Origin of the sequence: Corynebacterium sp. ACRPS, assembly GCF_022346005.1 — a bacterium.
Classification (GTDB): Bacteria; Actinomycetota; Actinomycetes; order Mycobacteriales; family Mycobacteriaceae; genus Corynebacterium.
This window is the reverse complement of the sequence record NZ_JAKRMY010000003.1, coordinates 1-57,671: the sequence shown is the minus strand read 5'-3', so window position 1 is coordinate 57,671 and position 57,671 is coordinate 1. Positions and strand designations below refer to the sequence as shown.

General features: G+C 58.2%; 50 protein-coding genes and 5 tRNA genes (1 of these 55 running past the window's edge). 40 read left to right on the top strand and 15 right to left on the bottom strand.

Annotated features, from left to right (window positions below; all coding sequences use genetic code 11):
• On the bottom strand, positions 1-436 hold the start of the coding sequence (locus MHX65_RS02530; RefSeq protein WP_239268375.1) for an MFS transporter. 1,088 nt of this gene lie to the left of the window's left edge; the window shows 436 of its 1,524 coding nt (coding positions 1-436); the start codon lies at positions 434-436; the stop codon falls past the left edge of the window.
• A gap of 159 nt (positions 437-595) precedes the next feature.
• Between MHX65_RS02530 and MHX65_RS02525 the strand changes: the two genes are divergently transcribed.
• From MHX65_RS02525 to MHX65_RS02515, 3 genes are all read left to right on the top strand, one after another.
• On the top strand, positions 596-2,341 hold the full coding sequence (locus MHX65_RS02525; protein WP_023029543.1) for a pyruvate dehydrogenase: 1,746 nt from the start codon (positions 596-598) through the stop codon (positions 2,339-2,341).
• Positions 2,342-2,556: 215 nt separating this feature from the next.
• Entirely contained in the window at positions 2,557-3,261 is a 705-nt protein-coding gene (locus tag MHX65_RS02520; protein ID WP_005279568.1) for a response regulator transcription factor, read from the top strand.
• A gap of 14 nt (positions 3,262-3,275) precedes the next feature.
• The gene (locus MHX65_RS02515) at positions 3,276-4,805 is read left to right on the top strand and encodes a sensor histidine kinase (RefSeq protein ID WP_023023874.1); all 1,530 of its coding nucleotides are present in this window, start codon (positions 3,276-3,278) and stop codon (positions 4,803-4,805) included.
• On the opposite strand, the gene MHX65_RS02510 is transcribed toward MHX65_RS02515, so the two are convergent.
• The gene (locus tag MHX65_RS02510) at positions 4,802-5,230 is read right to left on the bottom strand and encodes an HIT family protein (RefSeq protein WP_023023872.1); all 429 of its coding nucleotides are present in this window, start codon (positions 5,228-5,230) and stop codon (positions 4,802-4,804) included. The two genes, MHX65_RS02515 and MHX65_RS02510, sit on opposite strands and share 4 nt — an antisense overlap.
• A 34-nt stretch (positions 5,231-5,264) precedes the next feature.
• Between MHX65_RS02510 and purD the strand changes: the two genes are divergently transcribed.
• The 6 genes from purD (at position 5,265) to MHX65_RS02480 (ending at position 12,223) form a co-directional block, all read left to right on the top strand.
• The gene (gene purD / locus MHX65_RS02505) at positions 5,265-6,539 is read left to right on the top strand and encodes a phosphoribosylamine--glycine ligase (RefSeq protein WP_239268373.1); all 1,275 of its coding nucleotides are present in this window, start codon (positions 5,265-5,267) and stop codon (positions 6,537-6,539) included.
• Between the two features lie 33 nt (positions 6,540-6,572).
• On the top strand, positions 6,573-8,012 hold the full coding sequence (gene purB / locus MHX65_RS02500; protein WP_198010518.1) for an adenylosuccinate lyase: 1,440 nt from the start codon (positions 6,573-6,575) through the stop codon (positions 8,010-8,012).
• Positions 8,013-8,065: 53 nt separating this feature from the next.
• Complete coding sequence (locus tag MHX65_RS02495; RefSeq protein WP_198010514.1) at positions 8,066-8,959, top strand: phosphoribosylaminoimidazolesuccinocarboxamide synthase; 894 nt, start codon at positions 8,066-8,068, stop codon at positions 8,957-8,959.
• A 106-nt stretch (positions 8,960-9,065) separates the two neighbouring features.
• Positions 9,066-11,189 (top strand): S9 family peptidase, encoded by a 2,124-nt coding sequence (locus tag MHX65_RS02490; protein ID WP_239268371.1) that lies wholly within the window; start codon positions 9,066-9,068, stop codon positions 11,187-11,189.
• Positions 11,190-11,278: 89 nt separating this feature from the next.
• A complete protein-coding gene (locus tag MHX65_RS02485) occupies positions 11,279-11,962 on the top strand; it encodes a DUF2334 domain-containing protein (RefSeq protein ID WP_023023862.1) in 684 nt (227 codons plus the stop codon).
• Between the two features lie 27 nt (positions 11,963-11,989).
• Positions 11,990-12,223, top strand: coding sequence for a helix-turn-helix domain-containing protein (locus tag MHX65_RS02480; RefSeq protein WP_023023861.1), 234 nt, complete (start codon positions 11,990-11,992; stop codon positions 12,221-12,223).
• A 6-nt stretch (positions 12,224-12,229) separates the two neighbouring features.
• On the opposite strand, the gene MHX65_RS02475 is transcribed toward MHX65_RS02480, so the two are convergent.
• A complete protein-coding gene (locus MHX65_RS02475) occupies positions 12,230-14,962 on the bottom strand; it encodes an ExeM/NucH family extracellular endonuclease (RefSeq protein ID WP_239268544.1) in 2,733 nt (910 codons plus the stop codon).
• 279 nt (positions 14,963-15,241) lie between these two features.
• On the opposite strand from MHX65_RS02475, the gene purS reads away from it, so the two are divergent.
• The 7 genes from purS to MHX65_RS02440 all read left to right on the top strand — a co-directional run bounded on the left by purS (position 15,242) and on the right by MHX65_RS02440 (position 22,441).
• Positions 15,242-15,484: a phosphoribosylformylglycinamidine synthase subunit PurS gene (purS, locus tag MHX65_RS02470; RefSeq protein WP_005279580.1), complete on the top strand. Its 243-nt coding sequence runs from the start codon at positions 15,242-15,244 to the stop codon at positions 15,482-15,484.
• On the top strand, positions 15,485-16,168 hold the full coding sequence (purQ, locus tag MHX65_RS02465; RefSeq protein WP_239268368.1) for a phosphoribosylformylglycinamidine synthase subunit PurQ: 684 nt from the start codon (positions 15,485-15,487) through the stop codon (positions 16,166-16,168).
• A gap of 13 nt (positions 16,169-16,181) precedes the next feature.
• Positions 16,182-18,491, top strand: a complete 2,310-nt coding sequence (gene purL, locus MHX65_RS02460) for a phosphoribosylformylglycinamidine synthase subunit PurL (protein WP_239268366.1) — start codon at positions 16,182-16,184, stop codon at positions 18,489-18,491.
• A gap of 145 nt (positions 18,492-18,636) precedes the next feature.
• Positions 18,637-19,920: a glycosyltransferase family 87 protein gene (locus MHX65_RS02455; protein WP_239268364.1), complete on the top strand. Its 1,284-nt coding sequence runs from the start codon at positions 18,637-18,639 to the stop codon at positions 19,918-19,920.
• A gap of 115 nt (positions 19,921-20,035) precedes the next feature.
• Complete coding sequence (locus MHX65_RS02450; RefSeq protein ID WP_239268362.1) at positions 20,036-20,284, top strand: hypothetical protein; 249 nt, start codon at positions 20,036-20,038, stop codon at positions 20,282-20,284.
• Between the two features lie 155 nt (positions 20,285-20,439).
• Complete coding sequence (locus tag MHX65_RS02445) at positions 20,440-21,165, top strand: type IV toxin-antitoxin system AbiEi family antitoxin domain-containing protein (protein WP_239268360.1); 726 nt, start codon at positions 20,440-20,442, stop codon at positions 21,163-21,165.
• 349 nt (positions 21,166-21,514) lie between these two features.
• The gene (locus MHX65_RS02440; RefSeq protein WP_239268357.1) at positions 21,515-22,441 is read left to right on the top strand and encodes an alpha/beta hydrolase fold domain-containing protein; all 927 of its coding nucleotides are present in this window, start codon (positions 21,515-21,517) and stop codon (positions 22,439-22,441) included.
• A 26-nt stretch (positions 22,442-22,467) separates the two neighbouring features.
• Here the strand turns inward: MHX65_RS02440 and MHX65_RS02435 are convergent, their stop codons facing one another.
• Positions 22,468-23,475: a TDT family transporter gene (locus MHX65_RS02435; RefSeq protein WP_239268355.1), complete on the bottom strand. Its 1,008-nt coding sequence runs from the start codon at positions 23,473-23,475 to the stop codon at positions 22,468-22,470.
• A 70-nt stretch (positions 23,476-23,545) separates the two neighbouring features.
• Here MHX65_RS02435 and MHX65_RS02430 point away from each other — a divergent pair, with 70 nt between their 5' ends.
• The 7 genes from MHX65_RS02430 (at position 23,546) to trhA (ending at position 35,405) form a co-directional block, all read left to right on the top strand.
• The gene (locus MHX65_RS02430; RefSeq protein WP_255716764.1) at positions 23,546-24,550 is read left to right on the top strand and encodes a LysR family transcriptional regulator; all 1,005 of its coding nucleotides are present in this window, start codon (positions 23,546-23,548) and stop codon (positions 24,548-24,550) included.
• Between the two features lie 155 nt (positions 24,551-24,705).
• A complete protein-coding gene (locus tag MHX65_RS02425; RefSeq protein ID WP_239268350.1) occupies positions 24,706-29,667 on the top strand; it encodes a DEAD/DEAH box helicase in 4,962 nt (1,653 codons plus the stop codon).
• Positions 29,668-29,680: 13 nt separating this feature from the next.
• Entirely contained in the window at positions 29,681-30,160 is a 480-nt protein-coding gene (locus MHX65_RS02420) for an ATP-binding protein (protein ID WP_239268347.1), read from the top strand.
• A gap of 162 nt (positions 30,161-30,322) precedes the next feature.
• The gene (locus tag MHX65_RS02415) at positions 30,323-31,195 is read left to right on the top strand and encodes a hypothetical protein (RefSeq protein WP_239268345.1); all 873 of its coding nucleotides are present in this window, start codon (positions 30,323-30,325) and stop codon (positions 31,193-31,195) included.
• 103 nt (positions 31,196-31,298) lie between these two features.
• Entirely contained in the window at positions 31,299-32,402 is a 1,104-nt protein-coding gene (locus tag MHX65_RS02410) for a hypothetical protein (protein WP_239268343.1), read from the top strand.
• Positions 32,365-34,533, top strand: a complete 2,169-nt coding sequence (locus MHX65_RS02405) for a Z1 domain-containing protein (RefSeq protein ID WP_239268342.1) — start codon at positions 32,365-32,367, stop codon at positions 34,531-34,533. The genes MHX65_RS02410 and MHX65_RS02405 overlap by 38 nt, the downstream gene beginning before the upstream one ends.
• 212 nt (positions 34,534-34,745) lie before the next feature.
• Entirely contained in the window at positions 34,746-35,405 is a 660-nt protein-coding gene (gene trhA / locus MHX65_RS02400; protein WP_239268542.1) for a PAQR family membrane homeostasis protein TrhA, read from the top strand.
• Positions 35,406-35,477: 72 nt separating this feature from the next.
• Here trhA and MHX65_RS02395 read toward each other — a convergent pair whose 3' ends face one another.
• The 3 genes from MHX65_RS02395 to MHX65_RS02385 form a co-directional block, all read right to left on the bottom strand.
• On the bottom strand, positions 35,478-36,026 hold the full coding sequence (locus MHX65_RS02395) for a Panacea domain-containing protein (RefSeq protein WP_239268341.1): 549 nt from the start codon (positions 36,024-36,026) through the stop codon (positions 35,478-35,480).
• A 38-nt stretch (positions 36,027-36,064) separates the two neighbouring features.
• Positions 36,065-37,294, bottom strand: a complete 1,230-nt coding sequence (locus MHX65_RS02390) for an asparaginase (RefSeq protein WP_239268340.1) — start codon at positions 37,292-37,294, stop codon at positions 36,065-36,067.
• A gap of 89 nt (positions 37,295-37,383) precedes the next feature.
• The gene (locus MHX65_RS02385; RefSeq protein WP_239268338.1) at positions 37,384-38,394 is read right to left on the bottom strand and encodes an acyl-CoA thioesterase; all 1,011 of its coding nucleotides are present in this window, start codon (positions 38,392-38,394) and stop codon (positions 37,384-37,386) included.
• A 33-nt stretch (positions 38,395-38,427) separates the two neighbouring features.
• Here MHX65_RS02385 and MHX65_RS02380 point away from each other — a divergent pair, with 33 nt between their 5' ends.
• The 3 genes from MHX65_RS02380 to purM are packed head-to-tail and all read left to right on the top strand — an operon-like array spanning position 38,428 to position 41,417.
• Positions 38,428-38,832: a sterol carrier family protein gene (locus MHX65_RS02380; RefSeq protein ID WP_239268336.1), complete on the top strand. Its 405-nt coding sequence runs from the start codon at positions 38,428-38,430 to the stop codon at positions 38,830-38,832.
• A 10-nt stretch (positions 38,833-38,842) separates the two neighbouring features.
• A complete protein-coding gene (gene purF, locus MHX65_RS02375) occupies positions 38,843-40,339 on the top strand; it encodes an amidophosphoribosyltransferase (RefSeq protein WP_239268334.1) in 1,497 nt (498 codons plus the stop codon).
• A gap of 25 nt (positions 40,340-40,364) precedes the next feature.
• Positions 40,365-41,417 (top strand): phosphoribosylformylglycinamidine cyclo-ligase, encoded by a 1,053-nt coding sequence (gene purM / locus MHX65_RS02370; protein WP_239268332.1) that lies wholly within the window; start codon positions 40,365-40,367, stop codon positions 41,415-41,417.
• Between the two features lie 66 nt (positions 41,418-41,483).
• Here the strand turns inward: purM and MHX65_RS02365 are convergent, their stop codons facing one another.
• On the bottom strand, positions 41,484-41,681 hold the full coding sequence (locus MHX65_RS02365) for a DUF3073 domain-containing protein (protein WP_023023830.1): 198 nt from the start codon (positions 41,679-41,681) through the stop codon (positions 41,484-41,486).
• Positions 41,682-41,822: 141 nt separating this feature from the next.
• Positions 41,823-42,887, bottom strand: coding sequence for a CAF17-like 4Fe-4S cluster assembly/insertion protein YgfZ (gene ygfZ / locus MHX65_RS02360; protein ID WP_239268329.1), 1,065 nt, complete (start codon positions 42,885-42,887; stop codon positions 41,823-41,825).
• A 30-nt stretch (positions 42,888-42,917) separates the two neighbouring features.
• Between ygfZ and MHX65_RS02355 the strand changes: the two genes are divergently transcribed.
• A complete protein-coding gene (locus MHX65_RS02355; protein WP_239268327.1) occupies positions 42,918-43,787 on the top strand; it encodes an aminodeoxychorismate lyase in 870 nt (289 codons plus the stop codon).
• An 8-nt stretch (positions 43,788-43,795) separates the two neighbouring features.
• Here MHX65_RS02355 and MHX65_RS02350 read toward each other — a convergent pair whose 3' ends face one another.
• The gene (locus tag MHX65_RS02350) at positions 43,796-44,491 is read right to left on the bottom strand and encodes an FABP family protein (protein ID WP_005279614.1); all 696 of its coding nucleotides are present in this window, start codon (positions 44,489-44,491) and stop codon (positions 43,796-43,798) included.
• Between the two features lie 65 nt (positions 44,492-44,556).
• Here MHX65_RS02350 and MHX65_RS02345 point away from each other — a divergent pair, with 65 nt between their 5' ends.
• Complete coding sequence (locus MHX65_RS02345) at positions 44,557-45,582, top strand: diacylglycerol/lipid kinase family protein (RefSeq protein ID WP_255716773.1); 1,026 nt, start codon at positions 44,557-44,559, stop codon at positions 45,580-45,582.
• Here the strand turns inward: MHX65_RS02345 and MHX65_RS02340 are convergent.
• Entirely contained in the window at positions 45,579-46,403 is an 825-nt protein-coding gene (locus tag MHX65_RS02340) for an LmeA family phospholipid-binding protein (protein ID WP_023023819.1), read from the bottom strand. The genes MHX65_RS02345 and MHX65_RS02340 overlap by 4 nt on opposite strands.
• A gap of 33 nt (positions 46,404-46,436) precedes the next feature.
• On the opposite strand from MHX65_RS02340, the gene mshD reads away from it, so the two are divergent.
• From mshD to pstB, 5 genes are all read left to right on the top strand, one after another.
• On the top strand, positions 46,437-47,339 hold the full coding sequence (gene mshD / locus MHX65_RS02335) for a mycothiol synthase (RefSeq protein ID WP_239268323.1): 903 nt from the start codon (positions 46,437-46,439) through the stop codon (positions 47,337-47,339).
• Between the two features lie 226 nt (positions 47,340-47,565).
• On the top strand, positions 47,566-48,672 hold the full coding sequence (pstS, locus tag MHX65_RS02330; RefSeq protein WP_023023815.1) for a phosphate ABC transporter substrate-binding protein PstS: 1,107 nt from the start codon (positions 47,566-47,568) through the stop codon (positions 48,670-48,672).
• A gap of 135 nt (positions 48,673-48,807) precedes the next feature.
• Positions 48,808-49,860: a phosphate ABC transporter permease subunit PstC gene (gene pstC, locus MHX65_RS02325; RefSeq protein WP_023023813.1), complete on the top strand. Its 1,053-nt coding sequence runs from the start codon at positions 48,808-48,810 to the stop codon at positions 49,858-49,860.
• A 12-nt stretch (positions 49,861-49,872) separates the two neighbouring features.
• Complete coding sequence (gene pstA / locus MHX65_RS02320) at positions 49,873-50,787, top strand: phosphate ABC transporter permease PstA (protein WP_239268321.1); 915 nt, start codon at positions 49,873-49,875, stop codon at positions 50,785-50,787.
• A 51-nt stretch (positions 50,788-50,838) separates the two neighbouring features.
• Complete coding sequence (gene pstB / locus MHX65_RS02315; RefSeq protein ID WP_239268319.1) at positions 50,839-51,612, top strand: phosphate ABC transporter ATP-binding protein PstB; 774 nt, start codon at positions 50,839-50,841, stop codon at positions 51,610-51,612.
• An 81-nt stretch (positions 51,613-51,693) separates the two neighbouring features.
• On the opposite strand, the gene phoU is transcribed toward pstB, so the two are convergent.
• Positions 51,694-52,422, bottom strand: a complete 729-nt coding sequence (gene phoU, locus MHX65_RS02310; protein ID WP_023023809.1) for a phosphate signaling complex protein PhoU — start codon at positions 52,420-52,422, stop codon at positions 51,694-51,696.
• A 58-nt stretch (positions 52,423-52,480) separates the two neighbouring features.
• Positions 52,481-53,626, bottom strand: coding sequence for a tRNA dihydrouridine synthase DusB (dusB, locus tag MHX65_RS02305; protein ID WP_239268317.1), 1,146 nt, complete (start codon positions 53,624-53,626; stop codon positions 52,481-52,483).
• Between the two features lie 192 nt (positions 53,627-53,818).
• Here dusB and MHX65_RS02300 point away from each other — a divergent pair, with 192 nt between their 5' ends.
• Together MHX65_RS02300 and MHX65_RS02295 are read left to right on the top strand one after the other, a co-directional pair.
• The gene (locus MHX65_RS02300; RefSeq protein WP_023023806.1) at positions 53,819-55,321 is read left to right on the top strand and encodes an acetyl-CoA hydrolase/transferase family protein; all 1,503 of its coding nucleotides are present in this window, start codon (positions 53,819-53,821) and stop codon (positions 55,319-55,321) included.
• A 126-nt stretch (positions 55,322-55,447) separates the two neighbouring features.
• Positions 55,448-55,520: transfer RNA gene (locus tag MHX65_RS02295), tRNA-Lys, on the top strand.
• 31 nt (positions 55,521-55,551) lie between these two features.
• On the opposite strand, the gene MHX65_RS02290 is transcribed toward MHX65_RS02295, so the two are convergent.
• Positions 55,552-55,884, bottom strand: coding sequence for a metal-sensitive transcriptional regulator (locus MHX65_RS02290; RefSeq protein WP_023023790.1), 333 nt, complete (start codon positions 55,882-55,884; stop codon positions 55,552-55,554).
• Positions 55,885-55,966: 82 nt separating this feature from the next.
• Between MHX65_RS02290 and MHX65_RS02285 the strand changes: the two genes are divergently transcribed.
• The 5 genes from MHX65_RS02285 (at position 55,967) to MHX65_RS02265 (ending at position 56,847) form a co-directional block, all read left to right on the top strand.
• Positions 55,967-56,042 (top strand) — tRNA-Glu (locus MHX65_RS02285).
• A 35-nt stretch (positions 56,043-56,077) separates the two neighbouring features.
• Positions 56,078-56,151: transfer RNA gene (locus tag MHX65_RS02280), tRNA-Asp, on the top strand.
• A 192-nt stretch (positions 56,152-56,343) separates the two neighbouring features.
• A tRNA-Asp gene (locus tag MHX65_RS02275) sits at positions 56,344-56,417 on the top strand.
• A gap of 19 nt (positions 56,418-56,436) precedes the next feature.
• A tRNA-Phe gene (locus MHX65_RS02270) sits at positions 56,437-56,509 on the top strand.
• Between the two features lie 56 nt (positions 56,510-56,565).
• Positions 56,566-56,847: a GNAT family N-acetyltransferase gene (locus tag MHX65_RS02265; protein WP_239268314.1), complete on the top strand. Its 282-nt coding sequence runs from the start codon at positions 56,566-56,568 to the stop codon at positions 56,845-56,847.
• A gap of 49 nt (positions 56,848-56,896) precedes the next feature.
• On the opposite strand, the gene epsC is transcribed toward MHX65_RS02265, so the two are convergent.
• Positions 56,897-57,460 carry a serine O-acetyltransferase EpsC gene (epsC, locus tag MHX65_RS02260; protein WP_239268312.1) on the bottom strand — a complete coding sequence of 188 codons (564 nt, stop codon included), beginning with the start codon at positions 57,458-57,460 and terminating at the stop codon, positions 56,897-56,899.
• Between the last annotated feature and the right edge of the window lie 211 nt (positions 57,461-57,671).

The following is a 57,671-nucleotide window of genomic DNA, read 5'->3' as shown; positions in this document are numbered from 1 at the left end:
GAAAGGTCAGGCGGATAAGCGCCAGGGTGGAAGGCAGCATGATGGCAGCGCCCAGACCTAATAGGGCGCGGCCGGCGATGAGCAGCCAGGCATTGGGCGAATAAGCCGCCACGAGGGAGGCGGTGCCGAAGGTGGCCAGGCCAATAAGGAACATCAGGCGGTGGCCAATGCGATCGCCTAATGTGCCGGTACCGAGGAGCAAGCCCGATAGAACCAGCGTATAGGCATTGATGATCCACAATTGCTGCATGTCAGTGGCGTGCAGCTGCTGCGTTAGCTGAGGCAGTGCCGTATAAAGGATGGAATTATCCAGGCCCACCATGAGCAGCCCCAAGGACACCACGGCAAAGAAGGACCACCGCTGTGCTGGGGTGGAGGGCGCCGCGGCCGCGCGGTGCGGGGGCTTAGTGGCAGTATCAGGTGACTCGATGCTCATCGCTAGAAACCGTAGCGAATCAGTGTGTGATAATTCAGATTAGTATTGCCTTCCTCACAGATAGGCCGGTGGTGTGAGTATGCAGGAATTGCTGGACTTTCCTGCACGTTTAGTAGCACAGTGGTACTAGAACAGTTAAAGAGTTAAGGATGATGTTTAATGGCACGCAATTACGCAGAACAACTTGTTGAGACGCTAGAAAAGCAGGGCGTCGAGCACATTTATGGCCTCGTGGGAGACTCCCTCAACCCGATCGTGGACGCGGTGCGCCGCTCCTCCATCGAGTGGATCCACGTGCGCAATGAGGAAGCAGCGGCCTTTGCCGCCGAGGCGGACTCGCTGACCACCGGCAAGCTGGCCGTTTGCGCGGCCTCCTGTGGCCCGGGCAATACCCACCTCATCCAGGGCCTTTATGACGCCAACCGCAATGGCGCCAAGGTGCTGGCCCTGGCATCGCACATTCCTTCCCGCCAGATTGGCTCCCACTTCTTCCAGGAAACCCACCCGGAGCAGATCTTCCAGGAGTGCTCCGGCTACTGCGAAATGGTCATGTCCGGCGACCAGGGCGGGGTAGTACTCCACCACGCCATCCAGTCCACCATGGCCGGCAATGGCGTCTCCGTGCTGGTTATCCCTGGCGACGTTTCTACCGAAGAGGTGGACGATGACACCTTCGTAGAATCCAAGATCTCCACCGGCCGCCCCGTGGTCTACCCGGACCCGGCCGAGGCCGCAGCGCTGACCCAGGCCATCAATGAGGCCGAGTCCGTCGCGTTCTTCGTGGGTGCCGGCGCGAAAAATGCCCGCGAGCAGGTGCTGCAGCTGGCAGAAAAGGTCAAGGCCCCCATTGGCCACGCGCTCGGCGGCAAGATGTACATCCAGTACGATAACCCGTTTGACGTGGGCATGTCTGGATTGCTCGGCTACGGCGCCGCGCACGAGGCCACCCACGAGGCGGACCTGCTGATCCTCTTGGGCACGGACTTCCCGTATAACGACTTCCTGCCTAAGGGCAACGTGGCGCAGGTCGATATCAACGGCTCCCACATCGGCCGCCGCACGAAGATCTCCTACCCCGTGACCGGCGACGTTGCCGCCACCATCGAGAACATCCTGCCGCACGTGGAGGAGAAGAAGGACCGCTCCTTCTTGGATAAGATGCTGAAGAAGCACTACGACAAGCTGGAGCACGTCGTGGAAGCCTATACCTCCAACGTGGAAAAGCACACCCCGATCCACCCTGAGTACATCGCGGATCTCATTGACCAAGAGGCCGACGATGACGCCATCTTCACCGTCGATACGGGCATGTGCAACGTCTGGGGCGCGCGCTACATCACCCCGAATGGCAAGCGCGAGCAGATCGGTTCCTTCCGCCACGGCACCATGGCAAACGCCCTACCGCAGGCCATCGGCGCGCAGCAGGCTAATCCTGGCCGCCAGGTCATTACTTTCTCTGGCGACGGCGGGCTTTCAATGCTCATGGGCGAGCTGCTGACGGTCAAGCTGCACCAGCTGCCGGTCAAGATGTTCGTATTCAATAACTCCTCGCTGGGCATGGTCAAGCTGGAGATGCTGGTGGGCGGCATCCCGGAGCACGAGACCGACCACGAGTCCGTGGACTTTTCCAAGATCGCAGAAGCCGCCGGCATCAAGACCTTCCGCATCGAGGATCCGAAGCAGGCTCCGAAGCAGATCAAGAAGGCCTTGGCTTATAACGGCCCTGCGCTTATCGATGTCGTCACCGACCCCAACGCCCTGTCCCTGCCACCGACGCTGACCTTCGACCAGCTCCTGGGCTTCTCCAAGGCCGCTACCCGCACCGTCTTCGGCGGCGGCGTGGGCTCCATGCTGTCCATGGCCAAGTCCAACCTGCGCAATATCCCACGCCCGCAGGACTTCTAAGCTATAACTGCCAAATAGCGCGCTAGCCACGCTTCCTTTTTCTTACCGCGGATTCCGTTCCACGGTTGGGAAGGGGAAGCGTGACTTTTTGCTTTCACAGGTTTCAGTCAGAAACTTATCAGTAGGCTAGAAACTGGGTTTGCCATGATGGTTTAGTGAAGCTTGCACGCACGCAGGTGTGCAGATGACAGGAAGTAATAGGAGCTACAGGACGCATGGAAGACAATAAACTTGCCAAAGTCCTCGTCGTTGATGACGAGCCGAATATCGTGGAGCTTTTGACGGTATCGTTGAAGTTCCAAAATTTTGAGGTCTACAGCGCCAACTCGGGCAATGAGGCCCTGCGCGTGGCCCGCGAGGTTAACCCGGATGCCTACATTTTGGACGTCATGATGCCAGGTATGGACGGCTTTGAGCTCTTGGGCAAGCTGCGCCAGGAAGGCCTGGATGGCCCAGTGCTGTACCTGACCGCCAAGGACGGCGTGGATCAGCGCATTCACGGCCTGACCATCGGCGCAGATGATTACGTCACCAAACCCTTTAGCCTCGAAGAGGTCATCACCCGCCTGCGCGTGATCATGCGCCGCGGCGGTGCCGCCGAGGAGTCTTCTAATGACGCCACCATGAGCTATGCCGATCTGACCTTGAATGACGATACCCACGAGGTCACCAAGGGCGGCGAGCTCATCGAGCTTTCTCCCACGGAATTCAACCTCCTGCGCTACCTCATGCAAAACAAGGAAGTGGTGCTCTCCAAGTCCAAGATCCTGGACAACGTCTGGCACTATGACTTCGGCGGCGATGGCAACGTCGTGGAATCCTATATTTCTTACCTGCGCCGCAAGATCGATACCGGCGATACGCAGCTTATCCACACCGTGCGCGGCGTTGGCTATGTGCTGCGCACCCCGCGGTCCTAAACTGACGTTTTATAATGGCAGATTCACAGGAGAACCCCGCTGCGGGCAGGACCGCGCAGTCCCAGCCCCAGCAGCCGCAGCAGCCGCCAAAGAAGTGGCATGAGCAGCTGGATCAGCTGCCACAGCAGGGGCAGGGAAAGAAAAAGAAGCGCTCCAAGCGCGACTACATCAAGCAGATTCCGCAGGCGATGCCCCTGCGCACCTGGCTTGTGGTTCTCCTCGTGGTCATCTCCGGCCTCGGGTTGACGGGTTCGTCCTTTGCCGTGAACTCGATCATGCGCAACGTGCTGTATAACAACGTCGATAGCGAACTGCGCTCAGCGTCGTCTTCCTGGGCACGCGATGTGGGCAATGACTTCTTTTTAGGTGATCACACCAAGCGCCCGCCCACGGAATACGTGGTGCTCAATTACCTTCCGGATGGCACGATTCGCTATTCCGGTCCCACGTCCACCACCCCGGACGTGGAGGGCGTTCCCTTGGGCGGGTACCCCACGACGGTGGGCTCGATTGAAAATAACACCAAGTGGCGCGCGCTGGCCTTTGCGGATTCCAATGGCGTTATCACCGTCATTGCCAAGGACATGACCCATGAAAAGGAGATCCTGCATGGCCTTGCCATGGTGCAGGTATCCATTGCAGCGATTGCCTTGGCAGCCATGGCCGGCGTGGGCTTCTGGTTCATCCGCAGGGCGTTGCGGCCGCTGCGGGTGGTGGAATCGACGGCATCGGAAATCGCGGCCGGTGATTTGGACAAGCGCGTGCCTGAATGGCCGCTGCATACGGAGGTTGGCCAATTGGCCGCCGCGCTCAATATCATGCTGGGCCACCTGCAGCGCTCGGTCGTTACGGCGCAGGAAAAAGAGGAACAGATGCGCCGCTTTGTCGGCGATGCCTCCCACGAACTGCGCACCCCGCTGACCAGCCTGCGCGGTTACACGGAGCTCTACCGCTCTGGGGCGACAAACGATGTCGATCTGGTCTTTTCCAAGATCGATAAGGAATCCAAGCGCATGTCGTTGCTGGTAGAGGATCTGCTTGCGCTTACCCGCGCGGAAGGAACGCGTCTAGACCTGCGGCCGGTGGACCTTCTGGAGCTTTCCCTTTCGGTGGGATCGTCCGCGCGCGCTGCCTTCCCCGAGCGCGAGGTCAAGGTGGTCAATAATGCGCAGTCCATCCCCGTGGTCAATGGCGATGCAGACCGCCTCCACCAAGTTCTGCTCAACTTGATTACCAATGGGCTGCGCCACGGCGGCGAGGATGCCACGGTCACCCTGCAGTTGCGCCGCGACAACAAGGACATCCTCGTGGATGTCATCGATGACGGCAAGGGAATGTCGTCCGAGGACGCCGCCCACATCTTCGAGCGCTTCTACCGCGCGGATTCCTCGCGCACGCGCGATACCGGCGGATCCGGTTTGGGCCTTGCCATCGTGCATTCCTTGGTGGAACAGCACGGCGGCAGCATCAGCGTGGACTCCAAGCTGGGCCAGGGCACCACCTTTACGGTGCGCCTGCCCGCGCTGGAGGAACCAGAGGATTAGTCCTCGCGGTAGCCATCCTCGTTGGTGCCTAGGTGCTGGCGGATGCGCGCGGCCGCCTCATCCATGGCGGCATCGTCGGTGTCCTCGGCGGCATAGGCCTTGGAAAAGTCGTACTCTTCCATCTTCTCGGTGGGGAAGAGGTGGATGTGGGTGTGCGGCACATCGAAGCCGGCGATGACGTAACCGGTGCGCGGGGTGTCGTACGCGTTCTTGATGGCCTCACCGATTTCCAGGGCCACCTCGTTCAGGTGCGCCCAGGTCTGCGGATCCAGGTCGGTCCACTTATCCACTTCCTCTACGGGCACGACCAGGGTGTGGCCGTAGCGCAGCGGCTCGATGGAGAGAAATGCCACGCAGGTCTTATCGCGGTAGACAAAGCGGGCGGGTAGGTCACCAGTGATGATTTTGCTAAATACAGAAGCCATAGCTGCCAGGCTACCCCCAGCTATGATGGTGGGCATGCGCATTCTCGTAATTGGTTCGGGCGGCCGTGAACACGCCCTCGTGAAAGGACTGCACGCTGATCCACAGGCTACGGAGATCCACGTCGCGCCCGGCAGCGCGGCCATGGAACCGCTGGCTACCCTGCACCCGGAATACTCCCAGGTAGATGATCCAGAACGCATGGTGGAACTGGCTCGTGAGATCAATGCTGAGCTCGTGGTCATCGGCCCTGAGGTGCCGTTGGTCGCAGGCGTGGCGGATGCGCTGCGCGCAGCAGGCATCGCCGTCTTTGGGCCGAATAAGGACGCGGCCCAAATTGAAGGCTCCAAGGCCTTTGCCAAGGAAGTCATGGAAGCCGCTGGGGTCAAGACGGCCCGCGCGGAGCAGCTGCGCCCAGGCGCTAGCGATACCGATATTGAGGCCGCGCTGGATAATTTTGGCCCGCAGTTCGTGGTCAAAGATGATGGGCTGGCAGGCGGCAAGGGCGTGGTAGTCACCGGCGAGCGCGCCGCCGCCCGCGCGCATGTAGATGCGGTCTTAGGCGCCGGCAATCCGGTGCTCTTGGAATCTTTCCTGGACGGGCCTGAGGTATCGCTATTTTGCCTTGTCGATGGCGAGACCGTCGTGCCGCTCTTGCCCGCTCAGGACCACAAGCGCGCCTACGATAATGACGAGGGCCCCAATACCGGCGGCATGGGCGCGTACACACCGCTGCCGTGGCTGGGCAAGGACGACGTGCAGCGCATCGTCGACGAGGTATGTACCCCGGTTGCCAAGGAAATGGTGCGCCGCGGCACCCCCTATTCCGGCCTGCTCTATGCCGGGCTAGCTTGGGGCGACGAGGGCCCAGCGGTGGTGGAATTTAACTGTCGCTTTGGTGACCCAGAAACCCAAGCGGTGCTCTCGCTCCTACAGTCCCCGCTGGCGCAAGCGCTCAACGCCACCGCCACCGGCACCCTGGCAGAACTTGCGCCGCTGCAGTGGGAAGACGGCTTTGCCATCACCGTGGTCATGGCGGCAGAGGGCTACCCAGCCTCGCCCCGCAACGGCGATGCCATCACGGGCGAGGGCCTCGAGGATCCAGAGCGCGTGCTGCACGCCGGCACGAAACGCTCCAATGGGGTATTCCAAAGCAATGGTGGCCGCGTGCTCAACGTGCTGGGCAAGGGCGACACGCTAGATGCCGCGCGCGAGAATGCCTACGCCACCGTCCAGGGCATTGAATTTGCGGGAGGGTTTGTCCGTGGGGACATCGGCAAGCGTGCGGCAGCCGGTGAAATTTCTATCTAGCAAGTAGCCACGGGGGAGGGCAGGCATGGAATAATAAGCCACGTGGCTGAGAAGAAGAATATCCCCAACGTCCTGTCCTCCCGTTATGCTTCTGCGGAGCTTGCCAATATTTGGAGCGCGGAGCATAAAATCATCCTCGAGCGCAAGCTATGGATCGCCGTGATGCACGCCCAGAAGAACCTGGGCGTGGACATCCCCGCCAAGGCCATTAGCGCGTATGAAGCCGTTATCGAGGACGTAAACCTCGAATCCATTGCTGAGCGCGAGCGCGTCACCCGCCACGATGTGAAGGCCCGCATCGAAGAATTCAATGCGTTGGCCGGCTACGAGCACATCCACAAGGGCATGACCAGCCGCGATCTCACCGAGAACGTGGAGCAGCTGCAGATCCACACCTCGCTGGAAATCATCCGGGATAAGGCCATCGCCGTGGTCTCGCGCATCGGCCGCCACGCCGCCGAGTACCAATCCCTGGTCATGGCCGGGCGCTCGCACAACGTGGCCGCGCAGGCCACCACGCTGGGCAAGCGCTTTGCCACCGCCGGCGATGAAATGCTGCTGGCCATCGAGCGCGTGGAAGACCTGCTGTCGCACTACCCGCTGCGCGGCATCAAGGGCCCCATGGGTACCTCGCAGGACATGCTGGATCTCATGGGCGGTTCCGAGGATAAGCTCGCCTCCCTAGAGACCAATATTGCGGATTACCTAGGCTTCCGCCGCATCTTCAACTCCGTGGGCCAGGTGTACCCGCGTTCGCTGGATTTCGATGCCATCTCCTGCCTCGTCTCCCTGGGCACCGCCCCGGCATCGCTTGCCACCACCATCCGCCTGATGGCTGGCAACGAGACCGTCACCGAGGGCTTCAAGGAAGGCCAGGTGGGCTCGTCCGCCATGCCGCATAAGATGAACGCCCGCTCCTGCGAGCGCGTGACCGGCCTGCAGGTCATCCTGCGTGGCTACCTCACCATGGCCGCAGACCTCGCCGGCAGCCAGTGGAACGAGGGCGATGTCTCCTGCTCGGTGGTGCGACGCGTGGCGCTTCCCGATGCCTTCTTTGCCATCGACGGCCAATTCGAAACCTTCCTTACCGTGCTCGATGAATTCGGAGCCTTCCCCGCCATGATCGACCGCGAGCTGGAGCGCTACCTGCCCTTCCTCGCCACCACCCGCATCCTCATGGCGGCGGTGCGCGCCGGGGTGGGCCGCGAGACCGCCCACGAGGTTATCAAGGAAAACGCCGTGGCCGTGGCCCTGAACATGCGCGAAAACGGCGGCAACCAGGACTTGGTCCAGCGCCTTGCAGCGGACGACCGCCTGCCCATGGACGAGGCTGAGCTCGAAAGGGTCCTCGAGGATAAGCACGCCTTCATCGGCGCCGCCGAATCCCAAGTCTCCCAGGTCTTGAACCGCATCAAGGCCCTCGTGGGCGAGCACCCGAAGGCCGCCGCTTATACTCCGGGCGAAATCCTTTAGCGCTGTGCGCGGGCTTACGTTCCCGCGCACGCCCGCGCGTTATGATGAAGACCATGCGTCCTGAGCTTTCTTCTTATACCCATGTAGCCTCCGGTAAAGTCCGCGATATTTACGATGTGGATGACACTACCCTGCTGATGGTGGTCTCTGACCGCATCTCCGCCTACGACTTTGCCTTGGAACCGGCCATCCCGGACAAGGGCCGGGTTCTCACGGCCACCTCGAAGTTCTTCTTTGATGCCATTGACTTTCCCAACCACCTCGCGGGACCGCTTGATGATGAGCGCATTCCGGAAGAATGCTTGGGTCGCGCCATGGTGGTCAAGAAGCTAGACATGTTGCCCTTTGAGTGCGTGGCGCGCGGTTTCCTTACCGGTTCCGGCTTGAAGGAATACCAGGCTGACGGCACCGTGTGCGGCATCGAGCTGCCCGCCGGCTTGGTGGAGGCCTCCCGCTTGCCCGAGCCCATTTTCACTCCGGCCACCAAGGCTGAGCAGGGCGATCACGATGAGAACGTCTCTTTCGAACACGTGGCAGATAAGCTCGGCCGCGAGCGCTCCGAGGAACTGCGCGCGGCCACCTTGCGTATTTATGCCAAGGCCGCCCAATTGGCGGAGGAGAAGGGAATTATCTTGGCCGATACCAAATTCGAGTTCGGCCTCGATGCGGATGGCACGCTCGTGCTTGCCGATGAAGTCCTCACCCCCGATTCCTCCCGCTACTGGCCCGCAGATTCCTACGTGGAAGGCGAGGTCCAGCCCTCCTTTGATAAGCAGTACGTGCGCGATTGGCTGACTTCTGATGCCTCCGGCTGGGATAAGTCCTCTGAGACCACCCCGCCCGCGCTTCCCGATGACGTCGTTTCCGCCACCCGCCTGCGCTATATCGAGGCCTACGAAAAGCTATCGGGTGAGCGCTTCGCGGACTTCCTTGCGCCGCGTTCCTAGCCGCCCAGGCCGGTCTAGGCCGGATAGGGCAACCGCGTGTTAGCTGGTTGCCCGCGGCTGTTGCACGCCGCTGGGGAACCGCCGGTGACGCGTACAGTGGTAGGGCATGAGTGATGAAAAGACGACCGCACCGGTAGCCCCAGTCCACCCCGTAAAGCGCGAATTTCACGGCCGCGAATTCGTGGATAATTACGAGTGGCTACGCGATAAGCAATCGCAGGAAACCCTGGATTACCTCAATGCCGAAAACGATTACACGGCGGCGCATACCGGGCACTTGGATGCGATGACGGAGAATATCTTCCAAGAGATTAAATCCCGCATTAAACAAACCGATATGTCCGTGCCAGCCCGCCGCGGTAAGTACTGGTACTACGGCCGCTCCGAGGAGGGCAAGAACTACGGCTATTCCTGCCGCATCCCGGTAGAAGAAGGCAGCGATCCCTGGACCGCACCGGTGATTCCGGAAGAAGGAAGCCCAGAAGACGAAGAAATTATCTTGGACGCCAATGCCCTGGCAGAGGGAAAGGACTTCTTCGCCCTTGGTGCGGCCTCCATCTCAGATTCCGGCCGCTACTTGGCCTATTCCGTGGACTTCGCTGGCGATGAGCGCTTTGAACTGTCCATTAAGGACCTCGATACCGGAGAGCTGCTGGACGATCACCTCACCGGCATTTTCTACGGCGCTACCTGGGCAGGCGACGGCTATATCTTTTACTCCACGGTGGATGATGCCTGGCGCCCGGATGCGGTGTGGCGCCATAAGGTAGGCACCGAGCAATCCGCGGATGTGCGCGTCTTCCATGAGGAGGATGAGCACTTTAACGTGGGCATCGGCAGTGCCCGCTCCGATAAATACCTCTTCATTGGGGTGGGTTCGAAGATTACCTCGGAAGCCTGGGTGCTAGATACGGACAACCCAGAAGGCGAATTCCGCCCGCTGTGGACGCGCGAGACCGGCGTTGACTACGACGTAGACCATGCCGTGGTGGGCGGCGAAGACTACTGGATTGTCACCCACAATGCCACCGGCCCGAACTTCGCGGTGGGCTATGCCAAGGTCGATGAGGATCTTCCCGCCCTGCGCGAACTGCCGGAGCTTTTGGCACACGATGACACCACCCGAATCGAGGGCGTGGACACCTACCGCGACCACATGGTGGTGGGCTACCGCCGCGGTGGCATCGGCCGCGCCGCCATCATGCGCGTTGGCGATGACTTCGGGGAATTCGAAGAACTCAACTTCAACGAGGAACTCTTTACCGTCGCCGTGGACGGTAACCCGGAATGGGACGCGCCGGTAGTCCGCGTGAACTACGTGTCCTATATCCAGCCCGCGCAGCTTTTTGATTACCGCGTGGATACCGGCGAGTACACGCTGCTAAAGGAACAGGAAGTCCCCGGCGGCTATGTTCCGGATGATTACGTGGCCTACCGCATCTGGTCGACCGCCAGCGATGGCACCAAGATCCCAGTCTCCGTGGTGCACCGTTCTGACTTGGACCGCACCAAACCCAATCCGACGCTGCTGTATGGCTACGGCTCCTACGAGGCCAGCATGGACCCGTACTTCTCCGCGACCCGGCTATCGCTCATGGACCGCGGCATGATTTATGCGGTTGCCCACGTGCGCGGCGGCGGCGAGATGGGCCGTCAGTGGTACGACGACGGCAAGATGCTGCAGAAGAAAAACACCTTCACCGATTTCATCGCTGTGGCTGATGACCTCATCGAGCGCCGCGTGACCACCCCGGACCAAATGGTGGCCGAAGGTGGATCCGCCGGGGGCATGCTCATGGGCGCCGTGGCGAATATGGCACCTGACCGCTTTACCGCTATCCAAGCCGTGGTCCCCTTCGTGGACCCGCTGACCTCGATGCTCATGCCAGAGCTTCCCCTTACCGTTCCCGAGTGGGAAGAGTGGGGCGATCCGTACCACGATCCGGAATACTACGACTACATGAAGTCCTACTCTCCCTACGAGAATGTTGAGGCCAAGGACTATCCGGACATCTTGGCTATCACCTCGCTGAATGATACCCGCGTGTTGTATGTGGAACCGGCGAAGTGGATTGCGCAGCTGCGCGCTACCGCCACCGGCGGCGAGTTCCTGCTCAAGACGGAAATGGCCGCCGGGCATGGTGGCGTATCCGGCCGCTACGATAAGTGGCGCCAAAACGCCTTCGAATACGCCTGGACCATCAATAAGGCCACCGGACTTACGGAGTAACCGCGCAGCACAGTCACGCGCTGGCCGGCACCCTGGCCTGCGTTCTGGCCAGCGCGCGGATCTGGCGGTACTGTGCGATAATTTGAGCTATGACTAGCCACCTTCTGGTTTCTATCTCCAGTATTTTTGAGGACACTCGGAAGCAGGCTACAAGCTTCCTGTCGGTTCTGGACCGGGAGGAAATTCCCGTCTCCCTGCTCATCGCCCCGCATATTGATGGCAATTGGCACCTGGCCAAGGACAAGGACACTCAACAGTGGCTGAAGGATCAGGCGGCCGCGGGCCGTCCGCTTATCCTCAATGGTTTTGACCAGGCAGTCCAAGGCCGCCGCGCGGAGTTTGCCAACCTTAATTCGCACGAGGCGAAGTTGCGCCTAGCCGGTGCCACCCGGCAGATGGCGCAGATTGGTTTCGAACCCACCATCTTCGCGCCCCCGCGCTGGCGCATGTCTCCCGGAACGTTGCAGGTCCTGCCCAAATTCCCCTTTGAGGCGGCGGCTTCTACCCGCGGCATCCTGGAGGTGCCCACCGGCAAATTCCACCAAGCCCGCAACCTTTCTTTTGGTGAGGGCTTCGGTTCCGCCAAGTGGTGGCGTAAAAACATCATCCGCGCGGCCGAGCGCTCCGCCGAGCGTGGCAATACCGTGCGTCTTTCCGTCTCCGCCCGCAACCTAGATGACCGCAAGGTCATCAAGGACTTTGTAAAGGCAGCCCGCCGCGCCCTCGACGCGGGCGCTACTCCCGCTGATTACAGCATTTACCTGCCGCGTTAGTCCGGTGGAGGCCTCATAGTAGATCACATGAAACGAACAGATGAACTAACAACGCAACAGGCGGCAGACCTTCTGAATGTCTCTCGGCCGCGAGTCATCGAGCTCATGGACGAAGGAGCCCTGGAGGGACATACAGAATACGCCCACCGGCATCTGTATGCCTCCAGCGTGCAGGGCTATAAACGCCAGAGAGACCTTGAGCAGCGTGCTGCTGCAGACGAGCTCGCGGTGCTTTCTGACGAGATGGGCTTATACGAGTAGGCGCTCCTACTTGCTCAGGCCGTTGATGAAGTCCTTCGCCTGCTGGGGGAGCATGCCCCAGATACCAGCGGGGATGATCTTCTGCAGGTTGCCGGTGGCCGCCATGAAGCCGGGGATAGCGAGCAGGCCGGCCAGGATGGCAAAGCCGATAATGGCGCCGGTGCCCCAGGAGCTAGAGCCGAACCCGAAGCCTGGGCCATCGGTGTTGTCGTCCTGGTTGGCATCGTTGCCCTGATCGCCGTCGTCGGTGGATTCATCCTCGCCGAGCGTGAAGCCGACCTTGACGGGGTCGTGGTCAGAGGCACGGAAGGGGGAATCGTCGTAGAAATCTACGGCGTTGTAGTTGCGGCGGGAGTACTCAAAGGCGACGGGCTCGTCGGCGTTGATGTTCCACACTTGGGCATCGTCAAGCGCGCCCGAAGCAACCTCATTGGCTAGGACGTGGTCCAAGGTGCCGAGCAGGCCGCCGAACTGGTAGGAGGTATCGGCGCCGTACTTTTCGGCAGGCACGGTAAAGCCATCATTGCGGAAGACATCGAGCGCGGTTTCATGGGTGTAGGTATTGAAATCACCCAGGGCGAAAAGCGGCTTATCTTTCCAATCGTCCTGCTTGTGCAGGGCATCGAGCACGGCCTGGGCTTGGGCATTGCGGACGTTGGGGTTATTGCCCTGGCCATCGCCGGAATCCTCATCGCCCTTGGCCACCGAGCCCTTGGACTTGAAGTGGTTGGCCACGGCGACGAAGGACTCGTCATCGCTATTGAGCGGCTGGAATTCCTGGGCCAGCGGCTCGCGGGCGGTGCCGGAAAAGCGCGGATCCTGGAAGATGCGGGATTCGCCCACGGGCTTGACCACGTCCTTGTGATAAATGAACGCAGTGCGGATGACATCGGGGTGCTCAGGGACCTGTTCCTTGGACGGGGAGGGCACGAAGGCCCACTTCTCGGAGCCCGCGGCCTCGTTGAGTTTTTCGGTCAGGCGTTTCAGTGCCTTATCGCGCTGGTTAAAGTCCCCGGTGACGGCGTAGCCATCTTCGATTTCGGAAAGGCCGATGACATCGGCATCGAGGCCATTGATGGCGGCGACGATCTTGCGCTCTTGGTCCTTTAAGGCGGATTCGGTATAGGCGCCGCGGGTCTTGCCGCGGTTGACGGTGACCTTATTTCCTTCGCGGTCGGTATAGGCGCTGCCGCCGAATTCCTCGCCCAGGGAGGTGAAGTAATTCAGCACGTTGAAGGCGCCGATGGTGTATTCGCCCTTGACGTCATCAACGGCGTGCAGCTCCGCATCGCGGGATTCTTCCCAGGAGATGGGGAGATCGGCGCTAGCGGACTCACCTGTGACCGGCTCGGTGGGCTGGAAGCGCCACTGATCGTGGGAGTAGCCCACGATGACTGGGTGCTGGAATTCCACGGTATCGGTGGTGCGCAGGGACTTGATGGTCTTGCCGCCATCTTGGGCGATATAGGGCAGTGGGGTGTCCTTATCGGTCCTTAAATAATCGCGGGTGCGGCCATCATCTAAGGTAACGAGCTTTTCCGCGTTGTCCTTGGCCAGTTTTTGCAGATCGGAATTGGGGTCGGTGGAAGGGGAGTGGACATCGGAAGGCTGGCGGAAGGCCTCATCGCCCGGGGCGAGGCCGACCTCGCCGTATTGGTTGAGCGAGTAGTTATTGGTCACGGTGTGCGTGCCGGGCTGGATGAGCATGTGCTCAAAGGACTCGCGGGCGCTGTCGCCCTGGGGCAGCTCATCCACGGCGAGCGGGGTGACCTCCTCCAGCGCGGTATCGAGCTGCTTGAGGGAAGAAGCGCTGACCTGGGTGGCGCCGTAATACTCGGAAACCTGGCCGGTGACCTCTACGGAATCACCGATGCTGGGGTATTTATCGGCGCCCTTTTTACCCATGTGGACAAATAGCGCCTGGGAGGCATCGGTGGCTTCTTTGCCGGTGCCGCCGGTCTGGATGGTAAAGCCGTTGAGCCCGCCCTCGCTCCACACGCCGGTGACAACGCCCTGGGTAGCAACGTTTTGGCCCTCGAGCGGGGAGGTATCGCCGGGGCCTTGGATTTCCGCAATCGGGGTTATGCCTTCGGGCGCGGGAAGATTCTCAGAACCTGCGGAATTATCGGAGCCACCCGGCTGCGGGGCCGGGGACTCGTTGCCAGAGTTGGTAGGAGACGGTGCACCGATGGTGAAGTCTGCGGAGTTGTCATCGGTATCGGCGCCCGCCGCGTTGCGGAAAGCAGAGGTGTCATTAGACAGCGAGCCCGTGGGAGCTCCTTCAGACTTGGAGGCGGCGCCGTAACCTACGAGGTCAATGGTGTTGCCGGTGGCATCGGCAAGCTGCACCGAGCCTTTCGTGCCGGACATATTGACCTTGCCTTGCGCATCCGGGGTGGGAAGAGCCTGGGCCTGACCATTGCCGGCCGCACCCTGCACCAGGTAGTAACCGTGGGGAGCAATGGTGCCAGACAGGGTTATCTTGCCGCCGCTACTGCCGTTGGAGGCGAAGTACTCCACGGACCAGCCGGTGAGATCGATTGCAGCATCGGTGGGGTTATAAAGCTCGATGAAATCATTGGAAAAGCTCGCACCCTTATTTCCGCCACCGCCGTAGACCTCAGAGATGACCGCGGCGGAATTATCCGGGGCGGCCAAGGCGGTAGGCACCGCGACGGATAGGGAGAGGGTGGAGAAACTGGCAGCGAGGGCTACCCTGCCAAGGCGGCGAAGAGCCATAGAAGTCACCTTAATCATAGAGAAAGTTGTCATGGACGCCTTTTATTTTTACTCGCTGAACAATCGGTGTACCCAGGGTCGCAATCGGTGGGGTGTGTGCGAGCAGGCGGTGAAACCTGGGTGCCGCGCAAAATTCGTTTTCCTGTTGGTCGTAATTTACGCGGAGTTTGCATTACCGGGGTGAAAACCCTGCAGTGGGGGTATATCTAGGGATTGGGCGGGGGTATGACTACACTGAATCGGGCAGACCTAAGCCCCATACAGTAAGGCAAAAATTTCATGGCTCGTGTAGTTGTCAATGTCATGCCCAAGGCGGAAATTCTGGATCCGCAGGGCCAAGCTGTCGTCCGCGCATTGGGTCGCATCGGAGTATCCGGTGTCAGCGATGTGCGCCAAGGAAAGCGCTTCGAACTCGAGGTAGATGATTCCGTTACCGCAGAGGAACTGGATAAGGTGGCAGAAACGCTGCTGGCTAATACCGTCATCGAGGACTACGAGGTTACGCAGCTGGAGGTCAAGTAAGTGACCGCAAAAATCGGAGTAATCACCTTCCCCGGCACCCTGGATGATGTGGATGCCGCCCGCGCGGCCCGCACCGCCGGCGCCGAGGTCATTAACCTCTGGCACGCAGATGCTGATCTGCGCGGCGTGGACGCGGTAGTCGTGCCGGGCGGTTTTTCCTATGGTGACTACCTGCGCTCGGGCGCTATTTCGGCGCTCGCCCCCGTCATGCGCAGCGTCATCGACCGCGCCAAGGCGGGAATGCCGGTGCTCGGCATTTGCAATGGTTTCCAAATCTTGACTGAAGCAGGCCTCTTACCGGGCGCATTGACTCGGAATAAGGGCCTGCATTTTCATTGCACCGATACTTACCTGGAGGTGGAGCACTCCACCACGGCCTGGACCAGCGAGTTTGAAAAGGGCCAAAAGATTTTGGTGCCCGCCAAGCACGGTGAGGGCCGCTTCCAAGCAGGCGATGACGATATCGCCCGCATCGAGGGCGAAGGCCGCGTGGTCTTCCGCTATACCGATAATTACAACGGCTCCATCAATGGCATTGCTGGGGTAAGCGATGAGACCGGCCGGATTGTGGGCCTCATGCCGCACCCCGAGCACGCCATTGACCCGCTGACCGGCCCATCCACCGACGGATTGGGACTATTCGTATCCGCCATCAAGGCCGTCGCGGAAGCGCCGGCGGTTTAAGGAGGCCACCTACATGACCGTTTCTAATGACACCGTAGACAAGGCGCAGTCCACCCCGGATGAGCAGCAGCCGTACGTTGAGCTCGGCCTGAAGGATGACGAATACCAGCGCATCCACGATATTCTGGGCCGGCGCCCCACCGACGCGGAGCTGACCATGTACTCCGTGATGTGGTCCGAGCACTGCTCCTATAAGTCCTCCAAGACGCACCTGCGCTACTTTGGTGAGACCATGACGGAGGAGATGGGGGAGAAGATCCTGGCCGGCATTGGTGAAAACGCCGGCGTGGTGGACATCGGTGATGGCAACGCGGTGACCTTCCGCGTGGAATCGCACAACCACCCTTCCTATGTGGAGCCCTACCAGGGCGCGGCGACCGGCGTGGGCGGCATCGTCCGCGACATCATGGCCATGGGGGCCCGCCCCATCGCCGTGATGGATCAGCTACGCTTTGGGCCTGCCGATGCCCCCGATACCAAACGCGTGCTACCCGGCGTCGTCTCCGGCGTGGGCGGCTACGGCAACTCCTTGGGCCTGCCCAATATTGGCGGCGAGACCGTCTTTGATGAAACCTATGCCGGTAACCCGCTGGTCAACGCCCTGTGTGTGGGCACCCTCAAGGTCGATGACCTGAAACTCGCCTTCGCCTCCGGCAAGGGTAATAAGGTCATGCTCTTTGGCTCCCGCACCGGCCTGGACGGCATCGGCGGTGTATCCGTGCTGGCCTCCGATACCTTTGAAGACGGCGCGGAGCGCAAGCTGCCGGCCGTGCAGGTGGGCGACCCCTTCGCGGAAAAGGTGCTTATCGAATGCTGCCTGGACCTCTACCACGCCGGCGTTGTGGTGGGCATCCAGGATTTGGGCGGCGCTGGCCTGGCCTGTGCCACCTCTGAGCTGGCAGCTTCCGGCGATGGCGGCATGGAGGTCAACCTCGATGCGGTACCGCTGCGCGCGGAAAACATGACCGCAGCGGAAATCCTTGCCTCCGAGTCCCAGGAGCGCATGTGCGCCGTCGTGGCACCGGAAAACGTGGAGAAGTTCCGCGAAATCTGCGAGCACTGGGAGGTCACCTGCGCCGAAATCGGTGAGGTTACTGAAGGTGACCACTTGGTCATCCGCCACCAGGGTGAGGTCGTCGTCGATGCGCCGGCTGGCACCATCGCGGATGAAGCACCCGTTTACGAGCGACCCTACGCCCGCCCCGAGTGGCAGGATGAGCTGCAGAAATACCAGGGCACGGACAAGCGCGGCCTGGTGGAATCCCTGCAAAAGCTCATTTCCTCGCCTTCGTTGTGCTCGCGCGATTTCATCATGAATCAGTATGACCGCTACGTGCGCGGCAATACCGTCCAGTCCCACCACGCGGATGCGGGTGTGCTGCGCATTGATGAGGAGACCGGCCGCGGTGTCGCCGTTTCCGCCGATGCTTCCGGCCGCTACACCAAGTTGGACCCGAACATGGGCGCGCGCCTGGCCTTGGCGGAGGCCTACCGCAACGTCGCGGTCACCGGCGCCAAGCCCGTTGCGATTACCAACTGCCTGAACTACGGTTCGCCGGAAAACCCGGACGTGATGTGGCAGTTCCGCGAATCGGTGCATGGGCTTGCCGATGCCGCCGTGGAACTCTCCATCCCCGTCTCCGGCGGCAACGTCTCCTTCTACAACCAGACCGGTTCCGAGCCCATCCTGCCCACCCCGGTCGTGGGCGTGCTCGGCGTTATCGACGATGTACACCAAGCCATTAGCAATAACTTGGGCACCGTCAATGAGAAGGAAGTCCTCATCGCCTTGGGTGAGACCAAGGATGAGTTTGGCGGTTCCATTTGGCAGCTGGTGAGCGCCGAGGGCGCCGATAAGGACAGCCTCAACGGCTTGCCGCCGCAGGTGGACATGGCCAATGAGAAGCGCCTCGCGGATTTCTTCGACGGCAACGATTTGCTCACCGCCGCGCACGATGTCTCCGAGGGTGGCCTGGCCGTTGCCGCCTTTGAGATGGCCAAGCGTGCCGGTGCGCCTGTCGATGCCGCCGGCCTAGGCCTCGACCTCGATCTCACCGCCGTGCACGAGGACGCCTTCACCGCGGCCTTCTCCGAGTCCGCTTCCCGCGCGCTCGTGGCCACCACCGCTGACCGCGCCGATAAGGTGCTCGCCCGTGCCGCTGAGCTTGGCATTCCAGCAGCCATCGTGGGTGAGACCACCGAAACTGGTGCACTTACCTTGGGTGGCGAATCCGTGGCCATCTCTCAGTTGGTTGAGGCATGGTCTGCTACCTTGCCTGACCTCTTCGGTCACGCCGTGGGCGCTAACTCCGTTGTGGAGTAAGCCAGCCCCTGTCACCGCTTAGCTCAAGCCCGGCTTTGGCCGGGCTTGAGGAGCGTTTAGACTATCTTCGATGATCGGGGTCGCTGCCCAATGAGCATCGCCCTTTCTCTCTGTCTCGAATCGTAATTTTTATATTAGGAGTCCCATGAGCGCGCATTCCCGCCATCAAGCCTCCGCGCCCGCAACAACAGTGCTGCGGTGGTACCACCATGGTATTGGGCTGGTATTTGGCCTCGTGGTTGCCGTAATTTCCGCCGGAAAACTGAATTACGGTGACTGGGGTGCGCTATGGATTGCTGGATTGCTCGTCCGCGATGGAAATCGGGAGCATTTATATAGGATCGATGAACGCGATTTCGCACTGCCACGTGGTGATGTGTGGTTAGACACCATCGCCCACTCTGATGTCACTGAGTTCCCGCACCCTTATGTTCACGTCCCATTTCTCGCGGATGTGATGAGCTTGGTCGTGCGGGTCATGAGTTTTGATGTCTCCGTGATATTGCTCGCGATTGCTTCCGGTTGGGCGCTGGTGGTGTTGATAGTCTCCGCCTGGTTCTTGTGGTTTGAGGAAGAGATAGCGACCATTACCTTGCTTTTCGGAATCCTCTTGGGCTGGGCATCGATAGCTTTTCAATCATCGTTATTTCTTGGCCAGACGAGCCCACTGATTTTTGCGGGCGTTGCATACGGCCTTGCTGCTGCTCGCGTGCACCCAGTACGCGCAGGAATTGCACTAGGACTTGTATCTGCAGTAAAGCTAACCCCCATTATCCTCGTGCTCATCTGTGTGGTCTTTCCGCGGGCGCGCAAAGCGGGATTGGTAGCACTTGGGACAGGAGCCGTTGCTGTACTCTACTCAATCGTCGTTTCTGGCTGGGACGTGTTTACCTCTTGGTGGGATACCCTGCAGGACATCAAGGCGGCAATAATGGTCGCTCCTGTCAACGGGTCGATTGCTTCCCAACTGAGCACCAACCGCGTTGAAGATGACAGCATTCTTGTCACCATCGTTCATGATCCTTCACTGGCTGCCAGCCTTATTCCGCCTTTTGTAACCCTGGCATTAATTGCGCTGGTTATTGTTACCGCTTTACGCTCACAGGAGCCGTGGCGCATTGCTGCCGTCGGCATCTTTACGGTTCTCACGGCTACCGGCAATATCTTGTGGGATCATTACGTCTTGTGCGCCGTATTGCCACTGCTAGGCGTTCTGGCACGCGGGCAGAATCGCATCATTTATGTTGTGCCGGTCTTAGGTCTCTTCTTGTTCCCACCGCTGGCCAGGGCAGATTCTGAAATGTGGTTGTCATGGTCCTCGTTGATTGTCTTGGTGGGCTTTGTAATCGCACTGTGCATCGCGGAGCTAAGCCGAAAGGACGCCTTGCCTCTGCGGGATCGCCGCCTTTCCTTCAAAAAGGCGAGTTAGTAAGCGGCTTTTCTCCACTAAAGCCACCACCGCGCCTCTCCGGAACCGAGGACTTGAAGATCGTTGCTCGGCCGCTATCCACCCAATGATTCTGGTACCCACTCAGTGATGATGTATGCCCACGGCCGGTCATATGGTGCTGAACGCGCTTGCCGATGCCGCCGACCTCGACCTCGATTTCGATCTCTCCGCCGTGCACGAGGGCGCCGCCATCGCGGCCATCGTGGGTGAGACCACCGAAACCGGCGCGCTTACTTTGGGCCGTGAATCCGTGGCCATCTCCCAGCTGGTTGAAGCATGGTTCTCCACCTTGCCTGAGCTCTTCGGCTACGCCGTCGTGGGCGCTAATTCTGTTGCGGAGTAAGCCAGCCTCTGGCATCGCCTAGCTCAAGCCCGGCTTCAGCCGGGCTTTTTGCCTTCAAGGCTGTGCAACGTAGGTACTCAATCCGTCTTTACTTGTATCCCTCAGGTTGATACAAGTAAAGAAGGAGGTTAAGGGTAGAGGGGTTCGGTGTCGAAATGAAAGCTGTAGAAATTCTGGCGCAGCTAGAATCCTTAGCAGCAAATCAGTGGGGCATTATCACTACGGCTCAGGCTCAACGCGAAGGTATTTCTCGCCTCCACATAAATCGCTTGGCAGGGAGCGAGATTCTAACGCGCGCACGCAGGGGCATCTACTTTCTTCCCTCAGTTCAGCTTGGTCCATTAACGGATGTCAGGGAAGCCTGGATATCCCTTGAACCAAACCTATTTGCGGTAGAACGTATAGACGCCGACAATAAGATCGTTGTGTCTCATGCGTCCGCAGCACTTATCCATAGCATTGGTGATTTGATTCCGAATACACAGACTTTCTCGGCTTCCTTGCGGAAACAAACCAGTCAGAATGATATCCACATTTATGACGATCGAGAGATAGAAGTCGGGGATATAGAAAATATCGACGGATCGCCCGTAACCTCAGTAGAAAAGACGGTGGAGGACTTGGCCTCCCAAATAATGGAATTCAATTATTTGGCGACTCTCGTCGTGGACTCCTTGCGAAAAGAAGGCGTTCGATTAAAGAGCTTGGCAAAGCGGCTGAACCCAGTGTCAGCAGCTTATGGATTCAATTCTGGTAAAGATCTTTTGGCTGCGTGTTGGGAAGAAGCGGGGGCTGACGAAGATAATGAAGAGCTCCGAGATCGCTTCTTTATCAGCGCGGGCACTGGTGTGGAGACAAGGAGTTTTAGAGACTCTCGTTAGCCGCAGAGTGCAGTGAAACGTCATAGAAGAAAATACGCCCACTGGAGCTGCAATCTCCACCACGCATTCCCAGAAACTAGGACTACCGTTGCCGGTATGAAGATCGTTGCCCGGCTGTTATCCGTCCCGCTTGCGCTTGTAGCTTTCCTCGCGCTGTGGCTTGCGGTGGCGCCGTTTACGCCGCATATTCCGTATTGGGGCGCGGGTGCGCTCATTGGCCCGCAGTATATCGGGCCGGTGGTTATCTTTTCCCTTATTCTCCTGGTCCTTGCGGTGCTAGGAGGATTCGCCTCCCGCAGCTTCTACGTGCCAGGGGGCATTCGCGGCGATTGCCCTCACTGCCGGGCTTGTGCTTTTCGGCACGCAGATTCACGCCGCGAAGGGGCAGGGTACCGAGGTGGATATTCCCGCTGCCTTTAGCTGGGCCGGGGTGGAAAGCACCAACGAGGGCCCCGACCATACGGTGGCCTACGATTCCTTCCACGGCGACGATCTAGATATGGATATCTACACGCCACAAGAAAGTGGGCCCCACCCAGTCATGATGTATGTCCACGGCGGCGGCTGGGACCAGATGACTAAGCGCTCTCAGGCTTTCAATATGCGGCAGATGGCCCAGCGCGGTTACCTCGTATTATCTATTGACTACACGTTGTCTAGCTGGGAACAGCCCACGTGGAAGGTCGCGGCGGGGCAGGTGGGCTGCGCGATGAACTGGGTCAACGCCCATGCCGCAGATTATGGCGGCGACCCGGAGCGCTTCTTTACCTATGGTGAATCCGCCGGTGGGCAGTTGGTCCTGAACGCGACTGCCGATGCCGCCGCACACCCCACCCAGCTGCCTTCCACCGACTGTCCCGGCACGCCGGCTGTTCCCAGCGCCGTCTATGCGGATTCACCGGCCTTGGATGTGCGTCACATTTATGATTCTGACGACCCCTATGCCGGGCAGGGCTCCCGCGATACCGTGGAGAAATACCTGGGTGGAACGCCTAAGGAATATCCAGACCGCGCGGACTTCGTGACTTCAGCTACGCATCTGACCTCGGATATGCCGCCTATCATGATCGTGCGTAGTGACCACGACCGCCTTGTTCCACCGGAAAGCTATGATGATTTCCGCCGCTTAGCGCACCAGAAAGGCATCGAGCTTAGCGAGTATGTGCGTCCGCACGCCGATCATGCTTCCGCCCTTAGCGCGCACGGGGTGTGGAACCAGCATCTTCTCCAGGCGATGCCCGCGTTTTTCAGCGAGCACGACCCGAAGAAACAATGATTGGTTGGTAAACCTTGGTTTCGTGTTTAGGCCGCCTGAAGGGAAGAGTGCCCGTGGTTCAGATTGCTGACCTTGATGGCTCCAAAAGCTGCCCAGGTGACGTGGAGGAGGAGCAGAATTAGCAGGGCGGCGCTGACGGTATTCATCCACCCCATACCCCACTCGAGCGCGGCGGGTTGCGTGGATAAGGTCTGTGTACCGAGGCAGCAGGTGCCCACGGGGAAGGTGCTGGCCCACCACGTGGGGTTATAGGACATTGGGGTGTTACCAAGGGTTGTTCCCCAATGCTTGATAATTGCATAGATCGATAGAGGGACACCGACGCTGAGCATCGCGACACCGTAGACCATGGCGCGGAAGTGCCATTGGTCGCCGGCGAGTAGCTGGGCTGCCGCGGTGGATTGGCCGACAAGACCCAGTGGGATCCAGGTGGTGGCAGCCAAGCTAGTGGGAACCGTGGGAAAGGTTCGCCGATAAACGAGGACGAACATGGGCAGTCCTGTGACCAAAGCCAGGAAAAAGCAGAACACGCCAATACCGTGGACAATCCAACCCCACTCACCTGCATGCGGTGCCAGCTGCGCCGAGGAAGTTGCAGTAACCATGGGCGCTACTAGTGGCAGTCCCCAGGTAAACGCCGGAGAGTCGGGGCGTTCAAGGATAAGGAGCTTTAGATACTTTATACAGGTAATTACGCTAAGAGCGCCTCCTATTGCCCAACACACTGTGTGGATCAGCCAGGCATCCAAGATGAGGGAGTAGGCACTACCCAAAGCCAGGATGCCCATGGAGACCATGCCCCACGCAGGCATGGCTTTGGCGTTAAACCCTGGCTTACGGTACTTAATGAAACTTATTGAGAGCGCTAGGGCGACAAGCGTTGCGACGCCGAGCATGATTTCTGCGGGAAGGTGGCCCAGGGTTGGGCTCAGGTGAGCATCGATGAGAGACGAGGAGATTCCGAGCCCCATTACTGCTCCGGCCCAGCCAGGACCCAGCGGAGGAAGTTCTATTTCATTGCGAACCTTTAACATATTTTTCAGGTTAGGCACTGCTTGATGTGCGCGGGAGAGCGCATAATCCGAACGGGGTTACAATAAATGAATGTACCCCTCACGAGAAGATGGTAACGATGGATTCTCTCCCGTTCGACGCAGCTACGTTCCCGATGCTTTCACAGTTGATGCCGTCCTTGCTGTAGCTCGATATGGGGGTATGAACCAGGCTGCGAAACATCTGAATGTCTCCCAACAAACGGTTAGTACGCGCATCGCCAAGTTTGAAAAACGCCTCAATAATCGCATTTTTTGGCGCGGAGCCGCGGGTAGTTCCGTCACAGAAGTGGGCAGCCAAGTCGTCCGTGTACTCGAGGGACTAGAAGGCGCCCTGAACGAATGCGCGCGTGGCCTCGAAACAGCCGTTGGGGTTGGGGTCACCGAAGACATTAACTTGGTGGTTTCTCATACTGTGGCCGAAGTGGACTACCCCCGCTGGGCCGCGGCCTACCAACGCGCTCACCCACATGCTTATCTGCACATGCGCCAGCTCAACAGCCGAGAGGCGCAGCGCCACGTGGTTGAAGGCCAGGCAGAACTAGCGATTGTTGAGGGTCACTGGGTGGCCCACGAACTGCACGAGCGTGTAGTCGGACACGATGAACTCGTGGTTGTTGTCCCCGCAGAACATCGCTGGGCAAAGCCACACAATCACAATCAGCCAGTGATCCCCTCAGCGTCAGCATCGGAAACGAGGGCAGCTCCAGTGACGAAGGAGGAGCTGCAATCCACGCCCTTGGTGCTGCGTGAACAGGGAAGCGGCACACGAGAGGTGGTGGCGGATATTCTGGGAGTGCTCTCCCCGCCGGCAGGGGAGTTCGGGTCTCTGGGAGCTCAACGTACTGCGATAGGAGCTCTGGGGGTGCCGGGGATTATCGCACGGCGAGCGGTGGAGCCACAGTTGGCCACAGGTGAATACGTAGAGGTTCCGGTGGTGGGAATCAGCTTTGACCGGCCGCTACGGGTGGTGTGGAGTGCGCAGAATCGCCTTTCTGATCCGGCCCAACAGTTTTTGCGCTTCCTTGTGGACTATGCGGGTGGGCGCGGAGACTAAAACACCCAAAGATTCAAAATATATCCAGCTCTGCGTAATCAGTCTCCGTACACAAACGGGCTGAAGCACTTGAGCCAGTCATTTCATCGGGATACAGCTAGCGAAATGCAGCAATAGCGAAGGAAACCTGAAGCACCGTCAGGCATAATACTTCTATGTCAAAGTTCTCTGAGGTCCTGGAACAGCTGCGCGAAAACCAACCAAAGGCGAAGTATGGCATCGCTTTTGAAAAGCTGATGGTCAACTATTTTCAGACTGATCCCACTCTCAAAGCACAGTTTGATGAGGTCAGCCGGTGGATTGACTGGCGCTATAACGGCGGCAAGGCCGATACCGGAATTGACTTGGTGGCCCGCCGCCGCGATGACGGGACGTGGACCGCTATCCAGTGCAAGTTCTATGCGTCCACCGCGCGCATCCAGAAATCGCACTTGGATTCCTTCTTTGAGGCCTCGGGGCATTCCTTTGAAACGGAACATGGCCGCGAGCACTTCGGTAGCCGGATGATCATTTCCACCACGGATCACTGGTCCTCGCACGCCGAGGAAGCATTGGCCAACCAGATTATCCCCACCAGCCGCATTGGTATTTCTGCCATCGCAGAATCGCCCATTAACTGGGACGTCGCCTTTCCAGGCTCCGAGGTGCAGGATAAAAACATTCAAATCAACCTCTCGCAGCGCAAGACCTTCGAGCCGCGCCCGCACCAGCAAACGGCTATCGACAGGGCCATCGAGGGATTTCAGACGCATGACCGCGGCAAGCTCATCATGGCTTGCGGTACCGGCAAGACGTTTACTGCGCTGCGCCTCGCAGAGCGCGTGGCCGAAGATAGGGGAGGCAAGGCGCGCATCCTGTTCCTGGTTCCTTCTATCTCGCTGCTTTCGCAGACGTTGAAGGAATGGACGGCGCAGGGGCGCCTCGATATGCGCGCCTTCGCGGTGTGTTCGGATTCGAAGGTATCCAAGAAAGCCGAAGACATTGCGGTCTATGACTTGGAAGTTCCCGTCTCTACTGAGGGCGCGGATATTGCGCGGCGTTTTGAGTCTGGAAAACGCGCCAAGGGGCTCAGTATTGTCTTTTCCACCTATCAATCCTTGCCGGCAGTGCACGAGGCACAGCAGCACGGCCTAGATGAGTTTGACCTCGTCATTTGCGATGAGGCCCACCGCACCACCGGCATCACCCTGGCCGGCGAGGACTCCAGCAACTTCGTGCGCGTGCACGATGCGAACTACATCAAGGCTGCCAAGCGTTTGTACATGACTGCAACGCCGCGGCTTTTCGATGACGCCGTGAAAGGCAAGGCCGCCGAGCACTCTGCTGAGCTGACCTCTATGGACGATGAGGGTATTTATGGCCCCGAGTTCTACCGGTTGGGCTTTGGCGAGGCCGTGGATAAGGGCCTGCTTACGGATTACAAGGTCTTGGTCATGACCGTCGATGAATCCGTGGCTGCCAACGCCATGGCCCATAGCGAAGACAATCAGATCAACCTCTCGCTCGCCTCCGCGATGATTGGTGCGTGGAATGGCCTGGCCAAGCGCTCTGGTGAGCTGCAAGGAAAGAAGGGTGGATTTGATGAAAACGCCAACCCCATGCAGCGCGCGGTGGCCTTTGCCAAGGATATTAAGACCTCTACCCAGATTGCGGAGAGCTTTCCTTCCCTGATTAGGACTCACCAGGAGCTGCTGAAGGACAAGGCGGTGCTGAATGATGTCTCCTTGACCAACGTTGATCTCCAAGTTGCTGCCCAGCATGTCGATGGCGGCATGAACGCCATGGAGCGCGGCACCAAGTTGTCATGGATCGAATCACCCGCGGCAGAAGACGAAGCCCGGATACTGACGAACGCCCGGTGCCTTTCGGAAGGCGTGGATGTGCCTGCGCTGGACTCGGTGATCTTTTTCAACCCGCGCAATTCCATGGTGGATGTGGTCCAATCCGTGGGCCGTGTAATGCGTAAATCCGCGGGCAAGGACTACGGCTACATCATCTTGCCGGTCGCCGTGGCGCAAGATGTCTCGCCCTCGGAGGCACTCAATGATAACCAGCGCTTCAAGGTGGTCTGGCAGATCCTTAACGCGCTGCGTGCACACGATGATCGCTTTAACGCCAAGATCAATTCCATCGCGCTCAATGGAGCAAACGCCCAAGAAGAACTACCCATTGATGTCAACCATGTCCCTGGAGACAAGGAGAAAAGCGATAAAGAAAAGCTGGAAGATGCAGAACGCACCAAGTCTCCTGAGGCTTTTGAAGATTCTTCTGCGATGACCCAGCAGATTGCCTTGTTCTCTTTGGAGCAATGGCAAGAGGCCATCTACACCAAGCTGGTGGATAAGGTTGGCACCCGCACCTATTGGGAGGACTGGGCCGATGACGTTGCCACTATTGCAGAAAACCAAATCACCCGCATTACCGCACTGGTAGAAAATGCCGACGAAGACCTGCGCCAAGAATTCGATGAGTTCGTTGAGGGTCTGCGCAATAACTTGAACGATGGCATTTCGGCTGATGATGCCATCTCTATGCTCTCGCAGCACCTGATTACTGCACCGGTGTTCAATGCCCTCTTTGAAAACCATGACTTCATTACCCACAACCCAGTAGCCCAGGTCATGGAGAAGATGGTGGCGGCACTATCCAAGGCCAACCTGAACACGGAGACCGAATCGCTGGAGAAATTCTACGAATCCGTGCGCATTCGCGCCTCTGAGGTGACCTCCGCTTCCGGTAAGCAGCAAGTGATTAAGGAACTCTACGAGCGCTTCTTCCGCAAGGCCTTCAAGAAGCAGGCCGAGGCCCTCGGCATTGTTTATACCCCAGTGGAAATTGTGGACTTCATCCTGCGCGCTGCTGATGAGGTGTCCCGTAAGCACTTTGGCAAGGGGCTTAGCGATGAAGGCGTGAGCATCCTCGATCCCTTCGCCGGTACCTCGACATTCATGGTGCGCCTGCTGCAGTCTGGCCTCATCAAACCGGAAGACTTGGCGCGCAAATATGCCAACGAACTATTCGCCACCGAAATCATGCTGCTGGCATACTACGTCTCCGCCGTTAATATCGAGACCACCTACAACGCCCTGCGTGAGGAGGCCGCACAGCGCAACGACGAGCCGGCTCCAGAATATGTACCGTTTACGAATATCGCGCTTGCCGATACCTTCCAGGTCCACGAAGAAGGCGATATTCCAGACCTCAACATTTTCCGCGAAAACAACGCCACCATCGAGCGACAGAAGAACGCGCCCATCAACGTCGTGATTGGCAACCCGCCGTACTCGGCTGGTCAAAAATCCGCGAACGATCTCAATGCCAACCAGAAGTACCCGAGCCTGGATAAACGCATCGCAGATACCTACGCGGCCAAGTCTTCGTCCACCAATAAGAATTCCCTGTACGATTCGTACTTTCGTGCTTTTCGATGGGCTACTGACCGTATCGGTGATCATGGCATCGTTGGTTTTGTGACAAATAATGGTTGGATTGACGGAAACTCTGGCGCCGGAGTTCGTTTGTCTCTGGCAGAGGACTTCACGGATCTCTACGTGTTCAATTTAAGAGGAAATTCACTTGTGGCAGGTAAACAAGCGAAGCGTGAAGGCGGCAATGTCTTTGACATCCGCGTCGGAGTTTCCATTGCTTTAGGAATTAAAGATGAATCCAAGAAAGCCTTTGACTTGTACTACGCTGAGTTACCGGACTATTCATCTAAGGACGAGAAGTTAAGTACGATTAATAATGCATCAATCGATAACCTCATGTGGAGGACTATCAAACCAAATGGAAAGGGTGACTGGTTAAGCCAACGCTCTGAGGAATTCGAGACGTGGCCAGTAATTAGTGAGAAAAAAGGAAATGCAACTAAATTCTTTAGAATTTTCTCAAGGGGACTAGAGTCAGGCAGAGACTCTTGGGTATATTCAACTTCCGAAAAGAAGTTGTCTCAGCAGGTGGACAAGCTTCTCAATACGTATAACCAAGCAGTTACGTACATTTCACAAAATGAATCGACGAGCGATTTTTTTGAGCGCGAACCGAAATACAGTAAACCCGAAAATATAAGTTGGACCTCGACTCTAATTTCAAGACTGAATCGACAGGCCTCAGCCGACAAAGAAATTTCTGCTTTCACCATCGGGGTGTATAGACCATTCACTAAGCAGCATGTGTACTTTGACTCAACTCTGATTCATCGCCGTGGTCAGATTCCTTCAATGTTTCCGACACCAAAACACTCCAACATTGGTTTCTTGCAGCCCGCAGTCGGCGCAAACAAACCGTATACGATGTTCGCAATCGACCAAATACCGGACCTAAACTTTTATGGTTCTGAAGGTTCACAATTCTTTCCCCGTTTTACTTGGGCTCCAGTCGACGTCGAAGATGGTGGACTGTTTAGTAAAGGAGGCGTCGTCGAGCAAAGCGAAGCCAGTGTCTACGGCCAGATCGGAGAGGTCGTTGACGGGTATGTGCGCATGGACAACATTACGGATGAGATTAAGCAGAAGTACCGAGGCGCGTTGAGTGATGACATCTCTGGTGATGACATCTTCCACTTTGTCTATGGCAAATTGCATGATCCTAGCTACCAAACACAGTATGCGGCGGATTTGAAAAGAATGTTGCCACATATTAAAACGCCATCTTCGCGTGCGGAGTTCGATAAGTTTGCCGCGGCCGGCAAAGAGCTGATGGCACTGCACGTGGATTATGAGTCCGTTGAGCCATGGCCGCTGGATATTCAGGTCAAAGGTGATGAATCTGACCGGGAGACCTGGCGCGTCCGCAAGATGAAATGGGCCAAGCGCAAGGACCCAGAAACGGGCAAGAACGTCAACGACGTGACGAAGCTGATTTACAACAAGCAAGTGACCATTTCCGGTATTCCGGCGGAAGCGGACCAGTACATGCTGGGCTCACGCTCTGCGTTAGCGTGGTTGATTGACCGGTACCAGGAAAAAAGGGACAAAGCTTCCGGAATTACGAATGACCCAAACGATTGGGCCGATGAGGTGGGCGACCCGCGCTATATCGTCGAGTTAATTGGCAAGGTTACGCGCGTGGCGATGGAAACCGTGCGAATTGTTGACGGCCTGGAGATTGAGGAATAGGTCTGGTTAACAAGTGGCACAGAGTAAGAGTTCTTTTGAAATTGAAAAGACTATCCATTTAGCTCCGATTGAATCCATTCAGCATGCGCTGGGGGCCAATCACGATATTTGCTCGGGCATCGATGAGCTAGTGGACAATTCCATTGACGCAAAGGCAGAAAACATTTGCATCGTCTTCCATGTTGATGGAAATAAGCTGACCCAAATTGCGGTGCATGATGATGGTCGTGGCATGGATGCGGCAACCATGGAACGTGTCTTAAGGCTGGGAGGGCATGAGTCTCAATCACACAGCAATATCGGCATCTATGGAATGGGCTTAAAGGAAGGTTCGTATGCGAATGCCGATACCGTCACAGTGCTTTCCCGAGTGAAAGGGCAATTTCCAGCAGGCATTCAGTTACACAAGGAAAGCTTCACTGCCGATGTATTAAAACAGCAAGCAACAACTGCGGCGTGGAACCTAAGAGATCGGCTCGTTGATCTCAAGTGAGGTACCTCTATTCTCTGGAATGACCTGACGGGAATTTATGAGGGGAGTGACACGCGGGAAGCTGATGCCTTCTTGTCTGGCACAATTGAGAAACTGCGTCGCCACCTAGGGATCCGCTATCACCGTTTCCTCCAGGACAATCGGGTAAGCATTAAAATTTTTATGCTTTATGACGCATTTGATCCAGTGCCTTCCCCGTCCATCAAACCCATTGACCCATGCGGCTACCGGAAACCAGGTGACCGCTTATATCCCCTACATTTAACTGAACATGGACGAGAAGATGGTCCTGGGGTGACGGCGCACATCTGGAATAACAGGTCCAAGTCGGATGAATTTATCTTAGAGGGCAAGGATGAGCTAGGCCATCAGGGCTTTTACATATATATCGCAGACCGCTTGATTACCCAGGGCGGGTGGTGTGGATTTCAGGAACCCCGAAAAGACTATAAATTGCTCCGGGTGGTCATTGACGATCCACGAGTGATCAATGAGTACATCACTATTAGTCCGCAAAAAGGGTCCGTGAGATTAGGCGAGGGCTTTCACCGATTTGTCGATGGGTTAAGAGCATCTGGAGAGCCGGAAAAGAGTTTTGATGCGGTATGTAGCGATGCCATCGCCGTCCTCCGAAAGTCCAATAAAAAATCTGGCAATCCGGACGTGCTGGCGGAAGCAGGGCAAGGAATTGCTCCGGTCATCAAAGAATTGATTGAGGATGAGGCAAATTTAAAAAAGGGTGACCCGGTCAATGTTGTGTGGGCAGAACTGGAAGGCGATAAGTTCGTAGAGGTTTCTCCGCAGGATAGCACTATCAAGATCAATCGGAAATATCGAAAGATGGTAAACCCCGGCAGGGGCTCGCTCAACGATGCACCATTATTAAAAACGCTTCTATATCTGCTGTTCAATGATGTCGCTACTTCGAAGCAGACTAGAAAATCCAAGGCAAACGCTTCCTTGTGGGCTGAGCTGCTTACGACTGCCGCAAGAGAGCAGGAGCGCCAAGAAAATCTACGCTTAGGGCTCGACTAATTCCCCGATCGAACGGGTGTTTGTTTTTGGATTGAATCTATCAATGGGTGTCTGTGTGACGCTGTACTGTAGAGCCCAATTGGTGTGAGGCACATTATTTCCTGTGTCAAGCATTAATAAAGATGCACGAAACAGAGGAGAAAATCTCTTGACCAGCAGTCACGATAGTCAGACAGTAGGCTTCCAATCCCTTAAGGAAGCTATAGGCAATGTTCTTAATCCATCAGATTTAAAGCTCTACGCTTCGTTGCAGGACAGGCTCAACTTGATGGAAGGGATGGACGTTAATGAAGCTTCGATACTTAAATACATCGAGGAAGCCGACGATAACGATATCCAGCCCCTAATAACGTTTATTGTCGCGGCCAAGGATGCTGATGAAGCCGTTCTGAAACCAGAGACCCAGACACCTTCTGAAAGTAAAGAGAGGCTGCAATGGGTTATCGAGCAGCTAGGGCTGTCTGATTTTGCTCCAGCATTGGAGCAGCGTATGCCTGATCCCGAGCCTGCGGTCATTGTCGAAGAAGACTTCACTGAGTGGTATACGCCGGAAAGGCAGCAAGAAAATACTCACTACTGGGATGATTATCGCAAGGTACTGAGCAGAAACCGCTGGGATGCTGAATCTATCGATACCGTGGGTACGCAGGCTACCGAGGTTATTCGGCGCATTGAAGATCCTAAAATGCCACACTACGTGTCTTCTCGCGGCCTGGTGGTTGGTTACGTCCAAAGCGGTAAGACTGCAAACTTTACCGCTGTTACCGCTAAAGCTATTGACGCTGGCTACAGGTTTATCATCATTCTTGCCGGCACGATGGACAATCTGCGTGATCAAACACAACGCCGTTTGGATAAAGAGCTGTGCGGCAAAGAGTCGGTGCTGAGCGGCCTCGATGAAGAAAACCTCACTGCAAAAGAACGCAAAGATGAGACTTATTTCAATGGTGACGAAGAATGGGATCGTGATTGGGATGAGGTCGGTGGCGCGTTCCTGAGCCATGGTCCTGCATATGGCTCCAAGGGATTCCCGCGTATTAAACGCGTGACGACTTCAGTTCGTGATTACCGCAGAACTGGTACTAGCGCGATTGAAATTGAACGCCCGGATAAATCGAAGCCCGTGCATCATCCCGACAACCTGGATAACATGCCTTTGTCTGGTTGCGGTGGTCAAAAAGAATTCTTCGGTGCTCAAAAACCTTAATTCTGATTTGCGGCGCGCGGCCCGTCTTAATGAGGACTTGAAGCATTTGCCGGTCTTGGTTATCGATGACGAGTCCGATCAGGCGTCTATCAATACCAAAAAGCAAAAGAAGGAAGAGCCTAAAGAAGAACGTGAGCGTACTGCGGTTAATGAGCAGATTACTGAACTGCTCAGTAACTGTCCTCGCGCGCAGTATGTCGGTTATACGGCTACGCCCTTCGCTAACGTCTTTGTTGATCCTTCCGATCCGGTAGATCTTTACCCGCGGAATTTTGTTTTGATGCTTAACGAGCCGCCTGCGTATCGTGGTGCAAAGTGGTTTCACGATCGCATGGACTTTGCCGATGCCCCAGAGGAAGCGACTCGTGAAAACTCCCAGAGTAAGGCGTTTATTCGGGACATCGTTGATTCTAGGGGTCTGGATGATGATGTATTTGAGCAAGAGCGAGCTAGAGAACTAAAAGAAGCCCTTGACATGTTTGTCTTAACCGGTGCGATTAAGAAATTCCGGGAAGCCAAACATCCAGGTCATACGTTTAAACATCACACCATGCTGGTGCACGAGGGTACGGGTACTGCGATCCACGGAGATGGGAAGAAAATACTGGAAAGAATTTGGCGAGAGCGCGGATATAATCTTGCGCGACCAATTCCAGAAATGAAGCGACTATTTGAAGATGATCTTCTCGATGTTATGAATATCGAGCGCTACAGGGAAGGGTTCGCGGTCCCACAGACCTATGAAGAACTCCTGCCGTATATCAATGAAGCCTATGCAGAAATGATGGTAGGGGTTCAATCTGGAGAGTCACCAATTTTGCAGGTTGATACTGAAGGCAAGCAAAGCCCAAACTTTGAATCTGGCCGTGTGTGGAAGATTCTTGTCGGAGGGGCAAAGCTTTCTCGTGGCTATACAGTTGAGGGTCTGACGATTTCTTATTTCCGCCGTCGTGCAGGAAGCGCGGATACGCTGATGCAAACTGGGCGTTGGTTTGGCTTCCGTAAGGGTTATCAAGACCTAGTTCGCCTTTATGCGCCTGATGATCTTGTGGAGCTTTTTGAGGCGGCGATGCATGATGAGGAGGTTTTCCGTGACAACATCAAGATTTATGCAGAAGAGCCTCAAGACCCTGATAAGCGTCTGACCCCGAGCCGTATCGCTCCCTTGGTCCGTCAATCGTTGCCGGACTTAAAGCCCACAAGTTCGAATAAAATGTTTAACGCTTATATTCGTTCTACTGCGGCTGCGCCAAATGTAGTGGAGTTGAACTCCATTCCTGACCGTCAAGAGAAAAAGGCCTTGAAATGGAATTTCCAAGAAGTCGGTATACCTTTGTTGCAGAGCCTCGACTCAAATATTGCGAAAATGGCATATTTCCGCTTAGAAGGTTTGAGAAGTGGTAATCCTTTTGCACACGCGGGCTACAAAAACTTCCATGTAGGAACTATCGCGGCCGATGTCTTCGTGGATCTTCTGGAGACAATGCAGTGGTACGAAGGATCGAACTACAAGGGGAACATCGTTGCACCGCATGTCCGTTATCTTCGTGGATTGATGGGAGATGGCAAACACGCAAGTGTTTCGGGTTCCGATTTTCGTGAAGTAGCAGTTATGTTGCCAATCTTGTCGCAAAATCCCAAAACCATTGAGGTTCCAGGTGTGCCGTTTCCAGTGCCGCTTGTAAAGCGTAGTCGCCGTGAAGAACGCCATGACATTACCGGTACTGACCGAAAGAATACGTACATAATGCAAAGCGTGGCTAGCGGTAAGTCCGTTCTTACACCCCGGTTTATTGACATGGCAGAAAACGCACAATTCCTTCGTGGAGAATTTAAAAAGATCAAGGGGAAAGAGCCTTTTGAATTAGACTCTTTTGATGCGAAAAAGCGTGGAGCTGTTCTCGTTACCTTATTTGATGATCGGAACCAGGACGAGGTGGCACAGAGCGAAAGTGATGGCACCTACACTCCGCCGCGTTGGGAAAAAGGAGAAGTGGGGTTAGCTCTAGCCTTTAACTCCCCGCATGAGGCTGTAAATGGTGCAGGCAAAGTTGTGGAGTGGGGCGTGCACTTGCGTGGCGACGGTGATGGCGAGGATGTCGTCATCGAAAGCATGGATGCTCAGAACTAGCCGGCTGCAGAAAGTCGGACCGGTGGGGTGCATCGCTTAAAACGCTCGCCTCTGTCCCTTGAAGCTCCTCACTCCTCTCAGTACACTTACGGTAACGTAACTTAGCTCTGGTGGGAGAAAGAAGTATCGCTGTGGCTCAGATACATGCTGAAGGAACAAAAGAGGCGGGGGAGCATCCCTTGAAAGAAGGCTTGGTGCAGCGCACCTATTGGATGGCGGATCGTGGCGAGCGGCCGCTGACCCGTGGATGGGGTCATGCGCTGGCAGCGTTGCTATCGGTGATCGCCTCTACCGTGCTTATGACGTATGCGTGGATGACGCTGCACTGGTGGCAGGGTCTGGGCGTGACTGTTTATGGCTTAGGACTGGTGGGGCTTTTTGGCGTCTCGGCGCTCTACCACCGCTATCCGTGGGCTAGTCCTCGGGCGGTGCAGTGGTGGCGGCGGGCAGACCACGCCACGATTGCGGTATTCATTGCCGCTACATACACCCCGCTGTGTCTGATTGCGTTATCCCCAGCGCAGGCCGCTTGGATGCTGGCCATTGCGTGGGCGGGCGCTATCTTGGGCGTGATTTTGAATCTGGTGTGGATTGAGCACCCGCGGTGGCTCGACGTCGTGGTATACCTAGCGCTGGGCTGGTTGGTGCTGCCGCTCCTACCCACGCTGTGGAGCGATGCCGGTGCAGCAGTGGTCTGGCTCTTGCTGGCAGGCGGAGTGGTTTACTCCGTGGGTGCGCTGGTTTATGGCTTTAAATGGCCTGGGCGCAATGCGCGCTACTACGGCTATCACGAGCACTTCCACACCGCGACCATCGCGGCTGCGGTGGTGCATCTCGTGGCGGTGTGGCAAGTGGTCGTTGGTGCTGCCTAGTCCGCAATTGTCGTGTTATTGAACAGGGCTGCACTAGCTAGGACGACTAATCCGTTCCGTAAACCCGTCCGGTTAACGGTCAGCGAGAATCCGGAAAGTCTCCCACCAGTCTTGTTCGATTTCCTTGGCCTGCGGTGAGGATAAGATTTCATCCACATCCCCGTCGAGGTCAACATTAGGCAAAAGAACTTCTGCAGGTTGAAGCGGAGGTCGTGGGGTGGGAGTGCCAGAGATCATCGCCTGGGAGAACTCTTGGAGGATCTCGTTCCAGGCAAGGCCAGGACTCAAATCAGAAAGCTTAGTTGATTCAACTCCGCCGTAGAACGCAATGATGCTATCTACTACTTCACGTTCGTATGTGCTGAGATTGTCGGACTGACCACCGGGAACATAGGGTACTGGCCAGGGGTTTTCATCCCCCGCTACCTGCCAGGTTTGAATGTGCAGCTCACGGGAAACAGGGCCGTGCCGCCACGCTTGAAACTCCGCTTGGAATAATGGTCGGCCCGTCCACGCCAGATGCCAGCCTTGGGAGAAGTAGCACAGCTTGTACAGCTTGAGCTTGTCCACGTTGGGAATGCGCTCAGTTATGTATTGCCCAACGTCAAAAATTTCAGCCATGCTCTCCTCCTTTCAGCGTCGCGCTAAAGTATACGGCCTCATTTTGCAGTTGGAAAGAGCTTCTGTGCATCCGTTCCCGTGGCAACTGCGGCTGCGAGCAGCATGCGGGCCTGGGGTGCGCGGAGGTTGCCGGAGGGGATGACGCCGGCATCGGCAAGCGTGGCACCGCCACCGGCGCCGCCGTAGATACCCTCGACGGGGCCGTGATCCACGCGGGTAGTAAGAACGACGGGAACGGACTTGGCGGCTTCCATGGCGGCGGTAGCCAAATCGGGGCCGATATTTCCTGAACCCATGCCCTCAATGACGATGGCCTGTGCGCCCTTGGCCAAGGATTGCTCAATGAGATCCGCTGGGGCACCGGGGTAGGCGGCGATGATGTCCACGCGGACATCGCCAAGCGGGGCGTATTTCAGCGGATCGGGGCGTTCTGGGAATTTCTCCTGGCTATTGGTAGCAAAGCCATCGGCCTTTTCCGTATCAGATTTAAACGCGCCGCGGGCGGGGATCACCTTGCCACCAAAGGCGATGAATGCGCCGTGGCCGGCATAGTCCGAGTTGGTGACGGTCTCTACTGCGGTAGCGAGGTTTTCCGGGCCGTCTGGATCATCGTCATCGAACGGGCGCATTGCGCCGGTGAGTACGACGGGCTTATCGCTGTCGTGGAAAGTATCGAGCGCAATGGCGGTCTCTTCCATGGAATCGGTGCCGTGGGTGACGATGACGCCATCGACGTCATCGCGCTCTAGCTGCTCCTGTACGGCGGTGATGATTTTATCGGTATCGGCCAAGGTCATCGCAGAAGAATCCAGGTTGGCAATGTCTTTGACCTCGAGCTCCAGCTTGGATTTGTCGAATTCAGAGTACAGCGGGTCCACCAGGTCAGAGCCCTTTACGGTGGGCACCACCGCGCCCTTGTCATCGTGGGTGCTGGCGATGGTGCCGCCGGTAGAAAGCACCACCACATGTCCCTCGATTTCGGAGCGCTGCTTGGCGTGGGAGCCGCTCGACTTGGCGGAAGTGGTAGAAGAGCTTGTGGCGGAGCTGCTGGCGCTACTGGAGCTGGTAGCGGAGCTAGAACTCGATGCCGTGGAAGATGCTTCTGAGGTCTTTTCCGCGGAAGTAGAAGAAGAGGTAGTCGTCGGTGTAGCCGAAGCCTCATCTTTATCCTCCTGGTTGGCCGGATTCTGGCAGGAGGCCAGTAGCACTGCGGAGGCAACTAATGCGGCGGAGTACTGCACCCTGCGGCGCAGGCGTGGGTTAGACATATCAACTCATTTCTCTAGCGTGGTCTCAGTAACCAATTTAATACCACGCTGGTGCGCGGGTGCCGCGCAAAAGAAATTGTGCTGAAAATTTAATCCACGTGCTGGTAGTGCGGCGCCACGATGAGCGGCTTCGGGGAATATTCGCCGCGCAGCTCGCGCAAGATATTGGCGTGCTCGGCTAGGCGGATATCTTCTTCCGTCTGTGGGGTAAAGGTGCGCGCAGTCAGCGGCTGCCCGTCGCGGTCCAAGGCAATATAGGCCACGGTGGCGTGGATGGCGGTCTTGAGGTTATCGCGGCCGCCGCGGGGATCGCCGGCGCGGACGTGGATGGACATCTGCATGGAGCGGCGGTCCGTGCGCATCATGCGGGCATCGACCTCAATGAGATCGCCGATGGAAATGGGCTTATAAAAGCGGATGCCGCCGGCATAGACGGCGACGGTGCGCTCGCCGGACCACTCCATGGTGCAGGCGGTGCCGGCCTCATCGATCCACTGCATTGCGGTGCCGCCGTGCACCTTGCCGCCCCAGTTGACGTCGGTGGGCTTGGCCAAAAAACGGTTGACCATGCGTGGGGCATCGGAAGGCCCATCGTAGCTCTGCTTGTCCATCTCGAGCTCGATTGCCTTGCGCAGCTCGATGCGGGATTTCGCGGCCTCGGCCACGCGCATGTGCTCATCGGTATCCGGCACGAAGGTGGGAACCGGGGTGGTCTTATCGCTTTCGGGATCCTTGGCCACGAAGATGACCAGGCAATCGCAGGCGCGGGTGAAAATGCCTTCGCGGGGATCGGCAGAAAGCACCTCGTTGATGATGTGCATGGAAGACCGGCCGGTCATTGCGATGCGCGAGCGCACCTCCACGATGTGCCCGGAGGGAATGGGCCGGGTGAAGTGAATATGGCCCACATAGGCGGTCACGCAGTACTGCCCGGACCACTGCACGGCACAGGCGTAGGCGGCCTTATCGATCCATTCCAGCACGCGCCCGCCATTGATACCAGGGGCGCCGGCCATGGTGACATCGGTTGGCGATGCCATAAAGCGCAGCGTAAGGGTAGGGGACTTTTGGGTTTCCGTAGCAGCGTCAGTAGGTGACATAAACAATAAGATAACAGTAGCTATGCTGTGGCTATGCCTAAACCCGTAGATCCCGCTGCCACGCGCGCGGCAGTCATCGCCATCAAGGATTGGATTCAGGACCCGGACGGGCAACAAAAGCCAGGCAGGGCCCTGCTTGCCGATGCCGTCCGTCGCACCGCCCGCACCCTCGAGGCCGACGCGCCGGGGCACTCGGTGGAGCTGCGCGTACCCCCATTTGTTGCGGTGCAGTGCATTGAAGGCCCTCGTCATACGCGCGGCACTCCACCCAATGTGGTGGAAATGGACGCGGAGACTTGGCTGCGTTTGGCCACCGGTGTCACGGACTGGGACGAGGTCAAAAACACAGGTCGCATCGATGCTTCCGGGTCGCGTTCAGGGGAGATTGCACAGTGGCTGCCCATCATTCCGTTAGTTTTCGACGGCCCAACGCGCTAATATAAACGCCGTGGTAGAAGTACATACTCCTAGTATCACTGACCTTGACGATCGTAACGAGGAGGAACCCCGCGAAGAGTGTGGCGTCTTTGGCGTCTGGGCTCCCGGGGAGGAAGTCTCCAAACTTACCTACTTTGGCCTTTTTGCTCTCCAGCACCGCGGCCAAGAAGCCGCCGGCATTGCGGTGGGCGATGATGACCGCATCGTCGTCTTCAAAGACATGGGCCTGGTGGCCAATATTTTCGATGAATCGACCCTTTCTGCCTTAACCGGCAACGTAGCAGTGGGACACACGCGCTATTCCACGGCCGGCGGCAAGGAATGGTCCAATGTGCAGCCGATGTTTTCCACCTCCTCGACGGGCGTGGACATTGCCTTGGGTCACAACGGCAACCTAGTCAATTACCTCGAGCTGCGTGCAGAGGCCGTCGAGCGCGGCCTGATTAAGCCGCACGAGGAATCGGTTTCTGACTCGATGTGTTTGTCCATGCTGCTTGCCGATGGCGTCGATGACACCACCTCCGTCTTCGACTCTGCCCGCGAGCTCCTGCCACGGGTGAAGGGCGCATTCTGCTTGACCTTTACCGATGGCCACACCATGTACGCCGCGCGCGACCCGCAGGGCGTGCGCCCGCTGGTGCTAGGCCGGCTGGCCAAGGGCTGGGTCGTTGCCTCTGAAACCTGCGCGCTGGATATCTGCGGCGCGCAATTTATTCGCGAAATCGAGCCGGGCGAGCTCGTCGCCATTGATGAGGCCGGCATCCGCTCTGAAAACTTCGCGCCCGCCAAGCGCAGCGGCTGCGTTTTCGAGTACGTGTACTTGGCCCGCCCGGATAGCGATATCAAGGGCCGCTCCGTCAACGCCTCCCGCGTGGAGATCGGCCGCCGCTTGGCCCGCGAATACCCAGTTGAGAATGCAGACCTGGTCATCCCCGTACCGGAATCCGGCAACCCGGCCGCGGTGGGCTACGCCCGCGAATCCGGCATCACCTTCGCCCACGGCTTGGTGAAAAACGCGTATGTGGGCCGCACCTTTATTCAGCCCACGCAGACCCTGCGCCAGCTGGGCATCCGGTTAAAGCTCAACCCGTTGCGCGAGGTCATCGACGGCAAAAAGCTCGTCGTGGTGGATGATTCCATCGTGCGCGGCAATACCCAGCACGCGCTTATCCGCATGTTGCGCGAGGCCGGCGCCGCCGAGGTCCACGTGCGCATCGCCTCCCCGCCGGTGAAGTGGCCGTGCTTTTATGGCATCGACTTTGCCTCGCCCGGCGAGCTCATTGCCAACGCCAGTCCGTCCGATGACCCGGAAGAGATTTGCTCCACCATCTGCGAGACCATCGGCGCTGACTCTTTGGGCTTTGTCTCCATCGATGAAATGGTCGCCGCCACAGAGCAGCCTCGCTCCGAGCTGTGCACCGCCTGCTTCTCCGGCGATTACCCCCTTGGCCTTCCCGCCGGAAACCCCAATGCCGATGCCGTGCGCACCCTGCTCGGAACCCAATAAAAACACTTAAGGAACTTTCAAAAACATGAGTGACAACACCTACGCCGCAGCCGGCGTCAATATCGAAGAAGGCGACCGCGCGGTAAGCCTATTTGCCCCACACGCCAAGCGCGTCACCCGCCCGGAGGTCATGGGCGGCCTCGGCGGCTTTGCGGGGCTCTTCAAGCTGGGCGATTACAAGGAACCCATCCTCGCCGCTGGCTCCGATGGCGTGGGCACCAAGCTCGCCGTTGCGCAGGCCATGGATAAGCACGACACCATCGGCATCGATCTGGTGGCCATGTGCGTCGATGACCTAGTCGTCTGCGGCGCCGAGCCACTATTCCTGCAGGACTACATCGCCGTGGGCAAGGTCGTGCCGGAAAAGGTAGCCGAGGTAGTTAAGGGCATTGCCGAGGGCTGCGTGCAGGCAGGCGCTGCGCTGCTCGGCGGCGAGACCGCCGAACACCCAGGCATGATGGGGGAGAACGAATACGACGTCTCCGCTACCGCCGTCGGCGTGGTTGAGGCCGATGGCGTGTTGGGCCCAGACAACGTGCGCGAGGGCGATGTACTCATCGCCATGGGCTCGTCTGGGCTGCACTCCAATGGCTACTCGCTCGCGCGCCACGTCTTGCTGGAGCAGGCGGGCATGCCGCTAGACGGGTACGTGGAAGAGCTCGGCCGCCCGCTAGGGGAGGAGCTTTTGGAACCCACTCGCATCTACGCCAAGGAATGCCTGGCGCTGGCGCAGGAATGCTCCGTATCCACCTTCTGCCACGTCACCGGCGGCGGGTTGGCCGGCAATCTGGAGCGCGTTATTCCAGAGGGCCTGAGCGCTGAGGTCAACCGCTCCACGTGGAATCCGGGCCAGATCTTTAAGCTCATCTCGTCCATGGGCAAGGTCGAGCTGGCGGAGATGGAAAAGACCTTCAACATGGGCGTGGGCATGATTGCCGTGGTCAATCCGGAGGACCGTGACCGCGCCTTGGCCATGCTCACCGCCCGCCACATCGACGCGTGGGAGCTGGGCAGCGTCCGCGAAGCAGACGGCGAAGAACCGCGCGTTATCATGCAGGGCGAACACTCAAACTTCTAGGTACAAGAGGAAGGCCTTAGGTTAAAAACCTAAGGCCTTTTGTGGATTTATCCGGCGAGCGGAAGATTAGCGCTCGTCGTCGTTGTCCTCATCCCATTCGTCGACATACTCGGCGTAGGGATCATCCTCTTCGTAGTCGTGGGAGTCACCCTCCTGCTGAGCAGCGAGTTCCCGCTGAAGGGACTCGATATCCATCTCGGGTGAGTTGTACTTGAGCTGGCGTGCAACTTTGGTCTGCTTTGCCTTAGCGCGTCCGCGTCCCATGTGCATGACCCCCTTGGGCTAGTAGGGCGCTCCAGGGATTCTTGGGCGCCCCATCGGCTTGTCAATTGTGTATCTTCCTGTAAGACACAATAGCGCGTGTGACGAAAAAATTCCGCACCGGCCCCCCGATGAGTGGAAAATCTACCGCCCGCGCAGCCGGTTTACCGCCTCGCGCCCGGCCTTTGGGCCCTCATCTTCGGGGATGGAGGACGCATCGATCGACGCCGCGGTATCGCCGATATCCAATGTGCCTGCATCTAGCGCAGAACGCTTGACTAGCCCTAAGGCAATGGGGCCGAAATCGCAGTCATCCACGATGGTGCCGATGCGACCTACCTTACGTCCATTAAATGAAATGTCATCGCCCACATTCGGCCGTTCCGGCGCGGATCCGTCGAGGTGGAGGAGCACCAAGAGGCGGGGAGAACGGCCCAGGTTCTCCACGCGCGCCACGGTTTCTTGGCCGCGGTAGCAGCCCTTATTCAGGTGCACGTGGGCGGGATTGGCATCGCTGCGGCTAATCCACTGCGGAACCTCGTGCGGGATGGATTTATTGTCCAAGTCGGCGGCAAGTTCCGGCTCGCGGGCGCGCACGCGCTCGGCGGTAAAGGCCATGAGCCCGGCCAGCCGCGCGCCCTCGGCCTCCAGGGCAGCCATGGATTCCACCAACTTTTCGCGCGGAACGGCGAGGTCAACCCGCTTGATTCCCGGCCACTGCACCTCGCGGGAAAAGACCACGGTGGGTGGGGTAGGAATATCGGCTTCACCCAGCAACGTCACGATGGCGATATCGGCTTCCTCGACCGTGACCTCAGACCAAAAGACCATCTTGGTCAAAAAGTCCTGGGCGGATTCGAACTGCGCGGCGGGCAGATCGAGGTAAAGGTCCTCGCCCGCGCGGGTGATATCCATGTGGTGCAAAATGTGGCCCTGGATATCTAGGTCGAGGGCGCCGGCGGAGAAGCCGGAGGGGGCATCGTCAAGCTTCTGCGAGAGCAGATTATTAAGAAAACCCGGTGCATCCGCACCGCTGACGCGCAGCACGCGGCGCTGCGAGCGGTCGATGGCGATGGTCCCGGTCTCGGCCGCACGCTGTTCCCCGAGGGGGTTGCCATAGTGCCAGGCCACACCTTGGGCATCGAGTACAGTCGCGTCCTGGTGCTCGGCGGCACCGGCGCGTTGAAGAAGTGGCGAAGAATAACTCACATCTACCGATGGTAGGGCATAATCGAGTCTATGAAACCCTCCCCGCGAAAAGAGCCGGTCATCTACGTCGTGGAACCCTTTGGTGGGTCGGTGCGCAAGCATTCGCCCTCCCTGCCGCTGGTTTATGCCGATGACGCCGCCGTGACCCGCGGCGATGGCATCTTTGAATCGCTCCTGGTCCGCGGCGGTAAGGCAGCTAACCTCGCCCGCCACGCGCAGCGCTTTCGCGATTCGGCGCGGGCGCTCGATTTGCCGGAACCGCCGATGCACAAGTGGGAGGAGGCGACCCGGCTGGCGATCGCGGATTATTGCGGTACCGATGCCGATCATCCCGATGCCAAATGCACCTGGACCTATACCCGCGGCCGGGCTTCGACCGGCGTGCCCACCGCGTGGGTGACGGTGCAGCCGCTTGGCGATGCCCCTCTTCGCCAACGCACCACCGGCGTCACCGTCCTGACGAGCCCGCGCTTGTGGCACGTGGCCGAAGAGCTACCGGCCAAGACACTCAACTACGCCGCGACGATGGCGATGCTGCGCATGGCCAAGGACAAGGGCTACGACGATCTCATCCTCACGGATCCAGATACCGGCGAAATCTTAGAGGGCGCTACCTCTACCGTCGTGGCGGTGCGGGGAAAGAAGCTGCGCACCGCCGCCGGCCGCGGCATTTTGCCCGGCACCACGCAGGCCGCGCTCTTTGATTACGCCCAGGATCGCGGCTACCGCTGCAAGGCCAAGCCGCTGACGGTGGAGTACTTGGAAAAGTCCGATTCGGTGTGGCTGGTCTCTTCCGTGCGCGTGGCGGTGCGGGTGACCAAGCTGAATGAAAAAACGTTAAAAGCCCCGGATAACGAGGAAGAAATCCGGGGGCTTATCGATGCCGCGCTAGGGGCCTAGCCAGCTTTTTAGCCGGCGATGCGGGTGAGCTCGGCGGACATGTAGGGGCGCATTTCGCCATCGACCATGCGCTCGTCTACCCAGCCCAGGTTGTTATTGGGCATGAGTCCGTACATGCGCTTGCCGGGGCCCAGGTTCTTCGGGCCGGTCTCGGTGACCATGGTGGAGGCGGATTCGAGCTGCCAAGCGCGCTCGTTGAAGGGCTCGCCGTAGAAGATTTCCACGATGCCGGTTGAAGAGGTGTAGGTGACCTCGATTTCATCCTTGGCGGAGATGCGCCAGAAACCGGTCTCGCGGGTAGACGGGCCCTGCGGCTTGCCCTCGGTATCGATCTTCCAGGTGCGCGAGCTAAAGGTCAGGTAATTCTCGCCGTCGTGGGCGACGACCAGCTGCTGGCCAAAGGTGTATTCGCTGCCATCGGTGTCGTGGGCCTGGCCCTCGCCCTGCCAGACGCCGACGAGGGGGAGGAGTCCTAGCAATCCATCGTGTAGCGACGGGCCCTGGCGCAGGTTGGCGGTATCGGCGGGAACGGGGGCATCGCCAAGCTCGATGGCGGGGATATTGTGGCTGGCCGCATCCTTCCATTGCTCGGCGGCCTGGTTGACCGCGTCATTGCCATTGAGCGCGCCGGAGGTGTTTTCCGGGTGGGACGCGGCGGCGGTCTCGACGTTCGGGGTATTGGTGTTCTCGGTATTTTCGCTCATGGGCGTCCAGCCTAGTCGTGCCGGGGCCGCTTTAACTACTAGACTGGTCCTTTGTGCATGCACTGATGATTTCCAATCCCAATTCGACCTCGCAATCCAACGGGCTCTTTCGCCAAATCGTGCCCGCCCTGCGGGCCGTAGAAGGCATGCACCTATTGGTGAAATTCACCCATTACCCAGGGCATGCAGAAGACATCGTCCGGGGGCTTACCAGGGATGATTATGATGTCATCATTGCTGTGGGCGGCGATGGCACCGTCAATGAGATTGTCAACGGCCTGCTGGGGCCGGCCGGTGGAGATCTCCCCAGCCCGCACGATGTGCCGGCGCTCGCCGTCATTCCCACCGGATCCGCGAACGTCTTCGTCCGCGCCCTTGGCTTCCCCAATACTCCGGTTGAGGCCATCCACGTTCTGGCTCGCATGCTAGAGCGCGATCTGCGCCGCACCATTTACCTGGGCACCTGGAACGAACGCTGGTTTGCCGTCAACGCCGGTTTTGGCATGGATGCGGACGTCCTCGCGCGCGTGGACCGCGCCCGTGAACAAGGCTTTTCCGCCACCCCGCTGCGCTACCTCAACGTGGCCATTCGGGCTTGGTTGCGGGCTCGCCGCAACCCGCCACAGATCACGGTGCACGCGGAATCCCGCTTGGGGCAGACGCTTCATAAGAAGGATTTCCCACTCTTGTTTACGTCTAATACCAACCCCTGGACTTTCTTGGGCCCCTTGCCGGTGGTGACCAACCCGCGCAATTCCTTTGATGAGGGGCTGGCGCTTTTCGGCCTGGAAAAGCTCAGTGGCGTGCGTGGGGTTATCGGCCTGCTGCACCTCTTTGGTGCCGATAAGCACGGCTGGCTCAAGCGGCTGGTGAAGGAGAAGACCCTAGGCTTTGATGATGCCAAGCGCGTCGAACTCGATTGCCACTCCCCGCAGCGCTTCCAGGCCGATGGCGAATCCGAGGGGACCTTCCGCCACGTGACGCTGACCTCTGTGGCCGATGCCATCGAGGTCTACGCGCCGCAAGACAGGCGGCAGGTGGCCCAGCGCTCCGTGCAGGAAGTGCTGCGGGACTTTATTCGCCTTCGTTAGGATTCGTCCTCATCTGGGGCAGGACCTACCTTATTGGCGGTATCGGCCGCCTTCTTTTCGGCCTCTTCAACGGCCCGTTGCTCCGAACCCTCGATTTCCAGCGGGGATAGCTGAGCCATCTGGACCTTGATATTGCGGCGCTGGACCTCAAAGTAAAGGGTTCCGCCCTGCAGCCTTACCATCGTGGCCTGCGCCGGCAGCGGGAGCTCGCGCGTATCGAAGTTGAGGGAAAACGCCTCCTTGAGGCGCGGATCATCGGTGCCGTAGACCTCCATGCGAAACTCCGGGCCCACTAGCCGCAGCGTGACCATCGCGGTGGACTTTTCCTTATCGCCGGGCAGGGTGCCGGTAAGCTCTGCCTCGGCAGAAACGCCGCCGGAGGGCGAAATATCATCCGGGTTGGCAATGGAGAGATCGGTAATGCCCAGAAGGCGCCCTAACGCCACGCCGTCCAGGGAAATGCCGCGCGAATATGTGGATACGGGCGCGCCTTCAATATCGCCGTTTACTACCTGCTCAGGGGTAACGGTGATATCGCGCAGCACGGTCGAGGCATTGACCATGCCCAGCTTGGGAACCTCCACGTCGAGCGCCTTGACCTGCAAGTAGGGGATTTCTTTAGAGCCTGCCGCCAACAGGTACGGGGTGCCGCCGATATACACCTGGGGGGAGTTTTCCAGCCGCGAGTTCTCCTTTACCTCCTGGGCAATCTTGTGCTCAGAATGCATGGCCACGCAGGCATCGGCCACCCATGCGGCAAAGACCACGCCCACCAGGATGAGGACGTGGACAATGCGCCGGTCGACTTTGACTACACTCACGCCTTCAAATTTAGCCTACGTATTATGGACACCATGAATATCACCGAAGAAAACCTCCCCGCCTCCCCAGAGCTGGCGGGCAGCCTGGAAGAACTAGCAGCGCACGCAGAAAAAGCCGACGGCATCGCCCCGCTGTCGGAGCAATTCCTCAACGGCCTGCGCGATGAGCGCCTGCACCACAAGCATTTGGTGGCTTGGCTGGACGGCGAGCCCATCGGCGTATCCAGCTGCGAGGATTCCACCGCGGAGCTTTTTATCGCCCCCGATTATCGCGGCAAGGGCTATGGCACCGCGCTTTACGATGCCACCGCTAACGCCACCACCAACCTCGAGACCTGGGCGCATGGCAACGGCAAGCCGGCTCAGGCCCTGGCTAATTCCCGCGATCTGAAGGTCACCCGCACCCTCGTGGTCATGGGCATCGAGGGCGGCGATCTGGATAGTGCAGCCCAAGTAGGCGAGCTTCCGCTGCAGGCCGCCAATTACAGCGAAGCGGTGGACAAGTGGGGCAAGGACACCGTGGAAAACGAGTGGCTGCGCGTGAATAATGAGGCCTTTAATTGGCACCCAGAACAAGGCGGCTGGGATTTAGAGCGCCTGCACCGCGGCATGGAGGCCGAATGGTTCGATCCTAAGGACGTTTTGTTCTTCTGGGACGAAAAAGAACAGGGGCACCCGACCCTGGCCGGTTTCCACTGGACCAAGTGGCACGAGGAGGAAGATCCCGGTTTTGGCGAGGTCTACGTGGTGGGCCTTGCGGAGGCGTACCGCGGCCAAAAATTAGGCGGACCATTGCTGCAGATTGGCCTGCGCCGCATGGTAGAAAAGGGAGCTCAGCGGGTTATTTTGTACGTGGAAGCGGACAATGAACCGGCACTGAAGGCCTACAAGCGCCTAGGCTTTTCCGTTGATGAAGAGCATGTCGTCTGGGGCTAGTGTGATTAAGGTCATGTCAACTTTCTAGCTTGTTCATTAATTGTTTACCTCACGGCACCCTGCTGGTTAATTCCTCCGGTTAGCTTTACTGATTGTGAGAAAGCCGCACCTGCGCACCTGCACCCCGCTTCCGAAGAGCGGACGTGGGATGTAGGTTCCCCTTTTTTATGGGGATGCGGTTTCCTCGGACAATCAATCTCTGATCTGCACCGGAAAGGGTTTTCCCGTGATTCGCAACTTCAAGCGCTCTGCCGCTATCTTCGGCCTCGTGGTCGCTACCTCTACCGCTCTCGTAGCTTGTTCTGAGGACACCTCCTCTGACTCCTCGGGTTCCTCCGACGGCAGCGGCGTCGCTGGCGAGCTTGTTGGTGAGGGCGCATCCTCCCAGCAGAACGCAATGTCCTACTTCGGCACCGCCTTCGCAGAGGACAACCCAGACGCAAACCTGTCCTACACCGCTTCCGGTTCCGGTAAGGGTGTTGAGGCTTTCATCAACGGCCAGGCAGACTTCGCTGGTTCTGACTCCCCGTTGAAGGAAGACGACGGCCAGATTGAGGCCGCCAAGGAGCGTTGCGACGGCAACGACGCATGGCACCTGCCTTCCACCATCGGCCCGGTTGCCATTGCTTATAACCTGGGTGACCAAGAGATCAACCTCTCCACCGATACCATTGCCAAGATCTTCAAGGGCGAGATCAAGAAGTGGAACGACGAGGCCATCGCCGCTGATAACGAGGGCGCAGACCTGCCGGACACCGACATCCACGTCATCTTCCGCTCTGACGAGTCCGGTACCTCCGATAACTTCCAGAAGTTCCTGAACGCCTCCACCGGTAACTGGGACGGCGAAGGCAAGCAGTTCCCTGACGCTGTAGGTGAGGGCGCAAACGGTTCCTCCGGCGTTGCTGACCAAGTAGCAAACATCGAGGGTGCCATCACCTACGTTGAGGCCGGCTTCGCTGACCAGAAGGAAGCTGACGGCGTCAAGAAGGCCAAGATCGACTTTGGCAACGGCCCGGTTGAGCTGAATGACGACACCGTCAACAAGGCACTGGAGAACCTGGAGTTCAAGGACACCGCTTCTGAGAACGACATGGTCGTTGACTCCAAGGCTCTCTTCGCTTCCGATGTTGAGGGTGCATACCCGCTCATCCTGACCACCTACAACATCGTCTGCTCCGCTGGCTACGATGACGAGACCGCTGAACTGGTCAAGACCTTCTTCAACGACGTTCTGGATCACCAGGATGACCAGTTGGCAGAGCAGGGCTTCATCCCAGTTAAGGGTGACCACCTTGACCGCCTGAAGAGCGCTGTTGACGCACTGCAGTAACGCGTAAACCCCGCTTTACCTCGCGAAATAACATTCCGCCCGCCCCCACTGCCGCCCTCGAGACGCGCTTTGGGGGCGCAGGCATGTACATCGCATGTCCCTTTGTTCCACTTCAAATAAGGATTAGTACGTCTCATGGCAGACAATAATCTCACCCAGGCATCGACCTCGGAGGCCCTTCCCGTCTCTGGCGCCGAACAGCCTCATACCCGTGGCGATAATGAGACTGACTTGGCTACCTCCAGCTCCGGTAGCTCCGTCAAGCGCCCCGGTGACCGCATTTTCGAATTCCTCTCCACGGCCTCTGCCACGCTGATTACCGTGATGATCGCGGCGATTGCCGCCTTCCTCATCTGGCGTGCCGTCCCCGCGCTCAGCGTGAACGAGAATGGCCTACTGGGCTTTTTCACCCACGGTGAACGCTGGGAGACCACCGATACTTCTGCGATGAAGTTCGGTATCCCGACCATGTTCGGCACCACCGTCCTCATCTCGGTATTCGCGCTGATTCTGGCCATGCCAGTCGCGCTTGCGATTGCCATCTTCTTGTCCAACTACGCCCCGGCCCGCTTGGTTAAGCCACTGGGTTTCTTGGTGGACATGCTGGCCGCAGTGCCGTCCATCGTCTACGGCCTGTGGGGTTGGCAGGTCCTTGGCCCAGCCCTGTCCAGTTTCTACACCTGGATGGAGTCCTGGGCCGGTGGGTTCTTCCTGTTTACTCATTACGATAATTCGCCCGCCTTTGCTACCGGCCGCAACCTCTTCACCGGTGGCATCGTGCTCGCCGTGATGATTTTGCCGATTATCGCCGCCACCGCCCGCGAGGTCTTCGTGCAAACGCCTCCGGGCCAGATCGAGTCCGCCTTGGCACTGGGCGCTACGCGCTGGGAAGTCATCCGCATGACCGTCCTGCCCTTCGGCATGTCCGGCTACGTCGCCGGCTCCATGCTGGGCTTGGGCCGCGCTCTGGGTGAGACCATGGCGCTGTACATGGTGGTCTCGCCCCTGGTGGACTTCCGCTTCTCGCTTTTCGATGGCGGTACCACTTTCGCCACGGCCATCGCCCTCGCCGCCGCCGAGTTCGGTAACGAGACGCGCGCCGGTGCCTATATCGCCGCCGGTTTGATGCTGTTCTTGCTGACGTTTGTCGTCAACGCCATTGCCCGCGCCATCGTGAAGAGCAAGTAAGGAAGGACAACAATGACTACTACGACAAATAACAAGCCCGCCTCCGCTGGTGGGGCAACCTTCCTGGAAATCTCCGGTTCCCGCAAGGCGGCCAATAGCATTGCCACCGTCGTTGTATGGGGCGCTATGGCTTTGGCGATGGTCCCTCTGATCTGGGTGCTGTGGGAGCTCATTGCTCGCGGTAGCGGCGTGATTTTCTCCGCTGACTGGTGGACGCTGTCCCAGCGCGGCGTGATGAATAGCGCCGAAGGCGGCGGTGCCGCCCACGCCATCGTCGGTACCTTCGTGCAAACCGCCCTGGCTTCCATCCTCTCCATCCCGATCGGTATCTTCACCGCCATCTACTTGGTGGAATACTCCAAGGGTGGCTGGCTCGGCCGCATCACCACCTTCATGGTGGACATCCTGTCCGGCGTGCCCTCCATCGTGGCCGCGCTGTTCATCTTCGCCATGTGGATCACGCTCTTCGGCTTTGGACGTTCCGGCTTTGCCGTCGCCCTGTCCTTGGTCCTATTGATGATCCCCATCGTGGTGCGCAATACCGAAGAGATGCTGCGCGTGGTTCCCATGGACCTTCGCGAGGCCTCCTATGCCCTCGGCGTGCCCAAGTGGAAGACCATTGCACGCATCGTGCTGCCGACAGCCCTGTCCGGCATCGTGACCGGCATCATGCTGGCCATTGCTCGCGTGATGGGTGAATCCTCGCCAGTGCTGGTCTTGGTTGGTTCCTCCTCGGTCATCAACTGGGATGCGTTTAAGGGCTCGCAGTCCTCACTGCCGCTGATGATGCTTGATATGTACAAGGCGGGCGCGCAGCCTGCCGTGCTGGATAAGCTGTGGGGCGCAGCGCTGACGCTGGTTATCCTCATCGCCATCCTCAATATTGCGGCGCGAGTAATTTCCGCGAAGTTCTCGGTCAAGAAATAGCCGCACACGATTCCGCCACTTTTACACCCCTCAAGAGGAGAAACCTCCACAATGTCTAAGCTCGAGCTCAATGACGTCGATATTTTCTACGGCGATTTTCACGCCGTACAGAACGTAAATATGCAGATCCCGGCACAGGCCGTGACCGCCTTCATCGGCCCGTCCGGCTGCGGTAAGTCCACCGTGCTGCGCACCTTGAACCGCATGCACGAGGTCATCCCTGGTGCATCCGTCAAGGGCGAGATCCTGCTCGATGGCACCAATATCTACGGGCCCAAGGTCGACCCAGTTTCCGTGCGCAATACCATCGGCATGGTATTCCAGAAGGCTAACCCATTTCCCACCATGTCCATCGAGGGCAACGTGGTTGCTGGCCTGAAGCTGTCTGGTGAAAAGAATAAGAAGAAGCTCAAGGAAGTAGCCGAACAGTCCCTGCGCGGCGCTAACCTCTGGGACGAGGTCAAGGACCGCCTGGATAAGCCGGGCGGCGGCCTCTCCGGCGGTCAGCAGCAGCGCCTGTGCATCGCCCGCGCGATTGCCGTGGAACCAGAAGTGCTGCTGATGGACGAGCCCTGCTCTGCTCTGGACCCGATTTCCACCTTGGCCGTGGAGGATCTTATCCACGAGCTGAAGGAAAACTTCACGATCGTCATCGTGACCCACAACATGCAGCAGGCCGCCCGCGTGTCCGATAAGACCGGCTTCTTCTCCCTAGAAGCTACCGGCAAGCCGGGACACCTGGTGGAGTTCGATGAAACCACCCGAATCTTTGAGAACCCTTCCCAGAAGGAAACCGAAGACTACATCTCTGGCCGCTTCGGCTAAAGGTAGACTCTGATTGTCCGAAAAGGGCGGTACCTCCAGCGCAGGAAGGTACCGCCCTTGTGGCAGTTTTATTAGCGTTTATTAGCGGCGGAATTGGCGCTCTAATTCGCTCATGCGGGCCTCGAACTCGGCGTCCTTTTGGTCCTCTTGGAGCTTTCTTTCAAACTCTTCTGGCAATAGGCCGGTGGCAAAGTAAATGATGCGCCCAGCCACGGAGACGCAGTGGTCCGCGTAGCGCTCGTAGTAGCGGGTAATCTGCGCCGTCTCTACGGCCTGGCGCACTGTTCCTTCCCAGTCGCGCTGGGTGAGGATGCGCAGCAGGTGGTGGTTAATATCGTCCACCGCATCATCATCGGAACGCAGGTTGACGGAGAGCTCGGCATCAGGGGTGACCAAAATATCGTGCACCACCGAACCCATTTCCTGGGTCAGGCGGAACATCTCTTCCATGAATCCGAGGTATTCAGCGGGCACGACGGCCTCAGGGTGGCGGCGGCGCGCGGCATCGGCAATGTGCTGGGCTAGTTGGCCCATGCGGAAAAGATCCTCAACGATGTAGATGGAAGAGACCACCTGGCGCAGATCCTGGGCCATGGGATTTTCTAGAGCCAGAAGCTTTACCGCGCGTTCGGAGCAGCGGGAGCGAATCTCATCGAGTTCCTCGGTGAGGCTAAGCGCTTCCTCCGCGGGTTCCAGGGCGCAATCGAGCAGCGCCTGGGAGGCCTGATCCATGATGGTGCGGACGGTATCGCACATGACGATGAGGTCGTGCGAGAAGTTGTCCAGATGTTCACGGTAGGCAGTACGCATGCAGGAAATGATAGCTCACAAACCGCGCAAATGCTTGCTGAGTCACACCAGTGTGGGTTTAGCCGCCGGAGTTATAAATATCAGCGCCGACCGGAACGAATTCATCCTCGGGGTCATCGAGCCAGCCATCGGGAAGCGCGACCTTGGAGGGCGAGCCCTGGCGCCCGCGCGCACCATCGGCATCGGCAGCCAAAGCATCAGAATCCGCCCAGGGCGCCAGCAATTCGCGCAGGCTCTCTAAGGAATCCACCTTGGCCAAGCCGGCGCGCACCTGCCCGCCGACGGGGAAGCCGCGCAGGTACCAGCCAATGTGCTTGCGGATGTCCCTGGATGCGTGGTCCTCGCCCTCATGCTGCGCGAGCAGTTCCGCGTGGCGAAGAATAACCTGGGTGACCTCGCCCAAGGTGGGCTCGGCGGGGATCGACTCGCCGCGCAGGGCGGCGCCCAGCTCCGCGAAAAGCCACGGCCGGCCCAGGCAGCCGCGGCCCACCTGCACGCCATCACAGCCGGTGGCCTCCATCATGCGGCGGGCGTCATCGGCGCGGAAAATATCGCCATTGCCCAGCACCGGAACGCCGGTGTCCGCGAGGTGCTCCTTGAGCCGGGCGATCTCATCCCACCTAGCATTGCCGGAATAACGTTGCGCGGCCGTGCGCCCGTGCAAGGTAACGGCGGCGGCGCCGGAATCCACGGCAATGCGCCCGGCGTCGAGGTGCGTATGGTGCTCGTCATCAATGCCCACGCGCATCTTCACCGTGACGGGGATATTCGTGCCCTCGGTGGCCTTGACGGCGGCGGAGACGATATTGCCAAAGAGACGGCGCTTATAAGGCAGGGCAGAACCGCCGCCACGTCTGGTTACCTTGGGGACGGGGCAGCCAAAGTTCATGTCGATGTGGTCAGCCAAATTCTCATCCACGATGATCTTGGCTGCTTTATAGGTGTATTCCGGATCCACCGTATAAATCTGCAGGGAACGCGGATCTTCCTCCGGGGCAAAGGTGGTCATGTGCATGGTTTTCTCGTTGCGCTCCACTAGGGCGCGCGCGGTGACCATCTCGCAGACATACAAGCCCGACACCGTTCCGGTGCGGGCCAGTTCCTGTTCCCGGCACAACGTGCGGAAGGCGACGTTGGTTACCCCCGCCATGGGGGCGAGGATGACGGGGGAGGAGAGGTCATAGTTTCCAATGCGCAAATTCACGCCCTAATTGTGCTCGTTAACGGCGGAATTTAGCAACTAGCAGCAAGGTGGTGGTTACCGAGGATTCCCATGATTGGGGTGAATGTCACAAAATGATGGTGGCGAAAACGTTAATTTTCGCTACTGTGGTCTGTGTAACTAAATTGGGTGGGCCGTAGCACCGGTCTACTCGTATATGAAGGAGGATGACAGTTGTCCGATAGAATCGCATACGCCCCGTTTGAGAAGCTCGTAGTTTCTGCAGAGGAGGCTGCGAAGTACGTCAACAATGGTGACCGCGTAGGAATCTCCGGCTTCACCGGTGCAGGTTACCCCAAGGGTTTGCCTACCGCCATTGCAGATAAGGCGAAGGCGCTGCACGACAAGGGCGAAGAGTTCAAGATTGACCTCTTCTCCGGTGCTTCTACCGCCCCTGACTGCGACGGTGTTTTGGCAGAGGCAGAGGCCATTAACTTCCGCTCCCCATATAACTCCGACCCGCTGCTGCGTAAGCAATTCAACGACGGCACCGCGCTCTACCAGGATATTCACCTGTCCCACCTGGGCCAGCAGGTAGAAGAGGGCTTCTATGGTGACTTCCAGGTAGCCATCATCGAGGCCGTACGCATTACTGAGGAAGGCAATATCGTGCCGTCCTCCGCAGTGGGCAATAACCTCGAGTTCGTCGAGGCTGCAGACAAGATCATCATTGAGATCAACGAGTGGCAGTCCGAGAACCTTGAGGGTATGCACGACATCTACCGCATCGACAAGCTGCCTAACCGCCAGCCCATCCCGATTAACAAGCCGGGCGACCGCATTGGTACCACCTACATGGAGATCCCGGAGGAGAAGGTCGTTGCAGTTGTCAAGACCAACTCTGCGGACCGCAATGCTCCATTCCGCGAGCCGGACGAGACTTCTGAGAAGATCGCCGCTAACTTCATCGAGTTCTTGGAGGGCGAGGTTGCCGCAGGCCGCCTCGAGTACGACAAGTTCATCATGCAGTCCGGCGTGGGTAACGTGCCGAACGCCGTGATGGCGGGCCTTCTGGACTCCAAGTTCGAAAACATCCAGGCATATACCGAGGTTATCCAGGACGGCATGCTGGACCTTATCGATGCCGGCAAGATGACCGTGGCTTCTGCAACCTCCTTCGCGCTGTCGCCGGAGTACGCAGAAAAGATGAACGCGGAAGCAGACCGCTACCGCAACCACATCATCCTGCGCCCGCAGCAGATTTCTAACCACCCTGAGGTCATCCGCCGCGTCGGCTTGATTTCTTCCAACGGCATGATCGAGGGAGATATCTACGGCAACATCAACTCCACCAACGTGTCCGGTTCCCGCATCATGAACGGCACCGGTGGCTCTGGTGACTTCACCCGTAACGCGTACATCTCCACCTTCGTGTCCCCATCCATCGCGAAGGATGGCGCCATCTCCGCTCTGGTTCCGTTCGTGTCCCACACGGACCACACCGAGCACGACACCATGGTCATCATCACCGAATACGGTGTGGCTGACCTGCGTGGCTTGGCTCCAAAGCAGCGCGTTGAGAAGATCATCGCCGTGGCTCACCCGGACTACCGTCCGCTGTTGGAGGAGTACTACGAGCGTGCGAAGGAAAACAAGTTCCAGCACACCCCGCACGACTTGAAGACTGCCTTCGATTTCCAGGTTAACTTCATGGAAAAGGGTGACATGCGCGGTTAATCTCCACCGCCATGGCAAAGGAGGGCCTCCCGGCTGGGAAGCCCTCCTTCTGCTTTGTTTGGATACTCTCAGGCGAGGGGTGAATTAGGAGATCTAAAAGTCAACACGCTAATATAGAGCGACGTTGGGCCTTTAGCTCAGTTGGTAGAGCTACGGACTTTTAATCCGCAGGTCGTGGGTTCGATCCCCACAGGGCCCACATCAGGAGCCGCCTTCGGGCGGCTCCTTTTCTAGTTTTTCACGAGCTTCTTAATGGCGTGCATAGCCTCCGCTAGCTTCTCCTTAGCCACCTCGCCGTCCTCGGCCGCTGCACCGGCCACACAGTGCTCTATGTGGTCTTCTAAGAGCGCGAGAGAGACGTTCTCTAGCGCGGATGTCACCGCCGAGATTTGGGTGATGATATCGATGCAGTATTGGTCCTCATCGACCATGCGATGAATCCCGCGCGCCTGGCCTTCGATGCGCTTCAGGCGCGCCAGATAACGCGCTTTGCTCTTACTATCGGCGTTGTATCCGTGGATATCCGGCTCGTGGCAGGAACAGGTTTTCTGCTGCTCAGACATGGTTAAAACTCCTTCTGGGGGAGCGATTTTGTTTCTTGGTGATGTCTCCAGTATATTTCTAGAAGTCGCCAAGAAGCGACTGGCCCCCATCGTCTAGCGGCCTAGGACACTGCCCTTTCACGGCAGCGGCACGGGTTCGAATCCCGTTGGGGGTACCAACACCTTTGTGTTGGTACGAAATAATTTCTCATTTGGCCTTGTGGCGCAGTTGGTTAGCGCGCCGCCCTGTCACGGCGGAGGTCGCGGGTTCAAGTCCCGTCAAGGTCGCATTCTGAACAGTACACGCTTCGGCGGGTACTGTTCTTTTTTGGTTTTGCAGGCTGCTTGCTGATGTCACCTCAGCATCACTGGGGCATCGGCAAGCGGCGGAAAAACGGCGTTGTAGTGCTGATTTGTGTTGTTTCTAGGCGCCTGTGTAAAGTAATTACCCGTGCCCAAGGGGCACACAAAACTGAAAATGGCCTTGTGGCGCAGTTGGTTAGCGCGCCGCCCTGTCACGGCGGAGGTCGCGGGTTCAAGTCCCGTCAAGGTCGCGGAAACCTTCGGGTTTCTGGCCAGATAGCTCAGTCGGTAGAGCACACGCCTGAAAAGTGTGGGGTCGCCAGTTCGATCCTGGCTCTGGCCACAACTATGGTCCCTCCTTATTATCAAGGAGGGGCCATTTTTGGTTTAATGGGGGACATGGAAAAAGCAATTTCTCATCAAACCGATTTGTCCCGTTTCGTGCTTACCGTTGATGGTGTGGAAGCGGGAATCTGCGAATACGTAGATTCCGGCGATACCCGCGAGTTCAACCACACGGTCATCGGGGACGACTTCCGCGGTCAGGGCTTGTCCTCCCCGCTGATTAAGGAGGCCCTCGATGAAACCCGGGCTGCCGGCATGAAGGTCATCGTCACCTGCTCTGCCGTGGCGCACTTTATGGACAAGAACCCCGAATACCAGGATCTGCTGCGCGGTTAAGCACAGCAAAAAGCGGCCCACACAAGACTGTGGGCCGCTTTTAGTCTATTTAGATGTAGTAGTCCGGATCCACGAGCTTGACCCGCTCATGCCTATTTGAAGGCCGATTCTTGGCGGGGATGCCCACGGCGATGTGATCGGCCGGTACATCCTTCGTGACAACGGCATTGGCACCGATGGCGGAACCGGCCCCGATGGTGATGGGGCCTAAGACCTTGGCGCCCGCGCCGATGGTGACGTTATCTTCCACCGTGGGGTGGCGCTTGGTCTGGGTGAGCACCTGACCGCCGAGCGTCACGCCGTGGTAGAGCATGACGCCATCGCCAATTTCCGCGGTTTCGCCGATGACAATGCCCATCCCGTGGTCGATAAAGAAGCGGCGCCCGATGGTGGCGCCTGGGTGGATCTCGATGCCGGTAAAAAAGCGATTAATTTGGGCCAGGATGCGCGCAGGGCCCCGCAGGCCGCGCTTCCACAGCCAGTGGGACACGCGGTGCGACCAGATGGCGTGCAGGCCGGAATAGACGATCGCGTTTTCAACGTCGCCACGGGCAGCTGGGTCATGGTCGCGGGCATTGGCTAAATCTTCGCGGATATATTTAATAATGCTCATGCGGACTATAATACTGGTCACAAAAAGGCACCCGCCAAGCTTGACGGGTGCCTTTTATTCATGGACTAGGTTGCGGGGCTAGTTATGCCTTGTGATGTCTAGTGACTTTTTGGACTCGGAGTCCATTGACTTTTTGGACTCGGAGTCCAGTTAGTTTTTTGACGCGGAGTCCAGGAAGTTTATGGACAGGATGTCTAACTACTTTTTGGAC

Excerpts from the sequence above, each read along its gene's own strand:
- MHX65_RS02525 (WP_023029543.1), top strand. The coding sequence starts at position 596 with ATGGCACGCAATTACGCAGAACAACTTGTTGAGACGCTAGAAAAGCAG.
- MHX65_RS02520 (WP_005279568.1), top strand. The coding sequence starts at position 2,557 with ATGGAAGACAATAAACTTGCCAAAGTCCTCGTCGTTGATGACGAGCCG.
- MHX65_RS02515 (WP_023023874.1), top strand. The coding sequence starts at position 3,276 with ATGGCAGATTCACAGGAGAACCCCGCTGCGGGCAGGACCGCGCAGTCC.
- MHX65_RS02510 (WP_023023872.1), bottom strand. The coding sequence starts at position 5,230 with ATGGCTTCTGTATTTAGCAAAATCATCACTGGTGACCTACCCGCCCGC.
- purD (WP_239268373.1), top strand. The coding sequence starts at position 5,265 with ATGCGCATTCTCGTAATTGGTTCGGGCGGCCGTGAACACGCCCTCGTG.
- MHX65_RS02495 (WP_198010514.1), top strand. The coding sequence starts at position 8,066 with ATGCGTCCTGAGCTTTCTTCTTATACCCATGTAGCCTCCGGTAAAGTC.
- MHX65_RS02490 (WP_239268371.1), top strand. The coding sequence starts at position 9,066 with ATGAGTGATGAAAAGACGACCGCACCGGTAGCCCCAGTCCACCCCGTA.
- MHX65_RS02485 (WP_023023862.1), top strand. The coding sequence starts at position 11,279 with ATGACTAGCCACCTTCTGGTTTCTATCTCCAGTATTTTTGAGGACACT.
- MHX65_RS02480 (WP_023023861.1), top strand. The coding sequence starts at position 11,990 with ATGAAACGAACAGATGAACTAACAACGCAACAGGCGGCAGACCTTCTG.
- MHX65_RS02475 (WP_239268544.1), bottom strand. The coding sequence starts at position 14,962 with ATGGCTCTTCGCCGCCTTGGCAGGGTAGCCCTCGCTGCCAGTTTCTCC.
- purS (WP_005279580.1), top strand. The coding sequence starts at position 15,242 with ATGGCTCGTGTAGTTGTCAATGTCATGCCCAAGGCGGAAATTCTGGAT.
- purL (WP_239268366.1), top strand. The coding sequence starts at position 16,182 with ATGACCGTTTCTAATGACACCGTAGACAAGGCGCAGTCCACCCCGGAT.
- MHX65_RS02455 (WP_239268364.1), top strand. The coding sequence starts at position 18,637 with ATGAGCGCGCATTCCCGCCATCAAGCCTCCGCGCCCGCAACAACAGTG.
- MHX65_RS02450 (WP_239268362.1), top strand. The coding sequence starts at position 20,036 with ATGCCCACGGCCGGTCATATGGTGCTGAACGCGCTTGCCGATGCCGCC.
- MHX65_RS02445 (WP_239268360.1), top strand. The coding sequence starts at position 20,440 with ATGAAAGCTGTAGAAATTCTGGCGCAGCTAGAATCCTTAGCAGCAAAT.
- MHX65_RS02435 (WP_239268355.1), bottom strand. The coding sequence starts at position 23,475 with ATGTTAAAGGTTCGCAATGAAATAGAACTTCCTCCGCTGGGTCCTGGC.
- MHX65_RS02430 (WP_255716764.1), top strand. The coding sequence starts at position 23,546 with ATGTACCCCTCACGAGAAGATGGTAACGATGGATTCTCTCCCGTTCGA.
- MHX65_RS02425 (WP_239268350.1), top strand. The coding sequence starts at position 24,706 with ATGTCAAAGTTCTCTGAGGTCCTGGAACAGCTGCGCGAAAACCAACCA.
- MHX65_RS02415 (WP_239268345.1), top strand. The coding sequence starts at position 30,323 with ATGCTTTATGACGCATTTGATCCAGTGCCTTCCCCGTCCATCAAACCC.
- trhA (WP_239268542.1), top strand. The coding sequence starts at position 34,746 with ATGGCGGATCGTGGCGAGCGGCCGCTGACCCGTGGATGGGGTCATGCG.
- MHX65_RS02395 (WP_239268341.1), bottom strand. The coding sequence starts at position 36,026 with ATGGCTGAAATTTTTGACGTTGGGCAATACATAACTGAGCGCATTCCC.
- MHX65_RS02390 (WP_239268340.1), bottom strand. The coding sequence starts at position 37,294 with ATGTCTAACCCACGCCTGCGCCGCAGGGTGCAGTACTCCGCCGCATTA.
- MHX65_RS02385 (WP_239268338.1), bottom strand. The coding sequence starts at position 38,394 with ATGTCACCTACTGACGCTGCTACGGAAACCCAAAAGTCCCCTACCCTT.
- MHX65_RS02380 (WP_239268336.1), top strand. The coding sequence starts at position 38,428 with ATGCCTAAACCCGTAGATCCCGCTGCCACGCGCGCGGCAGTCATCGCC.
- purM (WP_239268332.1), top strand. The coding sequence starts at position 40,365 with ATGAGTGACAACACCTACGCCGCAGCCGGCGTCAATATCGAAGAAGGC.
- MHX65_RS02365 (WP_023023830.1), bottom strand. The coding sequence starts at position 41,681 with ATGGGACGCGGACGCGCTAAGGCAAAGCAGACCAAAGTTGCACGCCAG.
- MHX65_RS02355 (WP_239268327.1), top strand. The coding sequence starts at position 42,918 with ATGAAACCCTCCCCGCGAAAAGAGCCGGTCATCTACGTCGTGGAACCC.
- MHX65_RS02350 (WP_005279614.1), bottom strand. The coding sequence starts at position 44,491 with ATGAGCGAAAATACCGAGAACACCAATACCCCGAACGTCGAGACCGCC.
- MHX65_RS02345 (WP_255716773.1), top strand. The coding sequence starts at position 44,557 with ATGATTTCCAATCCCAATTCGACCTCGCAATCCAACGGGCTCTTTCGC.
- mshD (WP_239268323.1), top strand. The coding sequence starts at position 46,437 with ATGAATATCACCGAAGAAAACCTCCCCGCCTCCCCAGAGCTGGCGGGC.
- pstC (WP_023023813.1), top strand. The coding sequence starts at position 48,808 with ATGGCAGACAATAATCTCACCCAGGCATCGACCTCGGAGGCCCTTCCC.
- pstA (WP_239268321.1), top strand. The coding sequence starts at position 49,873 with ATGACTACTACGACAAATAACAAGCCCGCCTCCGCTGGTGGGGCAACC.
- pstB (WP_239268319.1), top strand. The coding sequence starts at position 50,839 with ATGTCTAAGCTCGAGCTCAATGACGTCGATATTTTCTACGGCGATTTT.
- phoU (WP_023023809.1), bottom strand. The coding sequence starts at position 52,422 with ATGCGTACTGCCTACCGTGAACATCTGGACAACTTCTCGCACGACCTC.
- MHX65_RS02290 (WP_023023790.1), bottom strand. The coding sequence starts at position 55,884 with ATGTCTGAGCAGCAGAAAACCTGTTCCTGCCACGAGCCGGATATCCAC.
- MHX65_RS02265 (WP_239268314.1), top strand. The coding sequence starts at position 56,566 with ATGGAAAAAGCAATTTCTCATCAAACCGATTTGTCCCGTTTCGTGCTT.
- epsC (WP_239268312.1), bottom strand. The coding sequence starts at position 57,460 with ATGAGCATTATTAAATATATCCGCGAAGATTTAGCCAATGCCCGCGAC.